The 57671-nt window shown below is 61.3% G+C and carries 31 protein-coding genes, 2 tRNA genes, 4 rRNA genes and 1 pseudogene (2 of these 38 only partly in view); 21 read left to right on the forward strand and 17 right to left on the reverse strand.

The features are described 5' to 3' along the window. On the reverse strand, positions 1–1120 hold the 5' portion of the coding sequence (locus tag C4K40_RS00560; RefSeq protein ID WP_022642730.1) for a CitMHS family transporter. The gene continues 188 nt to the left of window position 1, outside the view; only the first 1120 of its 1308 coding nucleotides appear in the window; the start codon lies at positions 1118–1120; its stop codon lies beyond the left edge, outside the window. A 318-nt stretch (positions 1121–1438) separates the two neighbouring features. Here C4K40_RS00560 and C4K40_RS00565 point away from each other — a divergent pair, with 318 nt between their 5' ends. Beyond that, positions 1439–1840: a GFA family protein gene (locus tag C4K40_RS00565; protein ID WP_053137943.1), complete on the forward strand. Its 402-nt coding sequence runs from the start codon at positions 1439–1441 to the stop codon at positions 1838–1840. A gap of 85 nt (positions 1841–1925) precedes the next feature. Here the strand turns inward: C4K40_RS00565 and C4K40_RS00570 are convergent, their stop codons facing one another. The 11 genes from C4K40_RS00570 to C4K40_RS00620 form a co-directional block, all read right to left on the reverse strand. Continuing rightward, entirely contained in the window at positions 1926–3887 is a 1962-nt protein-coding gene (locus C4K40_RS00570) for a DUF4105 domain-containing protein (protein ID WP_053137946.1), read from the reverse strand. Continuing rightward, positions 3884–4204, reverse strand: coding sequence for a DUF2388 domain-containing protein (locus C4K40_RS00575; RefSeq protein WP_022642733.1), 321 nt, complete (start codon positions 4202–4204; stop codon positions 3884–3886). Before C4K40_RS00575 ends, C4K40_RS00570 begins: the two co-directional genes overlap by 4 nt. A gap of 27 nt (positions 4205–4231) precedes the next feature. Continuing rightward, positions 4232–4534, reverse strand: coding sequence for a DUF2388 domain-containing protein (locus tag C4K40_RS00580; RefSeq protein WP_022642734.1), 303 nt, complete (start codon positions 4532–4534; stop codon positions 4232–4234). A 109-nt stretch (positions 4535–4643) separates the two neighbouring features. Then, on the reverse strand, positions 4644–4964 hold the full coding sequence (locus C4K40_RS00585; RefSeq protein ID WP_022642735.1) for a DUF2388 domain-containing protein: 321 nt from the start codon (positions 4962–4964) through the stop codon (positions 4644–4646). A 158-nt stretch (positions 4965–5122) separates the two neighbouring features. Then, positions 5123–5335: a DUF1127 domain-containing protein gene (locus C4K40_RS00590; protein ID WP_022642736.1), complete on the reverse strand. Its 213-nt coding sequence runs from the start codon at positions 5333–5335 to the stop codon at positions 5123–5125. 269 nt (positions 5336–5604) lie between these two features. Continuing rightward, positions 5605–5820 carry a DUF1127 domain-containing protein gene (locus C4K40_RS00595; RefSeq protein WP_022642737.1) on the reverse strand — a complete coding sequence of 72 codons (216 nt, stop codon included), beginning with the start codon at positions 5818–5820 and terminating at the stop codon, positions 5605–5607. Between the two features lie 320 nt (positions 5821–6140). Then, positions 6141–7634 (reverse strand): acetyl-CoA hydrolase/transferase family protein, encoded by a 1494-nt coding sequence (locus tag C4K40_RS00600; RefSeq protein ID WP_031321048.1) that lies wholly within the window; start codon positions 7632–7634, stop codon positions 6141–6143. Positions 7635–7813: 179 nt separating this feature from the next. Next, positions 7814–9250 (reverse strand): NAD(P)(+) transhydrogenase (Re/Si-specific) subunit beta, encoded by a 1437-nt coding sequence (locus C4K40_RS00605; protein ID WP_053137949.1) that lies wholly within the window; start codon positions 9248–9250, stop codon positions 7814–7816. Next, positions 9250–9570, reverse strand: coding sequence for an NAD(P) transhydrogenase subunit alpha (locus C4K40_RS00610; RefSeq protein ID WP_003233786.1), 321 nt, complete (start codon positions 9568–9570; stop codon positions 9250–9252). The genes C4K40_RS00605 and C4K40_RS00610 overlap by 1 nt, the downstream gene beginning before the upstream one ends. Before the next feature lie 15 nt (positions 9571–9585). Then, on the reverse strand, positions 9586–10707 hold the full coding sequence (locus C4K40_RS00615) for a Re/Si-specific NAD(P)(+) transhydrogenase subunit alpha (protein ID WP_022642740.1): 1122 nt from the start codon (positions 10705–10707) through the stop codon (positions 9586–9588). Positions 10708–11154: 447 nt separating this feature from the next. Continuing rightward, positions 11155–12054, reverse strand: coding sequence for a LysR family transcriptional regulator (locus tag C4K40_RS00620; RefSeq protein WP_022642741.1), 900 nt, complete (start codon positions 12052–12054; stop codon positions 11155–11157). 157 nt (positions 12055–12211) lie between these two features. On the opposite strand from C4K40_RS00620, the gene C4K40_RS00625 reads away from it, so the two are divergent. The 10 genes and pseudogenes from C4K40_RS00625 (at position 12212) to C4K40_RS32130 (ending at position 23115) form a co-directional block, all read left to right on the forward strand. Beyond that, positions 12212–13393: an acyl-CoA dehydrogenase gene (locus C4K40_RS00625; protein ID WP_022642742.1), complete on the forward strand. Its 1182-nt coding sequence runs from the start codon at positions 12212–12214 to the stop codon at positions 13391–13393. Between the two features lie 13 nt (positions 13394–13406). Beyond that, positions 13407–14627: a CaiB/BaiF CoA-transferase family protein gene (locus tag C4K40_RS00630; protein ID WP_053137952.1), complete on the forward strand. Its 1221-nt coding sequence runs from the start codon at positions 13407–13409 to the stop codon at positions 14625–14627. A 644-nt stretch (positions 14628–15271) separates the two neighbouring features. Further along, a 16S ribosomal RNA gene (locus tag C4K40_RS00640) occupies positions 15272–16808 on the forward strand. A gap of 123 nt (positions 16809–16931) precedes the next feature. Then, a tRNA-Ile gene (locus C4K40_RS00645) sits at positions 16932–17008 on the forward strand. Positions 17009–17018: 10 nt separating this feature from the next. Then, positions 17019–17094: transfer RNA gene (locus tag C4K40_RS00650), tRNA-Ala, on the forward strand. Between the two features lie 215 nt (positions 17095–17309). Then, a 23S ribosomal RNA gene (locus C4K40_RS00655) occupies positions 17310–20201 on the forward strand. A gap of 140 nt (positions 20202–20341) precedes the next feature. Then, positions 20342–20457: ribosomal RNA gene (gene rrf, locus C4K40_RS00660) — 5S ribosomal RNA — on the forward strand. A gap of 113 nt (positions 20458–20570) precedes the next feature. Further along, positions 20571–20686 (forward strand): 5S ribosomal RNA (gene rrf / locus C4K40_RS00665). The 16S, 23S and 5S rRNA genes sit together here with 2 tRNA genes alongside, the layout of an rRNA operon. Positions 20687–21234: 548 nt before the next feature. Next, positions 21235–22260, forward strand: a pseudogene (locus C4K40_RS32125) (cache domain-containing protein); the annotation flags it as partial. Positions 22261–22329: 69 nt separating this feature from the next. Then, positions 22330–23115: a methyl-accepting chemotaxis protein gene (locus C4K40_RS32130; protein ID WP_371263538.1), complete on the forward strand. Its 786-nt coding sequence runs from the start codon at positions 22330–22332 to the stop codon at positions 23113–23115. 68 nt (positions 23116–23183) lie between these two features. On the opposite strand, the gene C4K40_RS00675 is transcribed toward C4K40_RS32130, so the two are convergent. After that, the gene (locus C4K40_RS00675) at positions 23184–23948 is read right to left on the reverse strand and encodes a thioesterase II family protein (RefSeq protein ID WP_022643049.1); all 765 of its coding nucleotides are present in this window, start codon (positions 23946–23948) and stop codon (positions 23184–23186) included. 232 nt (positions 23949–24180) lie between these two features. Between C4K40_RS00675 and lapG the strand changes: the two genes are divergently transcribed. Further along, a complete protein-coding gene (gene lapG, locus C4K40_RS00680) occupies positions 24181–24873 on the forward strand; it encodes a cysteine protease LapG (RefSeq protein WP_031321178.1) in 693 nt (230 codons plus the stop codon). 14 nt (positions 24874–24887) lie between these two features. Next, a complete protein-coding gene (lapD, locus tag C4K40_RS00685; protein WP_053138924.1) occupies positions 24888–26834 on the forward strand; it encodes a cyclic di-GMP receptor LapD in 1947 nt (648 codons plus the stop codon). Positions 26835–26875: 41 nt separating this feature from the next. On the opposite strand, the gene C4K40_RS00690 is transcribed toward lapD, so the two are convergent. Both C4K40_RS00690 and C4K40_RS00695 read right to left on the reverse strand, forming a co-directional pair. Next, positions 26876–27214 carry a hypothetical protein gene (locus tag C4K40_RS00690; RefSeq protein WP_022643052.1) on the reverse strand — a complete coding sequence of 113 codons (339 nt, stop codon included), beginning with the start codon at positions 27212–27214 and terminating at the stop codon, positions 26876–26878. A gap of 161 nt (positions 27215–27375) precedes the next feature. Beyond that, the gene (locus C4K40_RS00695) at positions 27376–42747 is read right to left on the reverse strand and encodes a LapA family giant adhesin (protein WP_124421251.1); all 15372 of its coding nucleotides are present in this window, start codon (positions 42745–42747) and stop codon (positions 27376–27378) included. A 362-nt stretch (positions 42748–43109) separates the two neighbouring features. Here C4K40_RS00695 and C4K40_RS00700 point away from each other — a divergent pair, with 362 nt between their 5' ends. The 7 genes from C4K40_RS00700 to C4K40_RS00730 all read left to right on the forward strand — a co-directional run bounded on the left by C4K40_RS00700 (position 43110) and on the right by C4K40_RS00730 (position 53331). Then, positions 43110–44462, forward strand: coding sequence for a TolC family outer membrane protein (locus tag C4K40_RS00700; RefSeq protein ID WP_022643250.1), 1353 nt, complete (start codon positions 43110–43112; stop codon positions 44460–44462). 38 nt (positions 44463–44500) lie between these two features. Then, positions 44501–46657: a type I secretion system permease/ATPase gene (locus tag C4K40_RS00705; protein ID WP_053132927.1), complete on the forward strand. Its 2157-nt coding sequence runs from the start codon at positions 44501–44503 to the stop codon at positions 46655–46657. Then, positions 46647–48014, forward strand: coding sequence for an HlyD family type I secretion periplasmic adaptor subunit (locus C4K40_RS00710; protein WP_022643252.1), 1368 nt, complete (start codon positions 46647–46649; stop codon positions 48012–48014). The genes C4K40_RS00705 and C4K40_RS00710 overlap by 11 nt, the downstream gene beginning before the upstream one ends. A 153-nt stretch (positions 48015–48167) precedes the next feature. After that, on the forward strand, positions 48168–49091 hold the full coding sequence (locus C4K40_RS00715; protein ID WP_031321296.1) for a LysR family transcriptional regulator: 924 nt from the start codon (positions 48168–48170) through the stop codon (positions 49089–49091). A 117-nt stretch (positions 49092–49208) separates the two neighbouring features. Next, positions 49209–50753 (forward strand): MFS transporter, encoded by a 1545-nt coding sequence (locus C4K40_RS00720; RefSeq protein WP_053132924.1) that lies wholly within the window; start codon positions 49209–49211, stop codon positions 50751–50753. Between the two features lie 26 nt (positions 50754–50779). After that, positions 50780–51850 (forward strand): HlyD family secretion protein, encoded by a 1071-nt coding sequence (locus C4K40_RS00725; protein ID WP_053132921.1) that lies wholly within the window; start codon positions 50780–50782, stop codon positions 51848–51850. After that, the gene (locus tag C4K40_RS00730; RefSeq protein ID WP_053132918.1) at positions 51847–53331 is read left to right on the forward strand and encodes an efflux transporter outer membrane subunit; all 1485 of its coding nucleotides are present in this window, start codon (positions 51847–51849) and stop codon (positions 53329–53331) included. The genes C4K40_RS00725 and C4K40_RS00730 overlap by 4 nt, the downstream gene beginning before the upstream one ends. On the opposite strand, the gene C4K40_RS00735 is transcribed toward C4K40_RS00730, so the two are convergent. After that, positions 53294–54043 (reverse strand): DUF3142 domain-containing protein, encoded by a 750-nt coding sequence (locus C4K40_RS00735; protein WP_053132915.1) that lies wholly within the window; start codon positions 54041–54043, stop codon positions 53294–53296. The two genes, C4K40_RS00730 and C4K40_RS00735, sit on opposite strands and share 38 nt — an antisense overlap. Beyond that, entirely contained in the window at positions 54013–56229 is a 2217-nt protein-coding gene (locus C4K40_RS00740) for an outer membrane assembly lipoprotein YfiO (RefSeq protein WP_053132912.1), read from the reverse strand. Before C4K40_RS00740 ends, C4K40_RS00735 begins: the two co-directional genes overlap by 31 nt. 444 nt (positions 56230–56673) lie before the next feature. On the opposite strand from C4K40_RS00740, the gene C4K40_RS00745 reads away from it, so the two are divergent. Beyond that, positions 56674–57671, forward strand: the 5' portion of a protein-coding gene (locus C4K40_RS00745; RefSeq protein WP_053132909.1) for a glycosyltransferase family 39 protein. It continues 589 nt past the right edge of the window; 998 of the gene's 1587 nt are visible here — the first part of the coding sequence; the start codon lies at positions 56674–56676; the stop codon falls past the right edge of the window.

Consider the following 57671-nt stretch of genomic DNA (forward strand, 5'->3'; position numbering starts at 1 on the left):
ACGCGCGAGCCATCTCCACCGCGGTGATGCCGTAGTGGCTGGCGGCCTCGGCCAGTACCGGCAGGACCCCGTAGTAGAAGGCATCGTTGGACATGAAGAAGGTGAACGGCATGCTCACCAGGGCGGTGATGACCGCGAGGTAAGGGCCCAGGGCCTCGGGGATCACCGCCAGCAGGCTCTTGGACATGGCGTCGACCATGCCGGTGCCGGACAGGATGCCGGTGAAGATCCCCGCAGCGAAGATCAGCCCGACCACCGCCAGCACGCTGCCGGCGTGGGCCGCGACCCGGTCCTTCTGCTGCTGCAGGCAGGGATAGTTGACGATCATGGCGATGCTGAACGCCACCATGAACAGCACGGGCAGAGGCAGCAGGCCGGCGATCAGCGCGCACATCAGGGCGAAGGTCAGGGCACCGTTGAACCAGATCAGCTTCGGCCGGCGGGCGTCGGGGAACTGCGAGACGCTGATCTCGCTATGGTCCACCTCGTCGCCGACCAGGTGCAGTTCGCCCAGGCGAGCGCGCTCGCGCTTGCCGTACAGGTAGGCGATGGCCAGGATCGCCACCACGCCGGCCAGCATCGCCGGGATCATCGGCACGAAGATATCCGAAGGGTCCACGTGCAGCGCACTGGCGGCGCGGGCAGTGGGACCGCCCCAGGGCGTCATGTTCATCACGCCGCCGGCGAGGATGATCAGGCCGGCCATGATCCGCGGGCTCATGCCGATGCGGCTGTACAGCGGCAGCATGGCGGCCACGCAGATCATGTAGGTGGTGGCGCCGTCACCGTCCAGCGATACCACCAGTGCCAGCACCGCGGTGCCTACCGAGACCTTCAGCGGGTCGCCCTTGACCAGCTTGAGGATCTTGCGCACTGCAGGGTCGAACAACCCGGAGTCGATCATCAGGGCGAAGTACAGGATGGCGAACATCAGCATCACGCCGGTGGGGGCCAGCTTGGTGATGCCTTCGAGCATCATCGGGCCGATCTTCGGCGCGAAGCCACCGAACAGGGCGAACAGGATCGGCACGATGATCAGGGCGATCAGCGCCGACAGGCGCTTGGTCATGATCAGGAACATGAACGTGATGACCATGGCGAAGCCAAGGAAAGTCAGCATGGGAATACTCCAGGCGTAGCGCGGCTAGGGAATGTCGGACCGGGTGGGTTCAGCGCGGGACGGCAAGCACGAGGCGTACGGGAGCAGGGATAGCGAACAGGCGGGTACGAGCGGACATCAGAATCACCATTGTTGTTGTTAATTGGACCGGGAGCGCTGAGCGCCCGCTGTGGCCAGCCGGTCTGTCGCCGGCAGTGGGGGGCGATGCTAATGGGGCAAGCTTTCAGCCAGCTTTCGCCGAAGAAAGGAAGTCGGGGCTGTGGCAATGCCCGACAGGCGGCATACAGTGAAGGACTTCAAGGCAAAGGAGGCAGGGACATGGACCCATTGCACAGTGGGGGCTGCCATTGCGGCCGGGTGCGTTATCAATTCAGCGGGCCGTTGCAGGATATCGCCCACTGCCATTGTTCGATCTGTCGTCGGGTCAGCGGCGGCTTGGTCACGACCTGGATCACCCTGCCCGCCTCGGCATTCAGGTGGCTGGCGGGCAACCCGGCCCGCTATGACTCGTCCGCCAGTTGCGCCCGGTATTTCTGCGCTGATTGCGGGGCGCACCTGGCGCTCATCACCCAGCTGAGCCCGGACAGCATCGACGTCACCATCGCCACCCTGGATCATCCGGAGCAGGCCCCGGCACAGCGGCATATCTGGACCGACAGCCGCCTGCCCTGGCTGCACCTGGACGAGCACTTGCCGCAGGAACCGCAAGAAGCCCTGTAGCCCCAGGCTGCGCCCGAGCGCGCAGTGGTCGAGAGGCTCTCAAGACCACCAAGCAAGGCCTGCGGTCCTTTTCGCTCGGCTGCGGTTATGGCAGTTCCAGACCGCCGGCGGCCTTGTGCAGCGCCCGCAGGTGTTCGCCCACCTGCTTGAGGTTGGCTTCGTTGGCGGCGATCTCGGCAGCGCGGGCTGGTTCCAGCAAGGCCCGCACTTCCTTGTCCAGGTCGCCGGTCAGGGATTGCAACTGCTTCTGCCGCTGGCTGCTCTCGGCCTCCAGGCGCCGCCATTCTCCAGGTTGCGGCAAGCCATAGCCGCTGCTACCCAGTAGCTCCGCCGGGCGGCTGAGAAAACCGCTGTTGGCGAGAATCTGCTGCAGGGTCTGGTTGGCCTTCTCCATGCCGCCATTCTTCAGCTCGCGGGCGCCCAGGTAACGTTGCTTGACCTCGTCCTGGGCCAGCAATAGCTGGCGGCGAAAGCTCGCCTGCTCCAGGAGCAGCAAGGCGGCGCTGGTGCGCAGGTCGGCCTGGGCGAACCACTGGCGGCGTTGCTCGGCGCTCAGTGACAGCCAGTCCTCGACGTTGGCCTGCTTGATCGGCAGGTTCTTCCTGATGACCTCGAACATCGCCTGGTAGCGATCGCGGAACGAGTCGAAGCGATAACCCAGGCGCAGGGCCTCTCGGGGATCGTCGAGCACGCTGGTATCGGCCAGTCCCCTGCCCTTGAGCACTTCCAGCAGGCCATTGGGCATGATGCTGTCCAGGCCGACCAGTTGCTTGTTGTTGCTGCCGCTGCGCAGCAGCTTGAGGCTCTCCACGGCGCAGTTGTTGGACAGGAAGTAATAGTTGCCGTCGTAGCTCCAGTGCATCTCGGCGGCGTGTTCCACCACTTCCTCGATCTCGCTGCGCGAGAGTTTCAAGGGTACCGAGGCCAGGCTGCGCAGCTCGGTCTTGGTGTATTCGTCGATCACCTGGGCCAGCGGCAGGATGAACAGCCGCGACGGGTACTTGCCCACCAGGCCATCCCAGCTGGAGAGCTGCACGTCGCCGACGAAGGCGCGATAGGACAGCACCAGGTGCTGGTCCAGGTCCAGTCGGCAGTCTGGTCCACGGGGCCGGCCCGGGGCACAGATCACCAGGCGCAGCATGCTGTGGCCCCAGCGACTGACCCAGTTCTGGTTGGCTTCGGCCAGCAGGTAGTCCACCGCGTAGACCCGCTCCGGGTCGACCTTCCCCAGGGGCGTCTTGGCGAAGTCGTTGCCCGCATTGAGGAAGGCGAAGGACTTGGCGCAAGTGTCCTTGGCAGCGGGCGCCCAGCCGAAATGTTCCTGGTAGTAGCGGTAGAGCGCCGGACGCCGGCAGGCGTAGCTCGGGTCCAGGAGGAAGTACTCCATGTTCACCGCGACGAACTCTTTGGGGTTGGTCGTCTCGTAGAGGTCGGGGCTGCGGGCGATCTGGCGGTTGTGCTGCTCGCGCTCCCCGCGGCGGCCGACGTACTGCTGCCAGCCGGCCAGGTCCAGCAGGCGCGGGTCGTCGCTCAGGGTGAAGCGGCGATCGTTCTGGCCACGGCAGGCGTCCGGCAGGCCGATCAGGCCGGTGGTGCCGTTGTTGCGGGTGCAGCGTTGGATCAGGTTGCGTTCGGCGCTGGGCCAGAGGCGCGCACGATCATAGATATGGGTCAGCTCATGGAGCACGGTGGCAAGCATTTCCCGGCGCACGGTGCCATGGGGGCGGCTGGTTTTCTGGGTGGCGGCGGAACCGTCGGCAAGGCTCGGCAACAGTGCGCGGTTGAGGTCCAGCTCCGCTACCAGGGAGGCTTCACCGTAGGCGTTGTCGGGCATGCGATCGGTCCAGCCGACGGCGATGGTGCGATCCAGCTGCTGGATGAAGCGTGGCGGCAATGCCTGCATCGCTTCGTCCAGCAGGGCCTGGCTGGCTTGTTGCTGCTGCGGGGTCAGGCCATCGGTCTTCAGGCGCAGCTTGAGGTCGGCCTGGGCGGTGCCGCAGAGCAAGCCCAGGGTCGTTGCCAGCAGCCAGGCGCGCAGCGGCTTCACAGGGCGAGGATGGCTTCGGCCAGTACCTGGTCGCTGGCATCGCGGGCTTCCGGTACGCGGGCCCGCAGGGTGTCGAAGGCGGCTTCCAGCTGGGCGCCACGGATATCGCCGTTGCTGGCGACGAAGCTGGCGGCGTCGTCATGGGCTTCGCGCACGAGCTTGGAGTCACGGATCGAGGTGGTGGTGTCCGAGGTGAAATCGATGGTGCGACCGAAGGCACGGACGATGATGTTACTGGTGGCCACCAGGGTATGTGCCTGGGCCACGTCGGCCAACAACAACAGGCCGAGGGTGGCGGCAATCAGCGGGCTACGCATGGGATGACTCCGGGGGTACGGGGATAGCTATTGGACGAGAATTGCCTGCGCCAGTTCAAGGTCGCCGGCATGCAATTTCGCCGGGGCTGCGCGCAGGTATTTCAGCGCGGATTCCAGGCGGGCGCCACGCAGTTGGCCGTCGGTTGCAACGAAGGCGGCGGCATCATCCTGGGCGGCGAGTAGCAGTTTATGGTCGAAGGGCGCGGAGGTCACCTGGCTTGTGGCGTAGACGCTGACGACCGAGCCTTGGGTGATCAGGTCGAATGCCTGGGCCGGGTTGGCCCAACAGATCAGGAGCAGTACTGGAGTGGAAAAGGCAATACGAAACAAACCTGTGGATCCCGGTAGCTGAAAACCAGCGCAAAGGCTAGCGCAACGGGGCGCCAAGGACCAGCGCAGAGCGGTTCAGGTGCGCTGGGGCACCTGGACCGGGCACACCTCAGATCGCCAGGATGGCTTGGGCCAACTGGGTATCGGTGGCCTGCTGCAGCTGTGGCGCTTGCTGGCGGATGTGGGCGAAGGCGCTTTCCAGCTTCACCCCGCGAATGGCGCCATCGGTGGCGACGAAGCTGGCGGCGTCGTCCCGGGCGGCGCGAACGATCTTGTTGTCACGCAGTGAGGAGGTGGCGTCGGAGGTGGCATCCGAGGTGGCCTTGAGTGCACCGACAATGGCGTCGGTGGTAACGATCAGGCTGCTGGCGTGGGCGTTGGCGGCCAGGGCCAGCAGGGCTGCGGCGCTAAGCAGGCGGAGACGAGGCATGGGTAACTCCTGTGGATGAACAGACAATGAAAGGCGCTGAGTGATACGCCGGGCAGCCACTGCAAGGTGCTGTGTCCGATTGCTCTGACGCAGCACGGGAGGAACTAGCCACGTCATGCCCGATATTAGGCCTCGTCGTTGCGTTCGCCCAGAGCTGTTCAGGTTCGCCAGAACGGTTTTTGCAGCTCCGCTGTCCTGTCGCAGTGGCTGATGCCGCTGTCCGCCAGTTCACGTTCGTCCAACTGGGCCAGGAGCTTGCGGGTCCTGGCCCGTTCGCCCATGTGCGCGATGGCGCTCAACCAGGCGTACCAGGGATTCGGGCCCTTGGCGGGTTGTGGGTGGCTGGCGGTCGAATGGGTTGGCGAGTCCATGATGGGTTCCTCTATGAGGCGTCTAGCCCGTGGTTTGGAAGCTTCATCATGCGAGGAGCGAATGGTCCCTGGCAGATACACCAGTGTTAAATTGTACTGGTGCAATTTTTGTTTATTTAAAACTGTACCTGTTCCGGTTTGCCTGGCTGTATTCCAGGTTCCAGCGGCCATGAAGCACAAGACCCGCCGCGGTTTCCCGCGGCGGGTCTTGTGTATGCGATTCGGGGTGCTGGCGGTGGACCCGGTGGGTCAGGGCCAGCGACGCTGAGTTAGCGCCAGAACGGCTTGCTCAGCTCTTCGTAGCGTTGCGCTTCGCTGATCCCGGCATCGGCCAGCAGACGCGAATCCAGGCGAGCCAGTTGATGGCGGCTGGAGATGCGGCGCTGCCACAGCATCAGGTTGGCGAGAACGCGCAGAGGCAGGGAAGCCTGGGATTTAACAGCCTTGTCTTCGAAGAACAGTTCGGAACTGAGTGTACGTTCCATGGTTGACATCCTTCCGCTTGTGGCGGGATCAGGTAGTGGTTTAACTGGTGCCCATGATCCTCTTCCGGCGCAAGACTCTGTAGATACAGTTCACCTGTATTGTGAAAGACCAGTTAACTGTTTATAGGGGCTGTACTGTTCCGAAATGGCGCAACTGTACCTGTCAGCACCTTTTTGGTGCATTTCGTGGGTTTTTGATCGATGAAGGGCGATTTCAGGCGGGGAAAAGACCGGTACAGCAGTACAGTTTTTGTAACTGACTGACGATGGAGCCGGCGGACTGACGCAACTGTGCTTGCGTCAGCCGCCGACTGTATTCATCACTCGGCGAGCATCTTCCCGGTTTCTTCCAGGTTGATGTGCCAGCTCAGGGCTTCACGCAGGATGTGCGGGGTGTGGCCACCCAGGGCGCAGGCCTTGGTGAAGTAATCGTTGAGGGCGTCGCGGTAGGACGGATGCACGCAGTTATCGATGATCACCCGTGCCCGCTCCCGTGGCGCCAGGCCGCGCAGGTCGGCCAGGCCGATCTCGGTGACGAGGATGTCGACGTCGTGCTCGGTGTGGTCCACATGGCTGACCATGGGTACCACGCTGGAAATCGCGCCACCCTTGGCGATCGACTTGGTGACGAAGATCGCCAGGTGCGCGTTACGGGCGAAGTCACCCGAGCCGCCGATGCCGTTCATCATCTTGGTGCCGCAGACGTGGGTGGAGTTGACGTTGCCGTAGATGTCGAACTCCAGCGCAGTGTTGATACCGATGATGCCCAGGCGCCGCACCACCTCGGGGTGGTTGGAGATCTCCTGCGGGCGCAGCACCAGCTTGTCCTTGTAGCGCTCCAGGTTGCCGAACACATCGGCGTTGCGCCGGCTCGACAGGGTGATGGAGCTGCCCGAGGCGAAGCTCAGCTTGCCGGCGTCGATCAGGTCGAAGGTCGAGTCCTGCAGCACTTCGGAGTACATCGTCAGGTTTTCGAAGGGCGACTCGATCAGGCCGCACATCACCGCGTTGGCGATGTTGCCGATACCGGCCTGCAGCGGGCCGAGCTTGTTGCTCATGCGCCCGGCTTGTACTTCCCGCTTGAGGAAGTCGATCAGGTGGTTGGCGATGCCCTGGGTCTCGCTGTCCGGGGTCGAGACGGTGGACGGCGAGTCGGACTGGTCGGTGATGACGATGGCGGCGATCTTGTCCGCCGGGATCGGGATGGCGGTGCTGCCGATGCGGTCGTCGACCTTCACCAGCGGGATCGGCGTACGGGTTGGGCGATAGGTCGGGATATAGATGTCGTGCAACCCTTCCAGGTTCGGGTTGTGCGCCATGTTGATCTCGACGATCACTTGCTTGGCGAAGATCGCGAAGCTGGCGGAGTTGCCCACCGAGGTGGTCGGCACGATATGCCCCTGCTCGGTGATGGCTACTGCCTCGATCACGGCGATGTCCGGCAACTTGAGCTGCTGGTTGCGCAGTTGTTCGACGGTTTCCGACAGGTGCTGGTCGATGAACATCACCTTGCCGGCGTTGATCGCCTTGCGCAGGGTGCTATCCACCTGGAACGGCATGCGCCGGGCCAGCACGCCGGCCTCGGTCAGTTCCTTGTCCAGGTCGTTGCCCAGGCTGGCGCCGGTCATCAGGCTGATTTTAAGCGGTGACACCTTGGCCCGTTCGGCCAGGGCATGGGGCACGGCCTTGGCTTCACCGGCGCGGGTGAAGCCGCTCATGCCGACGGTCATGCCGTCCTCAATCAGAGCGGCAGCGTCTGCGGCGCTCATCACCTTATCCAACAACGAAGGCAAGCGGATACGATCACGGTACATGGATTGTTATCTCGGGCAACGAAAGCAAGAAGCGCAGTCTAGTGATTTCCAGAAAAAACGCCCCGCGACAAAGGTCGAATGAAAGGCCCTGTCCTAGAGCCTTCCGTCGGCTTTCTGGAGTAAATAAAAAACCCCAGCCTACTAAAGGCTGAGGTCTTGGGTATTGCGCTACGGCAGGATTATTCGACGGCCTTGACCATGTCCTCGATGACTTTCTTGGCGTCGCCGAAGACCATCATGGTCTTGTCCAGGTAAAACAGTTCGTTGTCCAGGCCGGCATAACCGCTGGCCATGGAGCGCTTGTTGACGATGATGGTCTTGGCCTTGAAGGCCTCGAGGATCGGCATGCCGGCGATGGGCGACTTCGGATCGTTCTTCGCCGCCGGGTTGACCACGTCGTTGGCGCCGAGCACCAGTACCACGTCGGCCTGGCCGAACTCGGAGTTGATGTCCTCCATCTCGAACACCTGGTCGTACGGCACTTCGGCCTCGGCCAGCAGCACGTTCATATGGCCAGGCATGCGCCCTGCCACCGGGTGGATCGCGTACTTCACGGTCACGCCACGATGGACCAGTTTCTCGGTGAGTTCCTTCAATGCGTGCTGGGCGCGTGCCACCGCCAGGCCGTAGCCGGGCACGATGATCACGGTGTCGGCGTTGGTCAGCAGGAAGGTCGCGTCGTCGGCCGAGCCGGACTTCACCGGACGGGCCTCCTGGGCGCCTGCCGGACCACCGGCATCGGCGCTGTTGCCGAAACCGCCGAGCAGCACGTTGAAGAACGAGCGGTTCATCGCCTTGCACATGATGTAGGAGAGGATCGCGCCGCTGGAGCCCACCAGGGAGCCGGCGATGATCAGCATCGAGTTGTTCAGCGAGAAGCCGATACCCGCCGCGGCCCAGCCCGAGTAGCTGTTGAGCATCGACACCACCACCGGCATGTCGGCACCGCCGATGGGGATGATGATCAGCACGCCCATGACGAAGGCCAGGGCCAGCATCAGGGCGAAGGCGCCCAGGTTGCCGGTGATCATGAAGGTGACGCCCAGGCCGATGGTGGCCAGGCCCAGTACCAGGTTCAGCTTGTGCTGGCCGGCGAACTGTACCGGTGCGCCCTGGAACAGGCGGAACTTGTACTTGCCCGACAGCTTGCCGAAGGCGATCACCGAACCGGAGAAGGTGATGGCGCCGATGGCCGCGCCGAGGAACAGCTCCAGGCGGTTACCGGTCGGGATCGAGTCGCCCAGGTGCTTGACGATGCCCAGGGACTGCGGCTCGACCACGGCGGCGATGGCGATGAACACCGCGGCCAGGCCGATCATGCTATGCATGAAGGCCACGAGCTCAGGCATCTTGGTCATTTCGACGCGCTTGGCCATGATCGAACCGGCGGTGCCGCCGATCAGCAGGCCGACGATCACATAGCCGATGCCGGCGGTGGCGAGCTCGGCGCCGAGCTTGTAGATCAAGCCGACGGTGGTCAGTACCGCCAGGGCCATGCCGAGCATGCCGAACAGGTTGCCGCGGCGCGACGTAGTCGGGTGCGAAAGGCCCTTGAGCGCCTGGATGAAGCACACCGAGGCGATCAGGTAGAGGGTGGTTACCAGGTTCATACTCATTACTTCTGCACCTCTTCTTTGGCTTTGGGCGCTTTCTTCTTGAACATTTCCAGCATGCGGCGGGTGACCAGGAAGCCACCGAACACGTTGACCGCGGCCAGGGCCACGGCCAGGGTGCCCATGGTCTTGCCCAGCGGAGTCACGGTCAGGGCGGCGGCCAGCATGGCGCCGACGATGACGATCGCGGAAATGGCGTTGGTCACCGCCATCAGCGGCGTGTGCAGTGCGGGTGTGACGTTCCAGACCACGTGGTAACCGACATAGATCGCCAGCACGAAGATGATCAGGTTGTAGATACCGGGGGAGATGAGCTCTTCCATCGTCTGAATCCCTGCTTAGGCGTTTTTGCGGATGACTTGGCCGTCGCGGCACATCAGGCACGCGGCGACGATGTCGTCTTCGAGGTTGACTTCGAACTGCCCTTCTTTAGTGAAGACAAGCTTCAGGAAGTCCAGCAGGTTACGGGCGTACAGGGCCGAGGCATCGGCGGCCACCGCGCCGGCGAGGTTGGTCGGGCCGACGATGGTCACGCCATGCTCGATCACCACCTGGTCAGCCACGGTCAGCGGGCAGTTGCCGCCTTGGGCGGCGGCCAGGTCGATGACCACCGAGCCGGGCTTCATCTGGGCCACGGTATCGGCGCTCAGCAGTGTCGGCGCCTTGCGGCCCGGGATCAGGGCCGTGGTGATGACGATATCGGCCTGCTTGGCGCGCTCGTGCACGGCCAGGGCCTGGCGCTGCATCCAGCTGGCTGGCATGGGGCGAGCGTAGCCACCGACGCCTTCGGCGCATTCGCGTTCTTCGTCGGTTTCGTAGGGCACGTCGACGAACTTGGCGCCCAGGGACTCGATCTGCTCCTTCACCGCCGGGCGCACGTCGGAAGCCTCGATCACCGCACCCAGGCGCTTGGCCGTGGCGATGGCCTGCAGGCCAGCCACGCCGGCGCCGAGGATCAGCACGCGGGCAGCCTTCACGGTGCCGGCGGCGGTCATCAGCATCGGCATGAAGCGCGGGTAATAGTGGGCTGCCAGCAACACTGCCTTGTAGCCGGCGATGTTGGCCTGGGAGGACAGCACGTCCAGGCTCTGGGCCCGGGAGGTGCGCGGCGCGGCTTCCAGGGCGAAGGCGGTGATCCCGCGCTCGGCCAGCTTGGCAATGGTTTCATTGCTGAACGGGTTGAGCATGCCCACCAGGACGGTCCCGCTCTTGATCAGGGCCAGTTCGCTGTCGTTGGGAGCCACGACCTTGAGGATCAGCTCGGCGCCGAAGGCATCGTTGGCGCTGCCAATGGTTGCCCCTGCCGCTTCGTAGGCACTGTCCAGCACGCTGGCATTGATGCCGGCGCCGCTTTGCACGGTGACCTTATGACCCTGGCCGATCAGCTTCTTGATGGTTTCCGGGGTTGCAGCAACCCGTGTTTCACCCGTCTGGGTTTCGAGAGGAACACCAATGTGCACGTCAAATCTCCTGCTTGATCTTATTGCTTGCGATCTTTCTTAGAAGGCCAGCGCACTACGCAGGGGCGCTGGGGCGGCCGATCAGCACGATCCCGCTGAAATCACAGCGGGGCGCGGCATTTTGCAGGCGAACTTTGAGGCCTTCAAGGAATTCTGACTAGTGACGGAAAATTAACTACAAGTCACCCCGTGACCGAATGTCGCAACCATCAGGGGTAAAGCCTTGCAGGCTGTGGCTTTCAAGGCTTTTACCGCAAATTTAAGTTTTTTCGCATCGGTGACATGAATGCTCACACATTGCCTACCAATAAACCCTACAACCCGCGTGGTTAGCTGCTTGGAGAAGGTTTTTGCTAGGTGTCGGTACAGTCTGCCTAAATGCGACAAATAGTTATATCTGTAGTGTTTTATTTTTTCTGACTACGGGGTCAATTATGGCTGGAGGCCTCAGTTTTCCAAGGTATAGCTGTGTGCCTGGCGTACCAGCCAATCGCGAAATGCCCGCAATGAAGCTGACTCCACCTTCCGTTCGGGAATCATCAGGTAGTACGCCTTGATGCTCGACAGGGCCTTGGGGTTGGCGATCACCAGGCGCTTCTCCGCCAGTTCGCGCTGGATCAGGAACGGCGGGATCAAGGCGATGCCCATGTTGTGCATGGCTGCCTGGGCGAGCATTGAGAATAGCTCGTAGCGTGGGCCTGTCATGTCCCGTGGGACGCTCAACTGCTGGGAGTTGAACCACTGGCGCCAGGCGTAGGGCCGGGTGGTCTGCTGTAGCAAGGGCAGCTCGGCAATGGCTTCGGGGGATAACTGTTGAAGTTCGCCCAGCATGGCCGGGCTGCATACCGGCATGGGGTGTTCATCCATCAGGCGGTGTGACTGGGTGCCGGACCAGTCGGCGTCGCCGAAGTAGATGGCAGCGTCGAAGGGAGTATCGGCGAACAGGAATGGCCGGGTGCGGTTGGTCAGGTTGACCGTGACGTCCGGATGCCGTTGCTGGAAGTCCTTGAGGCGTGGCAGCAGCCATTGGGTGCCGAAGGTCGGGACCACGGCCAGTTCGATGACGTTGGCGCCCTGCTGCCCCATCACCGATAGCGTGTCGCGTTCCACCGCATCCAGCTGGGTGGCGACCCGGCGACTATAGGACAGGCCGGCCTCGGTCAGCTTGACCCCGCGTCGGGAGCGGCGGAACAGCTCGACGCCGAGGAACTCCTCCAGGCTGGCGATCTGGCGGCATACCGCGCCCTGGGTCAGGGAAAGTTCCAGGGCGGCCTTGGTGAAGCTCTCGTGACGGGCGGCGGCTTCGAAGCTGATGAGTGCGGCGGTGCTGGGGATTTTTCTGCGCATGTACGGCAATCTCACTAATGAATGCTGTAAATGGCACTTGACGCCATTTCGAAGTGAGAAATTAGCACAACAGTATGCGAAATCCTCGTTTGCCCGGGGGGACGACCAGGCCTAGGATCAATCCACGATAGTTGGCCTACTTCACGAGGACTCTCCCATGGGCGGCAAAGCAAGCTTCAACTGGATCGATCCCCTTCTGCTGGATCAGCAACTGACCGAAGAAGAGCGCATGGTGCGCGACAGCGCCGAGCAGTTTGCCCAGGGCAAGCTGATGCCGCGGGTCCTGGAGGCTTTCCGCCATGAGCAGACCGATCCGGCGATCTTCCGCGAGATGGGTGAAGTGGGCCTGCTGGGCGCGACCATTCCCGAGCAATACGGCGGCAGTGGCCTGAATTATGTGTGCTACGGCCTGATCGCCCGTGAAGTGGAGCGTGTGGATTCCGGTTACCGCTCGATGATGAGCGTGCAGTCGTCCCTGGTGATGGTGCCGATCAACGAATTCGGCACCGAGGCGCAAAAGCAGAAGTACCTGCCGAAGCTGGCTTCCGGTGAGTGGATTGGCTGCTTCGGCCTGACCGAACCCAACCATGGCTCCGATCCGGGCGCCATGGTGACCCGTGCGCGCAAGGTGGATGGCGGCTACAGCCTGACCGGCAGCAAGATGTGGATCACCAACAGCCCGATCGCCGATGTGTTCGTGGTCTGGGCCAAGGATGACGCTGGCGATATCCGTGGCTTTGTCCTGGAGAAAGGCTGGAAGGGCCTGAGCGCCCCGGCTATCCATGGCAAGGTCGGCCTGCGGGCGTCGATCACCGGCGAGATCGTCATGGACAACGTATTCGTGCCGGAAGAGAACATCTTCCCTGATGTGCGCGGCCTCAAAGGTCCGTTCACCTGCCTGAACTCGGCGCGCTACGGCATTTCCTGGGGCGCCCTGGGTGCCGCCGAGTTCTGCTGGCACACCGCTCGCCAGTACACCCTCGATCGCCAGCAGTTCGGCCGTCCCCTGGCGGCGACCCAGCTGATCCAGAAGAAGCTGGCGGACATGCAGACCGAGATCACCCTCGCCCTGCAAGGCTGCCTGCGCCTGGGCCGGATGAAGGATGAAGGCACCGCGGCGGTGGAAATCACTTCGATCATGAAGCGCAACTCCTGCGGCAAGTCCCTGGAGATTGCCCGCATGGCCCGCGACATGCTGGGCGGCAACGGTATCTCCGACGAGTTCGGCATCGCCCGTCACCTGGTGAACCTGGAGGTGGTCAACACCTATGAAGGCACCCATGACGTGCATGCGCTGATCCTGGGGCGCGCACAGACCGGTATCCAGGCGTTCTATTAATAGGAGAGCGGCCATGGGCGCGTTATCGCATCTGCGGGTACTGGATTTATCGCGGGTCCTGGCCGGGCCATGGTCCGGCCAGATCCTGGCGGACCTGGGGGCGGAGGTCATCAAGGTCGAGCGTCCGGGCAACGGTGACGATACCCGTGCCTGGGGCCCGCCCTTCTTGAAGGACGCCTATGGCGAGAACACCACGGAGGCCGCCTATTACCTGTCGGCCAACCGTAACAAGCAATCGGTGACCATCGACTTCACCCGCCCGGAGGGCCAGCAACTGGTGCGCGAACTGGCGGCCAAGTCGGACATCGTCATCGAGAACTTCAAGGTGGGCGGCCTGGCGGCCTATGGCCTGGACTATGAGTCGCTGAAGGCGGTCAATCCGCGCCTGATCTATTGCTCGATCACCGGGTTCGGCCAGACGGGGCCTTATGCCAAGCGGGCGGGTTATGACTTCATGATCCAGGGGTTGGGTGGGCTGATGAGCCTGACTGGCCGGCCCGAAGGTGAAGAAGGTGCCGGGCCGGTGAAGGTCGGCGTGGCCTTGACCGACATCCTGACCGGGCTCTATTCGACGGTGGCGATCCTGGCGGCCCTGGCCCACCGGGATCAGGGTGGCAGCGGGCAGCATATCGACATGGCGCTGCTGGATGTCCAGGTCGCGTGCCTGGCGAACCAGGCGATGAACTACCTGACGACGGGAGTCGCGCCCAAGCGCCTGGGTAATGCCCATCCTAATATAGTGCCCTATCAGGATTTTCCGACGGCAGATGGCGACTTCATCCTTACCGTGGGTAATGACGGGCAGTTTCGCAAGTTTGCCGAAGTGGCGGGCCAGCCGCAGTGGGCGGATGACCCTCGGTTCGCCACCAACAAGCTGCGGGTGGCCAATCGCGCGGTGCTGATTCCTCTGATCCGCCAGGCGACGGTATTCAAGACTACGGCGCAGTGGGTCAGCCAGCTGGAGCAGGCTGGGGTGCCGTGCGGGCCTATCAACGACCTGTCCCAGGTGTTTGCCGATCCGCAGGTGGTGTCCCGTGGCCTGGCTGTGGAGTTGCCGCATGCCTTGGCGGGGATGGTGCCCCAGGTGGCCAGTCCGATTCGTCTCTCTGAGACGCCGGTGGAATATCGTCAGGCCCCTCCTCTGTTGGGTGAGCATACGCAGCAAGTTCTGCAGCGCGTGCTGGGTATGCAGGCCGAGGCCGTGGATAGCTTGAAGCAGTCGGGAGTGTTGTAGAGCCTTCCTTCTTATATATAGAGAAGCGCTTTGCGTTCCATGTAACGCTGCCCGGGACAGCCTTTTACGGGGTTTTGGGGATTATTCATGGAAATCTGAAAATAAGTGTTGACGGCGAGTTTAATGTCTCTATAATTCGCCCCACTTCCGGCGCAGTCGAAACGGAAAACTCCTTGAAATTCAACGAGTTACGAAGATTTCGGCAGCGGTCACGCTTCAGTTCATCGAAGTCCGAAAGGAGCTGATAAGGCAGCGAAAGTAGCCTTGTTAGCGTTTCGATCCTCTCGATCGAAAGCGGTTAAAAAGAGGTGTTGACAGCAGCGTGTAACGCTGTAGAATTCGCCTCCCGCTAACGAGAGATCGAAAGCGCAAGTGGTTGAAGTTGCAAAGGAAACTTTGAAAACTTCTTAAAAAAATCACTTGACAGCAAATGAGGCTGCTGTAGAATGCGCGCCTCGGTTGAGACGAAAGATCTTAACCAACCGCTCTTTAACAACTGAATCAAGCAATTCGTGTGGGTGCTTGTGTAGTCAGACTGATAGTCAAAAAGATTATCAGCATCACGAGTGACCATGCGAGAAATCACATAGTCATTTGAGATTGCTGAGCCAAGTTTAGGGTTTCTTAAAAACCCAAGCAGTATTGAACTGAAGAGTTTGATCATGGCTCAGATTGAACGCTGGCGGCAGGCCTAACACATGCAAGTCGAGCGGATGAAGTGAGCTTGCTCACGGATTTAGCGGCGGACGGGTGAGTAATGCCTAGGAATCTGCCTGGTAGTGGGGGATAACGTTTCGAAAGGGACGCTAATACCGCATACGTCCTACGGGAGAAAGCAGGGGACCTTCGGGCCTTGCGCTATCAGATGAGCCTAGGTCGGATTAGCTAGTTGGTGAGGTAATGGCTCACCAAGGCGACGATCCGTAACTGGTCTGAGAGGATGATCAGTCACACTGGAACTGAGACACGGTCCAGACTCCTACGGGAGGCAGCAGTGGGGAATATTGGACAATGGGCGAAAGCCTGATCCAGCCATGCCGCGTGTGTGAAGAAGGTCTTCGGATTGTAAAGCACTTTAAGTTGGGAGGAAGGGCAGTAAGCTAATATCTTGCTGTTTTGACGTTACCGACAGAATAAGCACCGGCTAACTCTGTGCCAGCAGCCGCGGTAATACAGAGGGTGCAAGCGTTAATCGGAATTACTGGGCGTAAAGCGCGCGTAGGTGGTTTGTTAAGTTGGATGTGAAAGCCCCGGGCTCAACCTGGGAACTGCATCCAAAACTGGCAAGCTAGAGTATGGTAGAGGGTGGTGGAATTTCCTGTGTAGCGGTGAAATGCGTAGATATAGGAAGGAACACCAGTGGCGAAGGCGACCACCTGGACTGATACTGACACTGAGGTGCGAAAGCGTGGGGAGCAAACAGGATTAGATACCCTGGTAGTCCACGCCGTAAACGATGTCAACTAGCCGTTGGGGTCCTTGAGACTTTAGTGGCGCAGCTAACGCATTAAGTTGACCGCCTGGGGAGTACGGCCGCAAGGTTAAAACTCAAATGAATTGACGGGGGCCCGCACAAGCGGTGGAGCATGTGGTTTAATTCGAAGCAACGCGAAGAACCTTACCAGGCCTTGACATGCAGAGAACTTTCCAGAGATGGATTGGTGCCTTCGGGAACTCTGACACAGGTGCTGCATGGCTGTCGTCAGCTCGTGTCGTGAGATGTTGGGTTAAGTCCCGTAACGAGCGCAACCCTTGTCCTTAGTTACCAGCACGTTATGGTGGGCACTCTAAGGAGACTGCCGGTGACAAACCGGAGGAAGGTGGGGATGACGTCAAGTCATCATGGCCCTTACGGCCTGGGCTACACACGTGCTACAATGGTCGGTACAGAGGGTTGCCAAGCCGCGAGGTGGAGCTAATCCCACAAAACCGATCGTAGTCCGGATCGCAGTCTGCAACTCGACTGCGTGAAGTCGGAATCGCTAGTAATCGCGAATCAGAATGTCGCGGTGAATACGTTCCCGGGCCTTGTACACACCGCCCGTCACACCATGGGAGTGGGTTGCACCAGAAGTAGCTAGTCTAACCTTCGGGAGGACGGTTACCACGGTGTGATTCATGACTGGGGTGAAGTCGTAACAAGGTAGCCGTAGGGGAACCTGCGGCTGGATCACCTCCTTAATCGACGACATCAGCTGCTTCATAAGCTCCCACACGAATTGCTTGATTCATTGAAGAAGACGATAGAAGCAGCTTTAAGCTCCAAGCTGATAGCTCCAAGCTAACAGTTACAAGCTCGAAATTGGGTCTGTAGCTCAGTTGGTTAGAGCGCACCCCTGATAAGGGTGAGGTCGGCAGTTCGAATCTGCCCAGACCCACCAATTTTGTTATGGGGCCATAGCTCAGCTGGGAGAGCGCCTGCCTTGCACGCAGGAGGTCAGCGGTTCGATCCCGCTTGGCTCCACCATAAACTGCTTCTGAAAGCTTAGAAATGAGCATTCAAATCGAATGTTGATTTCTAGTCTTTTGATTAGATCGTTCTTTAAAAATTTGGGTATGTGATAGAAAGATAGACTGAACACTACTTTCACTGGTAGTGGATCAGGCTAAGGTAAAGTTTGTGAATTCAAACTTTCGGCGAATGTCGTCTTCACAGTATAACCAGATTGCTTGGGGTTATATGGTCAAGTGAAGAAGCGCATACGGTGGATGCCTTGGCAGTCAGAGGCGATGAAAGACGTGGTAGCCTGCGATAAGCTTCGGGGAGTCGGCAAACAGACTTTGATCCGGAGATCTCTGAATGGGGGAACCCAACCATCATAAGATGGTTATCTTGCACTGAATACATAGGTGCAAGAGGCGAACCAGGGGAACTGAAACATCTAAGTACCCTGAGGAAAAGAAATCAACCGAGATTCCCTTAGTAGTGGCGAGCGAACGGGGACTAGCCCTTAAGCTTCTTTGATTTTAGCGGAACGCTCTGGAAAGTGCGGCCATAGTGGGTGATAGCCCTGTACGCGAAAGGATCTTAGAAGTGAAATCGAGTAGGACGGGGCACGAGAAACCTTGTCTGAATATGGGGGGACCATCCTCCAAGGCTAAATACTACTGACTGACCGATAGTGAACTAGTACCGTGAGGGAAAGGCGAAAAGAACCCCGGAGAGGGGAGTGAAATAGATCCTGAAACCGTATGCGTACAAGCAGTGGGAGCAGACTTTGTTCTGTGACTGCGTACCTTTTGTATAATGGGTCAGCGACTTATATTCAGTGGCAAGCTTAACCGAATAGGGGAGGCGTAGCGAAAGCGAGTCTTAATAGGGCGTTTAGTCGCTGGGTATAGACCCGAAACCGGGCGATCTATCCATGGGCAGGTTGAAGGTTAGGTAACACTGACTGGAGGACCGAACCGACTACCGTTGAAAAGTTAGCGGATGACCTGTGGATCGGAGTGAAAGGCTAATCAAGCTCGGAGATAGCTGGTTCTCCTCGAAAGCTATTTAGGTAGCGCCTCATGTATCACTCTAGGGGGTAGAGCACTGTTTCGGCTAGGGGGTCATCCCGACTTACCAAACCGATGCAAACTCCGAATACCTAGAAGTGCCGAGCATGGGAGACACACGGCGGGTGCTAACGTCCGTCGTGAAAAGGGAAACAACCCAGACCGTCAGCTAAGGTCCCAAAGTTATGGTTAAGTGGGAAACGATGTGGGAAGGCTTAGACAGCTAGGAGGTTGGCTTAGAAGCAGCCATCCTTTAAAGAAAGCGTAATAGCTCACTAGTCGAGTCGGCCTGCGCGGAAGATGTAACGGGGCTCAAACCATACACCGAAGCTACGGGTATCACGTAAGTGATGCGGTAGAGGAGCGTTCTGTAAGCCTGTGAAGGTGAGTTGAGAAGCTTGCTGGAGGTATCAGAAGTGCGAATGCTGACATGAGTAACGACAATGCGAGTGAAAAACTCGCACGCCGAAAGACCAAGGTTTCCTGCGCAACGTTAATCGACGCAGGGTTAGTCGGTCCCTAAGGCGAGGCTGAAAAGCGTAGTCGATGGAAAACAGGTTAATATTCCTGTACTTCTGGTTATTGCGATGGAGGGACGGAGAAGGCTAGGCCAGCTTGGCGTTGGTTGTCCAAGTTTAAGGTGGTAGGCTGAAATCTTAGGAAAATCCGGGATTTCAAGGCCGAGAGCTGATGACGAGTTACCTTTTAGGTGACGAAGTGGTTGATGCCATGCTTCCAAGAAAAGCTTCTAAGCTTCAGATAACCAGGAACCGTACCCCAAACCGACACAGGTGGTTAGGTAGAGAATACCAAGGCGCTTGAGAGAACTCGGGTGAAGGAACTAGGCAAAATGGCACCGTAACTTCGGGAGAAGGTGCGCCGGTGAGGGTGAAGGACTTGCTCCGTAAGCCCATGCCGGTCGAAGATACCAGGCCGCTGCGACTGTTTATTAAAAACACAGCACTCTGCAAACACGAAAGTGGACGTATAGGGTGTGACGCCTGCCCGGTGCCGGAAGGTTAATTGATGGGGTTAGCGCAAGCGAAGCTCTTGATCGAAGCCCCGGTAAACGGCGGCCGTAACTATAACGGTCCTAAGGTAGCGAAATTCCTTGTCGGGTAAGTTCCGACCTGCACGAATGGCGTAACGATGGCGGCGCTGTCTCCACCCGAGACTCAGTGAAATTGAAATCGCTGTGAAGATGCAGTGTATCCGCGGCTAGACGGAAAGACCCCGTGAACCTTTACTATAGCTTTGCACTGGACTTTGAGCTTGCTTGTGTAGGATAGGTGGGAGGCTTTGAAGTGGGGACGCCAGTTCTCATGGAGCCATCCTTGAAATACCACCCTGGCAACCTTGAGGTTCTAACTCAGGTCCGTTATCCGGATCGAGGACAGTGTATGGTGGGTAGTTTGACTGGGGCGGTCTCCTCCTAAAGAGTAACGGAGGAGTACGAAGGTGCGCTCAGACCGGTCGGAAATCGGTCGCAGAGTATAAAGGCAAAAGCGCGCTTGACTGCGAGACAAACACGTCGAGCAGGTACGAAAGTAGGTCTTAGTGATCCGGTGGTTCTGTATGGAAGGGCCATCGCTCAACGGATAAAAGGTACTCCGGGGATAACAGGCTGATACCGCCCAAGAGTTCATATCGACGGCGGTGTTTGGCACCTCGATGTCGGCTCATCACATCCTGGGGCTGAAGCCGGTCCCAAGGGTATGGCTGTTCGCCATTTAAAGTGGTACGCGAGCTGGGTTTAGAACGTCGTGAGACAGTTCGGTCCCTATCTGCCGTGGACGTTTGAGATTTGAGAGGGGCTGCTCCTAGTACGAGAGGACCGGAGTGGACGAACCTCTGGTGTTCCGGTTGTCACGCCAGTGGCATTGCCGGGTAGCTATGTTCGGAAAAGATAACCGCTGAAAGCATCTAAGCGGGAAACTTGCCTCAAGATGAGATCTCACTGGGATCTTGAATCCCCTAAAGGGCCGTCGAAGACTACGACGTTGATAGGTTGGGTGTGTAAGCGCTGTGAGGCGTTGAGCTAACCAATACTAATTGCCCGTGAGGCTTGACCATATAACACCCAAGCAATTTGCGAACTCGACAGAGACCAGATTGCGGTGTGTGAAGATGACCAACCGAAAGTTTGACACACAAACCTATTACATACCCATTCGCTGGAACGTTGCCCAAACAACGGCTCAGCTACAGAATTTCTTGACGACCATAGAGCATTGGAACCACCTGATCCCATCCCGAACTCAGCAGTGAAACGATGCATCGCCGATGGTAGTGTGGGGTTTCCCCATGTGAGAGTAGGTCATCGTCAAGATTAAATTCCGAAACCCCAACTGCGAAAGCAGTTGGGGTTTTGTCTTTATGTAGAAGCTACTGATTTTGCTGATACGTTTGACTTCTAGGTCAGACGGATCAGACACAGAATTTCTTGACGACCATAGAGCATTGGAACCACCTGATCCCATCCCGAACTCAGCAGTGAAACGATGCATCGCCGATGGTAGTGTGGGGTTTCCCCATGTGAGAGTAGGTCATCGTCAAGATTAAATTCCGAAACCCCAACTGCGAAAGCAGTTGGGGTTTTGTTTTTCCAGGTCAGAAAACCAGGGCGAGCCAAAGCCCTCGGGCATTCCTTTTCCCGGCGTGCTCCTCGCAGCCTTAGTGCCGACCCCAGCCATGCGCAAGCCGATCATCCAGGCCCATGCTTCAGCTCCTCGGCCCAGCCCAGCCATGGCTATCCCCCGGTTTCGCCTACTGCACTTCGAGGCTGTCCTGCAGGGGTAACCTCACGGCGACTTATCCACAGCCCTTGGCCGCGGTGCTATTCCTCCAGGCGATGCCATGCCTGCTCCTTCCTGTGGACAAGTCTCCCAACCCAAGAGCCACGACTGCTCTAGCGTGCCATTCGGCGGGATTCTGATAATTCAGGCGAGTAATTCAGATAATTCCCTAAGGGTTCGAGGATTCTTGCCGACAGAGTGTTGAGACATGCGTGCACCAAGTAGAGCGGTCAGAGAATGTCGCCTGCGCTGTTACCTGGAATGTTGCATTCCGTACGCATCCCCACTTTCGGCATAAGAAGTCCCATGAAATGAATCTCAAGTTCAGCCATAAAATCCTTTTGGCCGCCTCTGGCGTAGTGGTTCTGGCTTTTGCGTTGTTCACTCTGTACAACGACTACCTGCAACGCACTACCATTCGACAGAACCTCGAATCCTCCATCCAGCAAGCCGGCGAGCTCACTTCCAGCAGTGTGCAGAACTGGATGAGCGGACGGATCCTGGTGCTCGAGAACCTGGCGCAGAACGTCGCTCACCAGGGGCATAACGCTGACTTCCCGGGCCTGGTCGACCAGCCAGCCTTCACCACGAACTTCCAGTTCACCTATGTTGGCCAGGCCAATGGAACCTTCACCCAGCGTCCCGACGCGAAGATGCCCGACGGCTACGATCCACGCCAGCGTCCCTGGTACAAGCAAGCTGTCGCTGCCGACAAGACCATGTTGACTCCGCCTTATATGGCGGCCGTCGGTGGCCTGGTAGTGACCATCGCCATGCCGGTGAAGAAACAGGGCGAGTTGCTGGGCGTGGTCGGTGGTGACCTGAGCCTGGAGACCCTGGTCAAGATCATCAACTCGGTGGACTTCGGCGGCCTCGGCCATGCCTTCCTGGTCAGCGCCGACGGTCAGGTGATCGTCAGCCCGGACAAGGACCAGGTGATGAAGAACCTCAAGGACATCTACCCTGGCGCCAACGTACGGATCGAGAACGGCAACCAGGAAGTGGTCCTGAACAAACAGGAGCGCATTCTCTCCTTCACTCCGGTGACCGGCTTGCCGAACGCCGAGTGGTACATCGGCCTGTCCATCGACAAGGACAAGGCCTACGCGCCGCTGAGCCAGTTCCGCACCTCGGCGCTGATTGCAATGTTCATCGCCGTGGGCACGATCGCCGTGCTGCTGACCCTGCTGATCCAGGTTCTGATGCGTCCACTGGTGACCATGGGTCGTGCGATGCAGGATATTGCCCAGGGCGAGGGCGACCTGACCCGCCGCCTGGTGGTGGCGAGCAAGGACGAGTTCGGTGAACTGGGTAGCTCCTTCAACCAGTTCGTGGAACGCATTCACGCCTCGATCTCCGAAGTGTCCTCGGCCACTCGCCAGGTCCACGATCTGTCCCAGCGCGTAATGACCTCGTCCAACGCCTCGATCATCGGCTCCGACGAGCAGAGCGCCCGTACCAACAGCGTAGCGGCAGCGATCAACGAACTGGGTGCCGCCACCCAGGAAATCGCCCGTAACGCTGCCGATGCCTCCGAGCACGCCAGTGGCGCCAGCGATCAGGCCGACGACGGGCGCCAGGTGGTCGAGCAGACCATCCAGGCGATGACCGAGCTGTCGCAGAAGATCAGCCTGTCCTGCACCCAGATCGAGACCCTGAACGCCAGCACCGACAACATCGGGCACATCCTCGACGTGATCAAGGGCATCTCCCAGCAGACCAACCTGCTGGCACTCAACGCCGCCATTGAAGCGGCCCGCGCCGGTGAAGCCGGCCGTGGTTTCGCCGTGGTGGCCGACGAGGTGCGCAACCTGGCGCATCGCACCCAGGAATCGGCGGAAGAGATCCACAAAATGATCACTTCCCTGCAGATCGGTTCCCGCGAGGCGGTGTCGACCATGAACGCCAGCCAGGCCTCCAGCGAAGAGAGCGTCGAAGTGGCCAACCAGGCCGGTGCCCGCCTGATCAGCGTGACCCAGCGCATCGGCGAAATCGACGGCATGAACCAGTCGGTGGCTGCTGCGACCGAGGAGCAGACCGCGGTGGTGGAAGCCCTCAACATCGACATCAGCCAGATCAACCTGCTGAACCAGCAAGGTGTCGCCAACCTCAACGAAACGCTGAAGGATTGCGATGCCCTGTCGCAACAGGCCAGCCGCCTGAAGCAACTGGTCGACAGCTTCAAGATCTGAAGCCCGCCCCGGGGTTTCCAAAGCCCGTTCCTGCCTCATGGCAGGGCGGGCTTTTTCATGGCCGGGATTCAGCCCAGGGGTTCGCCTAGCAGCCCCAGGTGGGTATTGATCACCTGCAGCAGGCGCTGGCGTTGGGACTTGATGAAGAAGTGGTTGCCCAACACCTCGATCAGCTCGAACTCACGAGTGGTGAACTCTCGCCAATTGAGCATGTGGCTGGCGGTCGCCAGTGGGTCCTCGCTTCCGTAGAAGGCCGTCAGCGGTACGTTGAGGCAGCCGCTGGAGGTGTCGTACCAGGTTTCGAAGAGCTTCAGGCCGGTACGCAGCAATTGCTCATAGGCTTGCAGGTCGTCCTGTCCACGGGGGATCTCCAGGGGACTGCCGCCCAGGGTCAGGATCGCCTCGCGAAAGGCCGCATCGGGCAGGGTATGCAGCAGGGGGCGACGAGGCAGGCTGTCAGGGCTGCGACAGCCGGAGACGAACAGGTGACGGGTCTGCCGGGGGAACCGCTCCTGGGCGTATTTGCTGGCCTCATAGGCCAGCAGCGCCCCCAGGCCGTGGCCGAACAATGCATGGGGCTTCTGCAGCCAAGGGGACAGCGCCGCGAAGGTATTTTCCAGCAGGCTCGGCCAGTCGTCACAGGGGGCTTCGTAGCGCCGTGGGCCATGCCCCGGCAAGTTCACCACCACCAGTTCGATATGGTCGGCCAACCCGCTGGACCAGACTCGCAGCTGCTCGGCGGCCGCCCCGGCCTGGGGAAAACAGATCAGGCGGATCTGCGTGGCTTGTCCAGAGTTGACCACCAGGGTCCATTGTCGGGTATCGGTATCCACAGCTTTTCCTTAAGCATGGGGGCCGGCAGTTCCTCTCCCGGCGCGACAGGGCACTAAAATAGTGGCTGATGCTGCTCAATGCACGCGCTCGTCAGGCTCTCGTGCACAGCAGGCGACGGCTGCCCGCTGCGGAGCACATTCTGCCGGTGACTGATTTCAAGGTGCCATTGTTTTTTGCCGGGCCAGCCTTCACCATCAGCCGATTCACGATAGCTCCCATGGATGCGACGCATTGGCGGCACGTTTAGCTCTTTCCCGGACCCTGCGCTGGTTCGGCTCGGCATTGCTGCTGGCCGGCATGCTGTTGGGCGGCCTGCACGCCGACTGGGACTTCTCCCTGATCAGCCGGCGGGCTACGGCGCTCTATGGGCCCCTGGGCGAAGGCCAGCAACGCATCGACGCCTGGCAGCACCTGCTGGCGACCCAAAAGCAGGTGGCCGAGCGCGAGCAACTGAAGGTGGTCAACTTGTTCTTCAACAAGAACATGCGATATGTCGAGGACATCGACCTCTGGCACCAGGTGGACTACTGGGAAACACCGATCGAGGCCTTGTGGAAGGGCGCCGGCGACTGCGAGGACTATGCCATCGCCAAGTACTTCAGCCTGCGCCGCCTTGGGGTCTCCAGTGACAAATTGCGCATCACCTACGTCAAGGCCCTGCGCCAGAACCGCGCGCACATGGTCCTGACCTACTATTCCACCCCGGACGCCATGCCGCTGGTACTCGACAGCCTGGAAGACTCGATCCGCCCGGCCAGCGAACGGACCGACCTGTTGCCGGTGTACTCCTTCAATGCCGAAGGGCTGTGGCTGCCGGGAGCCAAGGGCAACAAGCGCGTCGGTGATACCAAGCGCCTGTCGCGCTGGCAGGATGTACTGAAGAAAATGCAGGCCGAAGGATTCCCGGTCGAGACGACTAACTAGGAGCACGAGCCCAGATGTCTTTGTTCAAACAACTGCTGATCGCAATCTGCGTGTTCCTGGTGGTGGCCTTCAGCGGCAGCTTCATGGTCAGCCTGGAAAGCTCGCGCACCCAGTACGTCAACCAACTGCGCTCCCATGCCCAGGATGCGGCCACCGCCCTGGCCCTTTCGCTGACGCCGAACATCGACGATCCGGCGATGGTCGAGCTGATGGTCAGCTCCATCTTCGACAGCGGCTACTACGCCAGCATCCGGGTGGTGGACCTGGCCACCGACAAGACCATCGTCGAGCGCAGCGGTATTCCCGAGGTGGGCAACGTGCCCCAGTGGTTCGTCAGCCTCATCGGCCTGGAGCCGGCCGGTGGCGATGCCATCGTCAGCCGCGGCTGGGAGCAGGCGGCCCGGGTCGAGGTGCTCAGCCACCCGATGTTCGCCGTGGCCAAGCTGTGGCAGAGCGCCCTGGGCAGCCTGGGCTGGCTGCTGATCTGCGGAGCGGTGAGCGCGGTGCTCGGGGCGCTGTTGTTGCGTCGTCAACTGCGGCCGTTGGACTACATGGTCAAGCAATCCCATGCCATTGCCCGGCGCGAGTTCCTCAGCCTGCCGGAGCTGCCGCGGACTCCCGAGCTGCGCCGGGTGGTACAGGCCATGAACCAGATGGTCGAGAAGCTCAAGGCGCTGTTCCAGGAGCAGGCCGAGCGCAGCGAAAAACTGCGCGCCGAGTCCTACCAGGACAGCCTTACCGGGTTGGCCAACCGGCGATATTTCGAAATGCAGCTGCATGCCCGGGTCAGCAACCCGGAGCAGGCCAGCTCCGGCTACCTGTTGCTGTTGCGGGTCAAGGATCTGGCCGGACTGAACCAGCGCCTGGGCGGTCAGCGCACCGACCAGTTGCTGGTGGCGGTGGGTGAACAGCTGCTGCGCGAATGCGACAAGTACCCCGAGACCCACAACCTGGTCACCCGGGTCCGTGGTGGCGAGTTCGCGGTGCTGGCCCCGGGCCTGGTGCGTGAGGAAGCCATCCAGTTGGCGCAGAACCTGGACAGCGCCCTGGGCAACCTGCACGCCACGGGTGCCACCGATGTGGCGTCGGTCGCGTCCATTGGCCTGGCGGCCTTTGCCCATGGCGACTCGCCGCAAGCGGTGCTCAGCCTTGGCGACCAGGCCCTGGCCCAGGCCGAGGCCCAGGGCGAGGCCAGCTGGGCCTGTCTTGACCAGAGTGCCAGCGCCCAGGTCGGGGACGATCACCATGCCTGGCACAAGCTGCTGGACCAGGCCCTGTCGCAGCGGCGCTTCCAGCTGTATTTCCAACCGGTGGTGGCGGCCCGGGATACCTCGCTGGTACTGCACAACAAGGTGTTGTCGCGGTTGCTCGACGAACAGGACCAGACCATCCCCGCCGGGCGCTTCCTGCCCTGGCTGGAGCGTTTCGGCTGGACCTCGCGCCTGGACCTGCTGATGCTCGAACAAGTGCTCGGGCACCTGGCAGGCCATTCCGAGGCCCTGGCGTTGAACCTGTCGGCCGCCACCCTGGCCGATCCGCATGCACTTAACCGGGTCTTCGATCTTCTGCGCCAGCACGCCGACCTGGGTCCTCGCCTGACCCTGGAGATCGGCGAGGAGCAATTGCCGGACCAGGCCCGCCTGGAGCAATTGACCCGGCAACTGCGGGAGCTGGGCTTCTCCCTCAGCCTGCAGCGTTTTGGCGGTCGCTTCAGCATGATCGGCAACCTGGCGCGGCTGGGCCTGGCCTACTTGAAGATCGACGGCAGCTACATCCGCGATATCGACCAGGAAAGCGACAAGCGCCTGTTCATCGAAGCCATCCAGCGTGCCGCCCACAGCATCGACCTGCCGCTGATCGCCGAGCGGGTCGAGACCCAGGGCGAGCTGCAGGTGATCCGTGAAATGGGCTTGTTCGGAGTACAGGGACAGTTGTTCGGCGAACCTGCACCCTGGAACTGAGGAACCGGATCACGCCCCGCCGGCAGGCCGGTAGGGCGGATTCAGATCAATCCGGTTTCATCATCGTTGATCAAGCGGCTCAAGCCACCTAGCGCCTCACGGGCGTTGCTGCGGTCCAGCAGCTTGACCTGGGCCGCTTCCGGCAAGTCGGTGATGCGGATCACGCCCTTGCTGGTCAGGATCTGGATCAGGTCGTCCAGCACCCGGATCATATCCAGATCACTGTGCTTGAGTTGCTTCAGGCTGACTTCCACCGCCTCGTTGGCGTACCAGGTCTGGATCTCGTGGTGGTCGGCGGGCAGCGTCTCGGTGGCTTCGGCGTAAGCGGCGGCTTCCACGCGAATCAGCTGACCTTGTGCATCGCGTTGCACGTAGAACATGGCATATCCCTCAGGCATTTTTCTCAGCGTCTAGCCGCCGGCAGCATGGGCCAACGCGGTACTCAGGAGGCGAGTATGCGTTGTGCCGGGCCAATCGTCACGGCGCTTGCTGTCTGCCGGGGCCTGGCCACCGCTGGCGAGCGGCGGTGGCCAGGAGCCGATCAGCTGTTGTTGTGGTCGATCTTGATGGTCGGATCGCTGCCGGCGATCAACGAGTTGATGCTGGCATTGGACCAGTTGTTGCCTTCCAGCTTGATCGTCACGTCGGCGTTGGCCAGGCCGCCGGCGGCGTTGAGCTTGCCTTCGGAGCTGACCTGCAGGGTCGAGACCCCGTCCACGGTGGTGATCTTGAGGAAGTTGTCGATGGTGCTGGCGCTTTCGCCCTGCAGCAGGTCCCGCAGGTCGATCCGGTCACCCTCGCTGGCCTTGAAGTCCTTGATCACGTCGTTGCCAGTGTCACCGGCCTTCCAGACGAAGGTATCGGCTCCCGAACCGCCGATCAGGATGTCGTTGCCCTGGCCGCCGATCAGAGTGTCGTTACCGGTGCCGCCCAGCAGGATGTCATTGCCCTTGCCGCCGTCCAGCAGGTCGTTGCCGCCCTGGCCGAAGAGAATGTCATTGCCGGCGCCGCCCAGCAGCGTGTCGTTGCCGTCGTGGCTGCCAGATACATCGAACTCGGTGTAGTGCTCGGTGATGTACTGGTGCACGTTGCTGGCGCTGACCTTGCTCACATCGACCCCGGTCTGCTTGGCCACATAGGCCTGCATGGCCTGGTAGCCCTCGCCGGCCACACCGTTGAAGCTCACCAGGTCGCCGAACAGGATGTCGTTGCCATTGCCGCCGCTGATGGTATCCGCACCCGGCATGGTGGCCTCGGTATGGCCGATGATCGAGTTGGCCAGGTCCTTAGGATCGATATTGGTCTGCGGCTTGCCATCGGTGTCGTACGGCTTGAGGTCGTTGAGGCTGACCCCGTTGTTCAGGCCGATGGCCTCCACTTCCGACAGCTTGCTCAACAACGCGAAGCCGGAATTGGAGTTGTTGGTGGTGTACCAGTCGGTGCTGTTGCCGGAACCGTCCCGGTACGACAGCTCGTAGGTGCCGTCGCCCTGGGCGTGCACGGTGCCCAGCTCCCTGGCGCTCCAGTAACCCCCGCCCCAGCCGGTATTGATATAGGTCTGCAGGGTCAGCGTACCGTTGCTGCTCACGCTGTAGGCGTGGGTGTTGTCCAGGTACGTGGTATTGATGGTGTCGCCCAGCTTGTAGTTGTTGACGTTGATCAAGTCATCGAGCTTCGGACCGCCGCTGTAGAGCGTCGGGTTGGTTTGCTCGCCGGCCTGGTAGTAGGTCGGCTTGCCGTCGGTGATGAAGTACGTCAGGTTCTTGGCATTGGTGTTGCTGGTGGCCTGGTTGCTCTGGAAGAAGTTGGCCGTGGCCTTGAACACGTCCTCGTAGTTGGTACCGCCGCCGGAGCTCATAGAGTCCAGCACGGCCTTGAGCTGGTTCAGGGCGTTCGGGTCATTGAGGTTCACCGACACCGTCTTGTTGACCTGGGTGTCGAAGTCCGCGAGGAAGATGTTCACCGTGCCCGAACCGGCGCCGCCAATGCTGTTCTTCAGGGTGTTGAACACCGCGGTCAGGGATTCCTTGGCTGCGGCGATGGACGAGCTGCTCATGCTGCCCGAGCTGTCCACCATGAAGGCGATGTTGTAGTTGGTGCCCGGGACCACGGTCAGGCCACCGATGTCGGCGACCACGATGTCGTTGCCTTCGGTGCCGGTGAAGGTGTCGTCGCCGGAAGTGCCGACCACCGGGTTGTATACGGCCGGGTAGACCTTGACCGGGATCTGCGCCGAGGTGCTGGCTGAACCGCCCAGGGACTCGGTGGAGGTCGACGTCACATTGAGGTTGAACGTGCCGTTGTAGTAAGGCGGCGGAGTGACCGTCAGGCTGCCCAGGTTCCAGCCGGTGACGTTGGCTTCGCCGGAACTCGCGGTCACGGTGAAGCTGTGGCCGGCGCCGTCGCTCAGGACCGAGCCTTCAGGCATCCCGCTGATCTTCACGCTCAGGGTTTCCGAACCATCGGTATCGGTCAGGGCGGTGGTGATCTTCGACACCTTGACGCTGCCACCTTCGGCACCTTCATTGAGCTTGTAGCCGTCGTAGTAGCCTTCACCGTTGCTGCCATGCAGCTCGGAAAGGGTGACGCCGGCATTGTTCAGCGCGGTCTCGTTGGGGTACATCGGGATGTTGGCGCTGTTCAGGTCGACTGCCGCACCGCCATTGACCGACAGGTTGACGTCGTAGCTCCCCGGGCCGCTCTGGTTGGCATGGTAGATGTCCAGGGTGTAGTAGCCGCTGGTGGTCGGGGTGAACGAGCCGCTGATACCGCCACCCGAGCCCCACAGTGCGGTGGCCACGTTCTTGCCGCCAATGGTGATCAGCAGGCTGTCGTCGCCGGTACCACTGAAGCTGTAGGTCTTGCCGGCCTCGAGGTAGATCAGTCCGGAAGTTTTCGAACCGCTGCCACCTGCGACGCTGCCATCGGACTGGGCATTGGTCACCGTCGTGCTGCTGGTCGGTTTGCCGGAGTTGTCGAACACCGCCTTGAGCGCGTCGCCGGTAATGCCGTTGCCGTTGGTTCCCAGGCCGTTGAGGCTGGTCCAGGTCTCTTTGAGCAGGCCGACGGAGTTCACATTGTTGTTTGCCACGCCCAGGCTCGGTGCATCGGCCACCGGAGTGATGTCGATGTTCACCGTGCCGGTGTTGCCCAGGGCCTGGCCGTCGGTGGGCTGGAACTTGATCTGCGCGTAATCCGCCTGCTGGTTGCCCACGCCGTTGCCGCCGTAACCATTGGTGCCGGATTCATTGGCATCAGGCGTGAAGCGCAGCTTGCCGGCATCGATATCGGCCTTGCTGAAGGTCTGGTTGTTGGCCACGTCCTTCCAGGTCGAACCGTCGAGGTACTGCAGCTTGCCGTCGCTCGGCAGCTGGGTGATCTTCACGCCGAGGCTGGACGCCGGGCTGTCGACATCGCTGACGCCGAAGTTGTTCCAGGTCAGGGTCAGCGCGGTGTCTTCGGTACCGGTCACTGCGCCGCCGGTGGCTACCGGAGCATCGTTGACCGCCACCACGTTGACCGTGGTGGTGGCGACGTTGGAGTAGTTGCTGCCATCGGTCACGGTCACGGTGATGGTCCGTGGCGTGGTGCTCGGATCTTCACTGTTGTTGGTGAAAGTGATGTTCTTGATCTGCTGCATGTAGTCGGCCAGGGTCGCGTTGCCCGACAGGGTCAGCGTGATCGAACCGTCTTTGCTGTTGGCGTTGATCGTGATGCCGTTGACGCTGTTGCCCAGGTTCAGCGAGTCCCCGGGCTGACGGTTGGTCAGCACGATGGTGGCGCCGGTGAGCATGGTGCTGTCCGGATCGGTGATGCTCAGGTCGGTATCGGCGATCGACACGCCAGGGCCGCTGGTGCCCTCGGTGAAGGTGACCTTGTAGTCGGCGCCGGTGGCACCGCTGGAGTTGTTGGCATCCAGGTCGATGACCGGCGGCGCGTCGTTGTCGATGATCGAGGTGGTGACGCTACCGTTGGTGCCGCTGACCACCAGTTTTTCGAAGTTGCCGCCAGTGGCCGAGTCGATCTTGACCACGAAGTTTTCCGTGCTCTCGGTGATCTTGTCGTCGATGGTCGCCACGTTGAAGGTGGCGCTGCTGGCGCCGGCCGGGATCTTCACGGTGTAGACGCCGGTGAAGTCCGAGCCGTCGGTGGCCGTGCCGCTGTAGCTGATCTTCAGGGTGACTTCGGTTTGCGCCGGGTGGGTCAGGCTCACGGTGTAGCTGGCGGTCTGGCCCTCGACCACCGAAGCGCTGCCGGTGATGCTGACCGACGTGGTGTCGATGGTATCGGTGACGTTGGTCACGGCCGGGGTGGTGTCGGTGACCAGCTTCTCGAAGTTGCCACCGGTAGCGCCGCTGATGCTGGCGTTGACCTTGCCGGCGTCGATGTACACGTCATCGGCTGGCGCGGCGACGGTCACGGTGCCGGTGGTCTTGCCCGCGGCGATGGTGATGACGGCGCCGTTGTTCAGGGTCACGGTCACCGGCGTGCCGGCGGCGTTGCTCAAGGTGGCGGTGTAGACGATCGAGCCGCCCTCGGCCACGGTGCCGGTAGCGCTGAGGCTGAGGGTCGTGGTGTCGACGGTATCGGTCACGGTGGTATTGACCGGAGTCTTGTCCCCTACGAGTTTCTCGTAGTTACCGCCGCTGACGTCGGTGATCGAGTTGGTCACGGAGCTATGGCCGATCAGGGCATCGTTCGGGGCCGTGATACTCACCGAGCCAGTGCTTTCGCCAACCGGGATGGTGATCTTCTCACCATTGGCCAGGGTGACGGTCACCGGCGAACCGGTGACCGGCGCGGTCACGGTGGCGGTGTAGGTGATGGTTCCGCCTTCGGCCGCCGAAGACGTGGCCTTGAGGGTCACGGTGGAGGTATCGATGGTATCGGTGACATCGGTCACGGCTGGCGTGGTGCTTGGGACCAGCTTCTCGAAGTTGCCGCCTTCGGCTTTGGTGATGGTCGCTTCGACCTTGCCAGCATCCTTGTACACATCGTCGGCCGGAGCCGGAACAGTGACGGTACCGGTGGTCTTGCCGGCACCGATCGTGATCACTGCGCCGTTGCTCAGGGTCACGGTGACGGGAGTGCCGGCAGCGTTGGTCAGTGTCGCGGTGTAAGTGATCTGGCCACCTTCAGCCACGGACGGTGTAGCTGTCAGCGACAGGTTGGTGGTGTCGATGGTGTCGGTCACGGTAGTGCTGACCGGTGTTTTATCAGCGACCAGGTTCTCGTAGTTACCGCCGCTGACATTGGTAATCGAGTTAGTGACGGAAGAGTGACCAACCAGGGCATCGTTTGGTGCAGTGATGTTGATCGAGGCGGTGGTCTCACCGACTGGGATGGTGATCTTTTCACCATTGGCCAAAGTGACAGTCACAGGCGAGCCGGTAACTGGCGCAGTCACGGTGACGGTGTAGGTGATCTGTCCACCTTCAGCGGCCGATGGGGTCGCCTTCAACGATACGGTGGAGTCATCGATGGTGTCAGTGACGTTGGTGACGGCTGGAGCTGGGTTGGTTACCAAGTTCTCGAAGTTGCCGCCTTCAGCCTTGGTAATGGTCGCTTCGACCTTGCCCGCGTCTTTGTACACATCATCTGCCGGGGCAGGGACGGTCACGGTGCCAGTGGTTTTACCGGCTTGGATGGTGATTACGGCACCGTTGCTCAGGGTCACGGTGACCGGAGTACCGGCAGCGTTGGTCAGGGTGGCGGTGTAAATAATGGAGCCGCCTTCAGCCACGGTTCCGGTGGCCGAAAGGCTGAGGCCAGTGTCATCAACGGTATCGGTGACGTTGGTGTTAACCGGCGTTTTATCGGCGACCAGGTTCTCGTAGTTACCGCCATTTACGTCAGTGATCGAGTTAGTGACGGAACTATGGCCAACCAAGGCGTCGTTCGGAGCGGTGACGTTGATCGAGGCAGTGGTTTCACCGACTGGGATGGTGATCTTCTCGCCATTGGCCAGGGTCACTACGACCGGCGAGCCAGTCACTGGGGCAGTGACAGTCACTGTGTAGGTGATTTGGCCACCTTCAGCCGCCGAAGGAGTCGCCTTGAGCGACACCGTCGAATCATCGATGGTGTCGGTCACGTTGGTGACGGCTGGCGCAGGGTTGGTAACCAGGTTCTCGAAATTACCGCCTTCGGCCTTGGTAATGGTCGCTTCGACCTTGCCGGCGTCCTTGTACACATCATCTGCCGGGGCAGGGACGGTTACGGTACCAGTGGTTTTACCCGCTTCGATGGTGATGACAGCACCGTTGGACAGAGTCACGGTAACCGGAGTGCCGGCAGCGTTGGTCAGTGTCGCGGTGTAGGTGATCTGGCCACCCTCAGCCACAGTTCCAGTAGCGGAGAGACTGAGGCCGGTGTCATCAACAGTGTCAGTGACGTTGGTATTCACCGGGGTCTTATCGGCGACCAGGTTCTCGTAGTTACCACCACTCACATCGGTAATGGAGTTGGTCACGGAAGAGTGACCAACCAGCGCATCGTTTGGTGCAGTGATGTTGATCGAGGCGGTGGTTTCACCAACCGGAATAGTGATCTTTTCACCATTGGCCAAAGTGACGGTCACAGGCGAGCCAGTCACTGGGGCAGTGACGGTCACGGTGTAAGTGATCTGGCCACCTTCAGCTGCCGAAGGAGTCGCCTTCAACGATACGGTGGAGTCGTCGATGGTGTCAGTGACGTTGGTGACGGCCGGCGCTGGGTTGGTAACCAGGTTCTCGAAGTTGCCGCCTTCAGCCTTGGTGATGGTGGCTTCAACCTTGCCGGCGTCTTTATAGACGTCATCGGCAGGAGCCGGAACGGTGACGGTACCGGTGGTTTTACCCGCCTCGATGGTGATCACCGCGCCGTTGCTCAAAGTCACGGTCACCGGAGTACCGGCAGCGTTGGTCAGGGTGGCGGTGTAAATAATGGAACCGCCTTCGGCGACAGTCCCGGTAGCGCTCAAGCTCAGACCGGTGTCATCAACAGTGTCAGTGACGTTGGTATTCACCGGGGTCTTATCGGCGACCAGGTTCTCGTAGTTACCACCACTCACATCGGTAATGGAGTTGGTCACGGAAGAGTGACCAACCAGCGCATCGTTTGGTGCAGTGATGTTGATCGAGGCGGTGGTTTCACCAACCGGAATAGTGATCTTTTCACCATTGGCCAAAGTGACGGTCACAGGCGAGCCAGTCACTGGGGCAGTGACGGTCACGGTGTAAGTGATCTGGCCACCTTCAGCTGCCGAAGGAGTCGCCTTCAACGATACGGTGGAGTCGTCGATGGTGTCAGTGACGTTGGTGACGGCCGGCGCTGGGTTGGTAACCAGGTTCTCGAAGTTGCCGCCTTCAGCCTTGGTGATGGTGGCTTCAACCTTGCCGGCGTCTTTATAGACGTCATCGGCAGGAGCCGGAACGGTGACGGTACCGGTGGTTTTACCCGCCTCGATGGTGATCACCGCGCCGTTGCTCAAAGTCACGGTCACCGGAGTACCGGCAGCGTTGGTCAGGGTGGCGGTGTAAATAATGGAACCGCCTTCGGCGACAGTCCCGGTAGCGCTCAAGCTCAGACCGGTGTCATCAACAGTGTCAGTGACGTTGGTATTCACCGGGGTCTTATCAGCGACCAGGTTCTCGTAGTTACCACCACTCACATCGGTGATGGAGTTGGTCACCGAAGTGTGGCCAACCAGCGCGTCGTTTGGCGCGGTAATGTTGATCGAAGCGGTGGTTTCACCAACCGGGATGGTGATCTTTTCACCATTGGCCAAAGTGACAGTCACAGGCGAGCCGGTAACTGGCGCGGTCACGGTGACGGTGTAGGTGATCTGTCCACCTTCAGCGGCCGATGGGGTCGCCTTCAACGATACGGTGGAGTCATCGATGGTGTCAGTGACGTTAGTGACAGCTGGCGCAGGGTTGGTCACCAGGTTTTCGAAGTTACCGCCTTCGGCCTTGGTAATGGTCGCTTCGACCTTGCCAGCATCTTTATAGACGTCATCGGCAGGAGCCGGAACGGTGACTGTACCGGTGGTCTTGCCCGCTTCGATAGTAATCACCGCGCCGTTAGACAGCGTTACGGTGACTGGAGTACCAGCAGCGTTGGTCAGTGTTGCGGTGTAGGTGATCTGGCCACCCTCAGCCACAGTTCCAGTAGCGGAGAGGCTGAGGCCAGTGTCATCAACGGTATCGGTGACGTTGGTATTCACCGGGGTTTTATCGGCGACCAGGTTCTCGTAGTTACCGCCACTTACGTCAGTGATCGAGTTAGTGACGGAGCTATGGCCAACCAAGGCGTCGTTCGGAGCGGTGACGTTGATCGAGGCAGTGGTTTCACCGACTGGGATGGTGATTTTTTCACCATTGGCCAAAGTGACAGTCACAGGCGAACCAGTCACAGGTGCAGTGACGGTCACGGTGTAGGTGATCTGTCCACCTTCAGCGGCCGATGGGGTCGCCTTCAACGATACGGTGGAGTCATCGATGGTGTCAGTGACGTTGGTGACGGCCGGCGCTGGGTTAGTCACCAGGTTCTCGAAATTACCGCCTTCAGCCTTGGTGATGGTCGCTTCGACCTTACCGGCATCCTTGTACACATCATCGGCAGGCGCAGGAACAGTGACTGTACCGGTAGTCTTACCCGCTTCGATGGTGATCACAGCACCGTTGGACAGAGTCACGGTAACCGGAGTACCGGCAGCGTTGGTCAAGGTGGCGGTGTAGGTGATCTGGCCACCTTCGGCGACCGTACCAGTAGCACTCAAGCTCAGACCAGTGTCATCAACAGTGTCAGTGACGTTGGTATTCACCGGCGTTTTATCGGCGACCAGGTTCTCGTAGTTGCCACCGCTCACATCGGTGATGGCGTTGGTGACAGAGCTATGGCCAACCAGCGCATCGTTTGGTGCAGTGACGTTGATCGAAGCAGTGGTTTCACCGACTGGGATGGTGATTTTTTCACCATTGGTCAACGTGACGGTCACAGGCGAACCGGTGACTGGCGCGGTCACGGTGACGGTGTAGGTGATTTGGCCACCTTCGGCCGCCGAAGGTGTTGCCTTCAGCGTCACCGTCGAATCATCGATGGTGTCGGTCACGTTAGTGACAGCTGGCGCCGGGTTAGTCACCAGGTTCTCGAAGTTACCGCCTTCAGCTTTGGTGATGGTCGCTTCGACTTTTCCAGCATCTTTATAGACGTCGTCAGCCGGAGCCGGAATGGTCACGGTGCCAGTGGTCTTGCCCGCTTCGATAGTAATCACCGCGCCGTTAGACAGCGTTACGGTGACTGGAGTACCGGCAGCGTTGGTCAGGGTGGCGGTGTAAATAATGGAGCCGCCTTCGGCGACAGTCCCGGTAGCGCTCAAGCTCAGACCGGTGTCATCAACAGTGTCAGTGACGTTGGTATTTACCGGGGTCTTATCGGCGACCAGGTTCTCGTAGTTACCGCCAGTCACGTCAGTGATCGAGTTAGTGACGGAAGAGTGACCAACCAAGGCGTCGTTTGGCGCGGTGACGTTGATCGAAGCAGTGGTTTCACCGACTGGGATGGTGATCTTTTCACCATTGGCCAAAGTGACAGTCACAGGCGAGCCGGTGACTGGCGCGGTCACGGTGACGGTGTAAGTGATTTGACCGCCCTCAGCCGCCGAAGGTGTTGCCTTCAACGACACGGTCGAATCATCGATAGTGTCGGTAACTTCAGTAACAGCCGGAGTTGTACTCGGCACCAAGTTCTCGAAGTTGCCGCCCTCGGCTTTGGTGATAGTGGCTTCGACTTTGCCGGCATCTTTGTAGACGTCATCTGCCGGTGCTGGAACGGTTACGGTACCGGTGGTCTTGCCCGCCTCGATAGTAATCACCGCGCCGTTGGACAGAGTCACGGTAACCGGAGTACCGGCAGCGTTGGTCAAGGTTGCGGTGTAAACAATGGAACCGCCTTCGGCGACCGTACCAGTAGCACTCAAGCTCAGGCCAGTGTCATCAACGGTATCGGTGACGTTGGTGTTAACCGGCGTTTTATCGGCGACCAGGTTTTCGTAGTTACCGCCAGTCACATCGGTGATCGAGTTGGTGACGGAGCTATGGCCAACCAGCGCGTCGTTCGGTGCAGTAACGTTGATCGAGGCAGTGGTTTCACCGACTGGGATAGTGATCTTTTCACCATTGGCCAGGGTTACGGTCACAGGCGAGCCGGTAACTGGCGCGGTCACGGTGACGGTGTAAGTGATTTGACCGCCCTCAGCCGCCGAAGGTGTTGCCTTCAACGATACGGTGGAGTCGTCGATGGTATCAGTGACGTTGGTAACGGCTGGGGCTGGATTGGTAACCAGATTCTCGAAGTTGCCGCCTTCAGCCTTGGTGATGGTGGCTTCAACCTTGCCGGCGTCTTTATAGACGTCATCGGCAGGCGCCGGAACAGTGACGGTACCGGTGGTTTTACCCGCTTCAATGGTGATGACAGCACCGTTGGACAGAGTCACGGTCACCGGAGTACCGGCAGCGTTGGTCAAGGTGGCGGTGTAGGTGATCTGGCCACCTTCGGCGACCGTACCAGTAGCGCTCAAGCTCAGACCGGTGTCATCAACAGTGTCAGTGACGTTGGTATTCACCGGGGTCTTATCAGCGACCAGGTTCTCGTAGTTACCACCACTCACATCGGTGATTGAGTTGGTCACCGAAGTGTGACCAACCAGTGCGTCGTTTGGAGCAATGACGTTGATCGAGGCGGTGGTTTCGCCCACTGGGATGGTGATTTTTTCACCGTTAGCCAGGGTTACGGTCACAGGCGAGCCGGTAACTGGCGCAGTCACGGTTATGGTGTAGGTGATCTGTCCACCTTCAGCGGCCGATGGGGTCGCTTTCAACGATACGGTGGAGTCGTCGATGGTGTCGGTTACGTTAGTGACCGCTGGCGCCGGGTTGGTAACCAGGTTCTCGAAATTACCGCCTTCGGCCTTGGTAATGGTCGCTTCGACCTTGCCGGCGTCCTTGTACACATCATCTGCCGGGGCAGGGACGGTTACGGTACCAGTGGTTTTACCCGCTTCGATGGTGATGACAGCACCGTTGGACAGAGTCACGGTAACCGGAGTACCGGCAGCGTTGGTCAGTGTCGCGGTGTAGGTGATCTGGCCACCCTCAGCCACAGTTCCAGTAGCGGAGAGACTGAGGCCGGTGTCATCAACAGTGTCAGTGACATTGGTGTTAACCGGGGTCTTATCGGCGACCAGGTTCTCGTAGTTACCACCACTCACGTCAGTGATGGAGTTGGTCACCGAAGTGTGGCCAACCAGCGCGTCGTTTGGTGCAGTGATGTTGATCGAGGCGGTGGTTTCGCCCACTGGGATGGTGATCTTTTCACCATTGGCCAGGGTCACTACGACCGGCGAGCCAGTCACTGGCGCGGTCACGGTGACGGTATAGGTGATTTGGCCACCTTCGGCTGCCGAAGGCGTTGCCTTCAACGATACGGTGGAGTCATCGATGGTGTCGGTGACGTTGGTGACGGCTGGCGCAGGGTTGGTAACCAGGTTCTCGAAATTACCGCCTTCGGCTTTGGTGATGGTCGCTTCGACTTTACCGGCGTCTTTGTACACATCATCGGCAGGCGCCGGAACGGTGACTGTACCGGTGGTTTTGCCTGCTTCGATGGTGATGACTGCACCATTACTCAAGGTCACAGTCACTGGCGTACCAGCAGCGTTGGTCAAGGTAGCGGTGTAAACAATGGAACCGCCTTCGGCGACCGTACCAGTAGCGCTCAAGCTCAGGCCAGTGTCATCAACGGTATCGGTGACGTTGGTATTCACCGGGGTCTTATCGGCGACCAGGTTCTCGTAGTTACCACCACTCACATCGGTGATGGAGTTGGTGACGGAGCTATGGCCAACCAGCGCATCGTTTGGAGCGGTAATGTTGATCGAAGCAGTGGTTTCACCGACTGGGATGGTGATTTTTTCACCGTTAGCCAGGGTTACGGTCACAGGCGAGCCGGTGACTGGGGCAGTGACAGTCACGGTGTAAGTGATCTGTCCACCTTCAGCCGCCGAAGGTGTTGCCTTCAGCGTCACCGTCGAGTCATCGATGGTGTCGGTCACGTTAGTGACGGCCGGCGCAGGGTTGGTCACCAGGTTTTCGAAGTTACCGCCTTCGGCTTTGGTGATGGTGGCTTCGACTTTACCGGCATCTTTGTAGACGTCGTCTGCCGGAGCCGGAACGGTCACGGTGCCAGTGGTTTTACCGGCTTCGATGGTGATTACGGCGCCGTTAGACAGCGTTACGGTGACTGGGCTGCCCGCGGCGTTGGTCAGGGTTGCGGTGTAAACAATGGAACCGCCTTCTGCCACGGTTCCGGTAGCGGACAGGGTCAAACCAGTGTCATCAACAGTGTCGGTAACGTTGGTGTTAACCGGGGTCTTATCGGCGACCAGGTTCTCGTAGTTACCGCCACTTACGTCAGTGATCGAGTTAGTGACGGAAGAGTGACCAACCAGGGCGTCATTAGGTGCAGTGACATTGATCGAGGCAGTGGTTTCACCGACTGGGATGGTGATTTTTTCACCATTGGCCAGGGTGACGGTCACAGGCGAACCCGTCACTGGAGCGGTCACGGTGACGGTGTAGGTGATCTGTCCACCTTCAGCTGCCGATGGGGTCGCTTTCAACGATACGGTGGAGTCGTCGATGGTGTCAGTGACGTTGGTGACCGCTGGCGCCGGGTTGGTTACCAGATTTTCGAAGTTGCCACCTTCGGCTTTGGTGATGGTCGCTTCGACTTTACCGGCGTCTTTGTAGACGTCATCTGCCGGTGCTGGAACGGTTACGGTACCGGTGGTCTTGCCCGCCTCGATAGTAATCACCGCGCCGTTGGACAGAGTCACGGTAACCGGAGTACCGGCAGCGTTGGTCAGGGTTGCGGTGTAAACAATGGAACCGCCTTCGGCGACCGTACCAGTAGCGCTCAAGCTCAGGCCAGTGTCATCAACGGTATCGGTGACGTTGGTATTCACCGGGGTCTTATCGGCGACCAGGTTCTCGTAGTTACCACCACTCACATCGGTGATGGAGTTGGTGACGGAGCTATGGCCAACCAGCGCATCGTTTGGAGCGGTAATGTTGATCGAGGCGGTGGTTTCACCGACTGGGATGGTGATTTTTTCACCGTTAGCCAGGGTTACGGTCACAGGCGAGCCGGTGACTGGGGCAGTGACAGTCACGGTGTAAGTGATCTGTCCACCTTCAGCCGCTGAAGGTGTTGCCTTCAACGATACAGTCGAGTCATCGATGGTGTCGGTCACGTTAGTGACCGCTGGCGCAGGGTTGGTCACCAGGTTTTCGAAGTTACCGCCTTCGGCCTTGGTGATGATCGCTTCGACTTTGCCAGCATCCTTGTACACATCATCTGCCGGGGCAGGGACGGTTACGGTACCAGTGGTCTTGCCCGCCTCGATAGTAATCACCGCGCCGTTGCTCAGGGTCACGGTGACCGGAGTACCAGCAGCGTTGGTCAGTGTCGCGGTGTAAGTGATCTGGCCACCCTCAGCCACAGTTCCAGTAGCGGAGAGACTGAGGCCGGTGTCATCAACAGTGTCAGTGACGTTGGTATTCACCGGGGTCTTATCGGCGACCAGGTTCTCGTAATTGCCGCCGCTCACATCGGTGATGGCGTTGGTGACAGAGGTGTGGCCAACCAGGGCGTCGTTTGGAGCAGTGACGTTGATCGAGGCGGTGGTTTCGCCGACTGGAATGGTGATTTTCTCGCCATTGGCCAGGGTCACTACGACCGGCGAACCTGTAACGGGTGCAGTGACAGTGACGGTGTAGGTGATCTGTCCACCTTCAGCCGCCGAAGGTGTTGCCTTCAACGATACAGTCGAGTCATCGATGGTGTCGGTCACGTTAGTGACCGCTGGCGCAGGGTTGGTCACCAGGTTTTCGAAGTTACCGCCTTCAGCTTTGGTGATGGTGGCTTCGACTTTGCCAGCATCCTTGTACACATCATCGGCCGGAGCCGGAACGGTCACGGTGCCAGTGGTCTTGCCCGCTTCGATAGTAATCACCGCGCCGTTAGACAGCGTTACGGTGACTGGAGTACCAGCAGCGTTGGTCAGTGTTGCGGTGTAGGTGATCTGGCCACCCTCAGCCACAGTTCCAGTAGCGGAGAGACTGAGGCCGGTGTCATCAACAGTGTCAGTGACGTTGGTATTCACCGGCGTTTTATCGGCGACCAGGTTCTCGTAATTGCCACCACTCACGTCAGTGATGGCGTTGGTCACCGAAGTGTGGCCAACCAGCGCGTCGTTTGGTGCAGTGATGTTGATCGAGGCGGTGGTTTCACCGACTGGAATGGTGATTTTTTCACCATTAGCCAAAGTGACAGTCACAGGCGAGCCGGTAACTGGCGCGGTCACGGTGACGGTGTAGGTGATTTGGCCACCTTCGGCTGCCGAAGGAGTCGCCTTGAGCGACACGGTCGAATCATCGATGGTGTCAGTGACGTTGGTGACGGCTGGCGCAGGGTTGGTAACCAGGTTCTCGAAATTACCGCCTTCGGCTTTGGTGATGGTGGCTTCGACTTTACCGGCGTCTTTGTACACATCATCTGCCGGGGCAGGGACGGTCACGGTACCGGTGGTTTTACCCGCTTCAATGGTGATTACGGCGCCGTTGCTCAGGGTCACGGTCACCGGAGTACCGGCAGGATTGGTCAGTGTCGCGGTGTAGGTGATCGAGCCACCTTCAGCCACGGTGCCGGTGGCACTCAAGTTCAGCCCAGTATCGTCGATGGTGTCGGTAACCGTGGTCACCGCCTTGTCGGGGTTGGCAACCAGGTTCTCGAAGTTGCCGCCATCGGCCTTGGTGATGCCGACTTCAACCTTGTCGCCATTCTTGTAGACGTCATCGGCTGGTGCCGGGACGTTGATCGAGCCGCTGGACTTGCCCGCCTCGATGGTGATGACCGAGCCGTTGGACAAGGTGATGGTCACCGGGGTCTGCGCCGGGTTGGTCAGGGTTGCGGTGTAGGTGATCTGCCCGCCTTCGGTGACACTGGCATCGGCGGTCAGGGTTACCGTGGTGGTGTCGATGGTATCGGTGATCTGGGTCACCGCCGGGTTCGGATCGACAGTGACCTGCAGGCCACCGCCGCCGGTGGTGCCGGTGACGCTTACGCTGATCTGGCCCGGGTCGATATAGACGTTGTCCTGGGGCGCCATGGGCACCTGCACGGTCCCGGTCAGCTGGCCGGCGCTGATCACGATGACCGCGCCATTGGACAGGGTGACGCTCAGGTCAGTCAGCGGAGCCTGGGTCACGGTGGCAGTGTAGACCAGGGTGCCACCGGCTTCGGTGATGGTCGGGGTGGCGTTGAGGGTCAGGGTGGCCGGACGCAGGCTATCGCTGCCGCTGCCATTGGTGGTGCCATTGCTGTTGGCCAGGCCGCCAAAGTTGTTGTCCAGGGCCGAAGTGGCCCGGCCCAGGCCTGCGGTCGGGAAGCCGATGGTAGGGTCTACCCGGCCGGCGGTTTCCTGCAATTGGACGAAGCTATGGCCGCCCCCGGCATTACCCCCGGTACCGGCAGCGGTCGGGCCGGCGGCAGTGGCTTCAAGGTCGGTGGTCGGGTCGACGCCGGCGGCGATGGCCTGCTGCAGTTCTTCGACCGAAGGCGCGGCTTGCGCGGCGGCCTGGGCCAGGTCGGCGCCAGAGTCCGGAGCGGCACCGCTCCATTGAGTGTCGCGCCCCAGGTCGAGCGTACGGCCATCGGTCAGCTCCAGGCTGACAGCGCCTGCTGGGCCGGTATCCACCTGGTCGCCCACGAACAGGCGGTCACCCTCGATGAGTACACGCCGGATCCCTTCCGGGGATACCACGAAAACTTGACCGACAATGCTTTTGACGATGGCAACAACACTGCTCATTAAGGACTCTCCGGTGTACCGCTCATTCGACTTCCATGTACCGGCTCGGGCGCTGGCCGCAGCTCAGTCTGGGGGTACATTGCTGTGTATTTGGGAACGGGTAATTGACAGGTGGATTGTCAATATTTTGGCTATATTCTTTCGAGATTAAGTTTATGCCAAACTATTGACCTTATGGGTGCCATCCTAAACAATCGCTCTATTAATGTCACATTGATATTCACGCGGTAACCTGACTTGAAGTATGTGAACCAGTTCTTAGTTTGAACTTTCCGACAGACGGTCGTTGTGGTTGTAGTCATTCGATGTGGTTCCACGTTCTGACGTGAATCTGGACATACCGTCCGAGGAAATTTCTTACCATGCGTTTTCACCTGTTCAAGGCCCTGCCCTTCGCTCTTGCCGCCAGTTTCGTACAGGCGCAGACACTCCCTGAAGCCATGCAGAAAGCACTGGATGTGCACCCGGAAATCCAGGCCGGTGTGAACAGCCGTCTGGCTGCCGATTACCAATTGAAAGCCGCCAAGGGGGGTTACCTGCCCCGTGTCGACATGCTCGCCGGCTATGGCCGTGAAGGCACAGATAACCCCACTACTCGCGCGGGTAGTGGCAGCAATCACTGGGAAAGCATGACCCGTGGTGAGTCAAGTTTACGTCTTCAGCAGATGGTTTTTGACGGTTTTGCCACCTCCAGCGAGGTTGGGCGTCAACAAGCCACCGTCAACTCCCGGGCCTATTCTCTGCTGGGCACCTCCGAGCGCACCGGCCTGACCGTGGCTCAGGTGTACCTGGACGTGTTGACCCGTCGCCAGTTCGTCCAACTGGCCGAAGACAACCTGCGCAACCACGAACGTATCTACGATCAGATCAAGCTGCGCACCCAGCGTGGCGTAGGCAGCGGCGCCGACCTCGACCAGGCCGAAGCGCGCCTGGCCCAGGCCCGCAACAACCTGATCACCGAGCAGACCAACCTGGCCGACGCCCAGACCAACTACCTGAGTGCGGTAGGGGAACTGCCCGACCAGCTGGAGCGTCCTGCCAGCTTCATGGCGATGATGCCGGCCAACCTCGACGAGGCTCGCCGCCAGATGCTGGAGAACAGCCCGATCTTGCGTTCGGCCGAGTCCGATATCGTGGCGGCCGAGAAGCAGTACGAAGCGGCCAAGTCGGCGTTCTACCCACGTTTCGATGCGGAACTGGGACGCACCGCGGACAACGACCTGGACGGCCAGAACGGCCACAACAACGAATGGCAGGCCATGCTGCGCATGCGCTTCAACCTGTTCGCCGGCGGCAGCAACAAGGCTGACCTGGAATCCAAGGCCTACCAGTCGAACCAGGCCCTGGATATCCGCAACAATGCCCTGCGGGTGCTGAACGAAGAGCTGGGCCTGGCCTGGAACGCCATGAACAACGCCAACTCCCAGGTGCCGATCGCCCAGGAATACGTCGATCGCAGTACCGCGGTGCGTACCGCCTACCAGAAGCAGTTCAGCCTGGGCGAGCGTACCTTGCTGGACTTGCTCGACAGTGAAAACGAACTGTTCACCGCTTCCCGTCGCCTGGCCGAGATCAAGAACATTCAGTTATTTACTCAGTATCGAATCAAGGCGACCATTGGCGAGTTGCTCAAGAGCCAGGGAGTGGTCGCACCCATGGCTTCCGTCGTGCAGAACGACGTGAAGCCCAAGGTCCAGCTGCCTGGGATGAATTGAGCTAACTTCATCCTTATAGCCAGCCAAGAGTGTCGAGAGTGGAATCAGAAGTCCGTCGAGTGCAGCTCCATCATGATCCACGCGGTATGCATGACGACCCTTTGCTGGACGGTTTGCTGACCCTCTGCTTCTTGCACCAGAAGCCCGCCAGCGCGGCAATGCTGACCACCGGCCTGCCATTGCCGTCCCAGCGCCTGAGCGCCGCGCTGCTGCCTCGCGCAGCGGCCCGGGCCGGGCTCCAGGGCCGCGTCCTGCGGCGCAAGCTGGAACAGATCCCGAGCATCGCCATGCCCGCCCTGCTGTTGCTCAAGGACGGCCGCAGCGCCGTGCTGCTGGGCTGGCAGGGCGATGACCAGGCGCGGCTGTTGCTCAGCGAGAGCGATGGCGGCGAGGTCTGCGTCAACCGCGAGCTGCTGGCCGACGACTATATCGGGCAGGTGTTCTTCGCCCAGCCCCAGCACAAGTTCGACGTCAACCACGGTTCGCTGATCCCTCGGGCTCGCTCCTGGTTCCGCGATACCCTCAAGCGCTCGCGCTGGCTGTACATCGATGCCGTCGCCGCCAGCCTGCTGATCAACATCATCGCCATGGCCGCGCCGCTGTTCGTGATGAACGTCTACGACCGGGTGGTGCCCAACCAGGCGACCGCGACCCTGTGGATGTTGTCCATCGGCATCATCGGTGCCTATGTCTTCGACCTGATCCTCAAGGGCTTGCGCAGCCTGTGCCTGGACCTTGCCGGGAAGAAGACCGACCTGATCATCTCCGCCACGCTGTTCGAGCGCATCGTCGGCATGGCCATGAAGTACCGGCCCCCGCGGGTCGGCAGCTTCGCCCAGAACATCCATGAGTTCCAGAGCCTGCGGGACTTCCTTGCCTCGCTGACCCTTACCAGTCTCATCGACCTGCCCTTCACCCTGCTGATCTTCCTGGTGATCGCCATCCTCGGCGGGCACCTGGTGTGGATCCCGGTGCTGGCCTTCCCCATCGCCCTGGGTATCGGCTATGCATTGCAGAAGCCCCTGGTGGCGACCATGGAGAAGACCATGGCCCTGGGCGCCGAGCGCCAGTCGAGCCTGATCGAGACCCTGGCCGGGCTGGATGCGGTCAAGGTCAACAACGCCGAGAGCGAGCGCCAGTACCAGTGGGAGCAGACCATCGGCACCCTCAGCCGCCTCGAGCTGCGGGTCAAGATGCTCTCCAGCCTGGCGATGAACATCACCCTGCTGATCCAGCAGCTGGCCGGGGTGGTGATGATCATCTTCGGCGTGTACCAGATCATCGACGGCAACCTCAGCATGGGCGGCCTGATCGCCTGCTACATGCTCAGCGGCCGGGCCCTGAGCCCGCTGGCTTCGCTGTCCGGCCTGCTGACCCGCTACCAGCAGGCCCGCGTCACCATGACCTCGGTGGACCAGATGATGGAGCTGCCCCAGGAGCGCAACTTCGGCGAGCGTCCGCTGAGCCGTAGCGTGCTGCAGGGCGCCATCGAATGCCGGCAGCTGAACTTCACCTACCCGGGCCAGCAGAATCCGGCGCTGAAGAACATCAACCTGGTGATCAAGCCGGGCGAGAAGGTCGGCATCATCGGCCGCAGCGGCTCGGGCAAGAGCTCCCTGGCCAAGTTGCTGGTGGGCCTCTACCAGGCCGACTCCGGAGCCTTGCTGGTGGACGGCGTGGACATCCGCCAGATCGACGTCAGCGAGCTGCGCCACAACATCGGCTACGTGCCCCAGGACATCCAGCTGCTGGCCGGCAGCCTGCGCGACAACCTGACTTCCGGCGCCCGCTACGTCGAGGACGAGCTGGTGCTGCAGGCCGCCGAGCTGGCTGGGGTCCACGAATTCGCCCGCCTGCATCCCCAGGGGTACGAGCTGCAAGTTGGCGAGCGCGGGCAGAACCTGTCCGGCGGCCAGCGGCAGAACGTCGCCCTGGCTCGCGCCCTGTTGCTCAACCCGCAGATCCTGCTGCTCGACGAGCCCACCAGCGCCATGGACAACACCGGTGAGGAGCGCTTGAAACAGCGCCTGGAAGCGGTGGTGCAGACCAAGACCGTGGTCCTGGTGACCCATCGGGCCTCGCTGTTGTCGTTGGTCGACCGGCTGCTGGTGGTCGACCGTGGGCAGATCCTGGCCGATGGTCCGAAAGCAGTGGTCATGGAAGCGTTGAAGAAGGGGCAGATCAGTGTTGCTTAAGCCGGAAATCAGGGACTCGATCCGCCGTTATTTCAAGGGCAGCGATTCCCTCCAGGGGCAGCCGCTGCCCGAGGTCAACAAGGCCCTGATCGAAGATACGCCACGGGTCATCCGCCTGACCATCTGGGGCATCATCGCCTTCTTCCTGTTCATGCTGCTATGGGCCAACTTCGCGGTGATCGACGAAGTGACCAAGGGCGAGGGCAAGGCGATTCCTTCCTCCAAGGTGCAGAAGATCCAGAACCTTGAAGGCGGGATCGTTGCCGAGCTGTACGTCAAGGAAGGCCAGGTGGTGGAGGCCGGTGCGCCGCTGATCCGCCTGGACGACACGCGCTTCCAGTCCAACGTCGGCGAGACCGAGACCGTGCGCCTGTCCATGCTGCTGCGGGTCGAGCGCCTGAGCGCCGAGGTGGAGGAGCGTCCGCTGAATTTCCCCGAGGAAGCGCTGCGGGATGCCCCGGGCCAGGCGGCCAGCGAGAAATCCCTGTACGAGAGCCGGCGCCAGCAGCTGCATGACGAGATTGGCGGCATGCAGGAGCAACTGATCCAGAAGCAGCAGGAGCTGCGCGAATTCAACTCCAAGCAGGCGCAGTACCGCCAGCAACTGGGCCTGCAACGCCAGGAAATCAACATGTCCGAGCCGCTGGTGGCCCAGGGCGCGGTGTCGCCGGTGGAAGTGCTGCGGCTCAAGCGGGCCGAGGTCGAGACCCGTGGCCAGCTGGACGCCACTACCCTGGCGATTCCCCGCGCCGAGTCGGCGATCAAGGAAGTGCAGCGCAAGATCGACGAAACCCGCGGCAAGTTTCGCAGCGAGGCCCTGACCCAGCTCAACGAGGCCCGCACCGAACTGAACAAGGCCAGCGCCACCGGCAAGGCCCTGGAGGACCGGGTCAGCCGGACCATGGTCACAACGCCGGTGCGCGGCATCGTCAAGCAGTTGATGGTCAACACCATCGGCGGGGTGATCCAGCCGGGCAGCGACATGGTGGAAATCGTGCCGCTGGACGACACCTTGCTGGTGGAAGCCAAGATCCGTCCCCAGGACATCGCCTTCCTGCACCCGGGGCAAGAGGCGATCGTCAAGTTCAGCGCCTATGACTACACCATCTACGGCGGTCTCAAGGCCCGCCTGGAGCAGATCGGCGCCGACACCATCACCGACGAAGACAAGAAGACCACCTACTACATGATCAAGCTGCGTACCGAGCGCAGCCACCTGGGCAGTGACGACAAGCCGCTGCTGATCATCCCCGGGATGGTGGCCTCGGTGGACATCATCACCGGCAAGAAGAGCATCCTCAGCTACCTGCTCAAGCCGATCATCCGCGCCCGCGCCGAAGCCCTGCACGAACGCTGATCCCTTCCCTGCACCATGCTCGTTCGCCGGACGGCCCTTCGGGGCCGCCTGTCCCGGCAAGCCGTGGCGTGGGTTGATCCCGCTCAGGATCGCGACCCGCAAGCCTGCTAGGATTGCGTTCCAGTCATCATCGATCAGTCATGAGTGCTCAACATGCAACTTCCGGACATGAATCTCCTCGTGGCCCTCGACATCCTGCTGGACGAGGGCAGCGTGGTGGGCGCCGCGCGCCGCATGAACCTCAGCCCGGCGGCCATGAGCCGGACCCTGACGCGAATCCGCGAAGCCCTGGGCGATCCGGTGCTGGTGCGCGCCGGGCGCGGCCTGGTGCCGACGCCCAAGGCCCTGGAACTGCGGGCCCAGGTGCATGATCTGGTGGAGCAGGCAGCACTGGTGTTCCGTTCGGCGGACACCATCGATCTCGCCTCGCTGCAGCGACGCTTCAGCGTGCGTGCCAACGACTTCTTCGTCGGTGTCTACGGTGGCCGCCTGATCGATATCCTGGAGCGCCACGCGCCGCTGTGCGAGCTGCGCTTCGTCCCCGAAGGCGATGGCGATGACGAGGCCCTGCGCGAAGGACGGATCGACCTGCGCATCAGCAATACCCGGCCCCTGAGCCCGGAAGTGAAGGTGCAGAACCTGTTCACCACCAATTTCGTCGGACTGGTGCGCGAAGACCACCCGGTGCTGGCCGAAGAGATCACCGCCGAGCGGTTTGCCGCCTATCCCCACATCAGCATGTCCCGCCGTGGCATCGCCCGTGGGCCGATCGACGTGGCGCTGGCCGAGCAGGGGCTCAAGCGTCGGGTGCCGATGATCGCTCCGGGCTTCCACGCCGCAATGTTCATGCTGCCGGACTCGGACCTGATCCTGCCGGTGCCCAAGGAGACCCAGTTCAGCGTTCGGCGCCTGGGGCTACGGCTGCGCTCCTTCGTTTTGCCGATCTCCCTGCCGACCCTGATCCTCACCCAGTCCTGGCACCCGCGCTACGACAAGGACCAGGCCCACAAGTGGTTTCGCGAAGTGGTCCGCACCTGCTGCCACGAGACCTGGAAGCAAGCCCAGCAGGGTGGCTGAAGCAGGGGCGCCGATCATTGCGTTTGGTGCATTTATTAAGTTCCGATAAGTCAGTTTTCGTCAGCACTGGCTGTTCATAAACTGCTCTGGTATTTCCTTACCTGGAGCAGTACGTCCATGAGTTCCCTCGCTGTCGCTGCGCCTGCTTCGGTCGAAGCCGCCAGCAAGCCGGCAGCCCCTCCTGCGCAAACCTTCGGGCTGCGGATCGTCATCGGCCTGGTGGGTGTCCTGCTGGCGGTGCTGGTCTCCGGCCTCAACGAGATGGTGACCAAGATCGCCCTGGCGGATATCCGCGGCGCGCTGTTCATCGGCTATGACGAAGGCACCTGGCTGGTGGCCTGCTACACCGCCACCTCGGTGGCTGCCATGGCGTTCGCGCCCTGGTGTTCGGTGACCTTTTCCCTGCGGCGCTTCACCCTCTGTGCCATCGCGCTGTTCACCCTGCTGGGGATCTTGTGTCCCTTCGCCCCCAACTACGAGAGCCTGTTGCTCCTGCGGACCCTGCAAGGCCTGGCCGGCGGCGCCTTGCCGCCGATGCTGATGACCGTGGCCCTGCGTTTCCTGCCGGCCAACATCAAGCTCTATGGCCTGGCCGGCTATGCCCTGACCGCCACCTTCGGCCCGAGCCTGGGCACGCCGCTGGCGGCGCTGTGGACCGAGTACGTGGGCTGGCGCTGGGCCTTCTGGCAAGTGGTGGTGCCGTGCCTGCTGGCCATGGCGGCGGTCGCCTACGGCCTGCCCCAGGACCCGCTGCGCCTCGAGCGTTTCAAGCAGTTCAACTGGCGAGGCCTGCTGCTGGGCTTCCCGGCGATCTGCATGCTGGTGATCGGCATCCTGCAGGGCAATCGCCTGGACTGGTTCGAGTCGCCATTGATCACCCTGTTGCTCGGAGGCGGCCTGATCCTGCTGGTGCTGTTCATGATCAATGAATGGTCGCAGCCGATTCCCTTCTTCAAGCTGCAGATGCTGGGCATCCGCAACCTGTCGTTTTCCCTGCTGACCCTGGCCGGGGTGCTGGTGGTGCTCACCGCGGTGATCATCATTCCGTCTGCCTACCTGGCCCAGGTCCAGGGCTACCGGCCGTTGCAGACGGCGCCGGTGATGCTGGTGATGGCCTTGCCGCAACTGATCGCCCTGCCGCTGGTGGCGGCCCTGTGCAACCTGCGCTGGGTCGACTGCCGCTGGGTGCTGGGGATCGGCCTGGGCATGCTGACCCTGTCGTGCCTGGGCGGTACGCACCTGACTTCGGTATGGATCCGCGACGATTTCTATGTGCTGCAACTGCTGCAGATCTTCGGCCAGCCGATGGCGGTGCTGCCCTTGCTGATGCTCGCCACCGGCAGCATCGCACCGGTGGAGGGGCCTTTCGCCTCGTCCTGGTTCAACACGGTCAAGGGCCTGGCGGCGGTGATCGCCACCGGGGTCCTGGACGTGCTGACCACCCACCGCCTGCACCTGCACTCCACCATGCTGGTGGACAGCCTGGGCAACTCGCCCCTGGTGGACGACCGGGTGCCCGGCCTGGCCGCGCGCCTGCACCAGCAGGCGGTGGTCCTGACCTCCGCCGACCTCTATTTCTGCATGGCAGGGGTGGCCGCTGCGCTGATCCTGCTGATTTTCTGGCTGCCGACGCGGATCTATCCACCGCGGGCGCCTGTTTGAACGCTGATTGATACGGAAGAATTCCCATGACTATTGCAAGCAAAGACAAGATCGCCGTCGCGGTGGCGGCGGTAGCGGCCCTCGGCGTGCTCGCCTACCTGGTGGCGCCGGGGCTGTTCGGCCGCTCCAGCGAACAGAGCACCAACGATGCCTTCATCGCCGCCGACTACACCCTGGTGGCGCCCCGCGTGGCGGGGTTCATCAAGGAGGTGCTGGTGGAAGACAACCAGCAGGTCAAGGCCGGGCAACTGTTGGCGCTGATCGATGATCGCGACCTGCGGGCCGCGGCCCAGGCGGCGGACGCCGAGACCCTGGTGGCCAAGGCGCAATTGCAGAACGCCCGGGCGACCCTGGACCGCCAGAGCTCGGTGATCGCCCAGGCCCAGGCCGCGGTGGTGGCTGCCCGGGCCGAGATGGATTTCGCCCAGCATGAACTCAATCGCTACAACCACCTGGCCGGGGTCGGCGCCGGCACCGTGCAGAACGCCCAGCAAGCACGCACCCGCATCGACCAGGCCAGCGCCCGGTTGGCGACGACCACGGCGGCCCTGGCGGCGGAACGCAAGCAGGTGGAAATCCTCACCGCCCAGCGCGATGCCGCCGAAGGTGGCCTGAAACGGGCCCAGGCGGCCCTGGAAATGGCCAGCTACGAGCTGTCCTACACCCGCATCGTCGCCCCGGTCGACGGCATGGTCGGCGAGCGCGCGGTGCGGGTCGGCGCCTACGTCACCCCCGGCAGCAAGATCCTCGCCGTGGTGCCGTTGCAGCAGGCCTATGTCGTGGCCAACTTCCAGGAAACCCAGCTCACTGCCATGCACGCCGGGCAAGTGGTCGAGGTGCGTGTCGACAGCCTCGGCGGCGAGACCCTGCATGGCCGTGTCGAAAGCCTGGCCCCGGCCACTGGCGTGACCTTCGCCGCGGTGAAGCCGGACAACGCCACGGGCAACTTCACCAAGGTGGTGCAGCGCATCCCGGTGAAGATCCTCCTGGACCCCGACCAGCCCATGGCCGAGCGCCTGCGTGTGGGCATGTCGGTGGAAGCCAGTGTCGATACCCGCAGCTCCGCCACCAGCGCCCGCGAGGTGACCCAGCGATGAGCCGCGAATACAGCAGCCACGGAGCCCGTACTCTGCTGGCGGTGAGCTTGTTGGCGCTGGCCGCGTGCACTGTCGGCCCGGATTTCCAGCGGCCCCAAGCCACCCAGCTCCAGGTCTGGCCGACGCCGGCACAGGCCGCCGACAGCCAGGCGGTGGACAGCGCCCTGCAAGAGCGCTGGTGGGAAGTGTTCGCCGATGCGCAACTGTCGGCCCTGAGCCGTCGGGCCCTGACCGACAACCTCGACCTGCAACTGGCCACCAGTCGCTTGCAGCAGAGCCGGGCAGCGCGCCAGGTGATCACCGCCCAGCGCTATCCCGGCACTGCCGCCAATGGCGGCTATGGACGCAAGCGCAACAGCAGCGAAGGCCTGAACGACCCCTCCGGGCACCAGGGCAAGTCCGACTTCAACCTCTGGGAAAGCGGCTTCTCGGCCTCCTGGGAGCTGGATCTCTGGGGTCGCGTGCGGCGCGAGACCGAGGCCGCCGATGCCAGCCTGGAGGTGGCGGAAAACGACCGGCGCGCAGTGTTGCTGTCGGTGCTGGCGGAAACCGCCCAGGACTACATCCAATTGCGCAGCGTGCAAAGCACCCGGGCCGTCACCGAGCAGAACCTGGAGGTTGCGCGCCACAGCCTGAAGCTTTCGCAATTGCGCCTGGCCGACGGGGTGGCCACCGACCTGGACGTGGCCGAGGCCGCGGCCCAGGTCGCCACCATCGAGGCGCGCCTGCCGGAGTTGCAGCAGCGCCAGGCGCAGTTGATCAATGCCCTGAGCCTGCTGTTGGGCGAGCCGCCCCAGGCCTTGCAGAAGGAGTTGGCCAGCGATGCACCAGTGCCGCAGCCACCGGTGCGGTTGGCGATCGGCCTGCCTTCGCAATTGGCCGAGCGCCGTCCAGACATCCGCCAGGCCGAGGCGCGGTTGCATGCGGCCACGGCCAGCATCGGCGTGGCCAAGGGGGATTTCTATCCGCGCATCACCCTGTCCGGCAACTTCGGCTCTCAGGCCATGCAGTTGGCGGACTTCGGCTCCTGGAACTCCCGGCAGTACAGCTTCGGCCCGCAGTTCAGCCTGCCGCTGTTCGACGGCGGTCGCCTGCGCGGCGTGCTCAAGCTGCGTGAAGCCCAGCAGCAGGAAGCGGCGGTGGCCTACCAGCAGACCGTGCTGCGGGCCTGGCATGAAATCGACGATCAGCTGACTCGCTACAACGCCAGCCAACTGCGGCGCGACAGCCTCGCCGAGGCGGTGCGGCAGAACCAGATCGCCCTGCGTACCGCGCAGCAGCAGTACATCGAGGGGGTGGTGGACTTCGTCAACGTCCTGACCGTGCAGGGCGCCTTGCTGGCCACCCAGGAACAGCTGGTGGAAAGCTCCGCCGGGGTATCCCTGGCCATGGTCGGTTTGTACAAGGCCCTGGGCGGTGGCTGGGAGTCGGTGTACCCGCTGGCTAGCCAGGGTTCTGCAGGAACACCACGTAGCCTTTGAACAAGGGGCTGTCGCGCAGCGCCTGGGGTTCCTGCCAGGCGCCACCCTGGATCAGCCCGACCTTGTAGGGCAGGCCCATGCGGTCCAGGCGCGGCAGGTAGGCGCCATAGTTGGCGATGCTGTGGCGGCCCTGGTAGGTCTGCACCACCACTTCGTCCACCACGCCCTGGAGCTGGCCGATGGTTTGCGGATCGGCGTTGCTGCCCCAGTCCATCAGGCCGGTGATGCTCAGGCGGTACTGCGCCGGCAGGCGCTGGCGCAGGTCCCGCAGGAACTGCCCGTAGCGCTCCAGGTCACGGGTGCCGCTGTCGAAGTCGATCTGGATACCCACCACCCGGGTGCCGCTGCTCTGCCAGCGCTGCACCTGGCCCAGCAACTGCTGGTAGACCTTCTCCGGCCAGGCCAGGGTGTGGGCGCGATACACCACCCACACCTGTTCCTGGCGCAGTCGCGACACCGGCAGGCCCTGGGCGATGAGCTCGACACCCCGTGCAGGCTGGCGCCGTGAACGGCTGACCTGGCCCTGGAGGATGTACAGGGTCCTGGCCTGGGCCAGCACCGGTTGGGTCTTGACGCCGCTCCACAGCCAGAAGGCATCGTGGTCGGCGGCATCCACCGCTGCGGTCGCCGGATTCGTCCAGCACAGCCACAGCGGCAGCAGGCAGCAGCCCAGGTATTTCCTCACCAGTAGTAACGCAGCGACTGGGCCCACTGGGTGTCCCCCAGCTTGGTCTTCAACTGGCGGAACCAGGCCTTGCGTACCTCTGGCTCCACGCCCTGGCCGCCACAGCGGTTGTTGCCGGAGGAGGCGTAGCAGTAGATCCCCCGGTATAGGGCGAAGGCCCGCTCATCGCGGCTGGCCTTGGGGTTGTCGATCACCTTGCGGTAGCTGTCGAGCCGCGAGTAGGTGCTGCCCGGGAACTGGTCCGGGGTGCCGCCCAGACGCTCGGCCTCGGGCTTGGTATCCAGGGGCATCTGGTCGAAGTTGTTCAGCCGTATGAACTCCGCCAGGCACAACAGGCCAGCGGGGGACTTGGGGTCTTTCTGCAAGGTCGCCGCGGTTTCGGCAATGCCCGGGCATGTGTAGTTGGCGCTCTCGCCCGCCTCGCCCTGGCCATTCCAGTTGAACACCTGCAGCGAAGGGCCGTCGGCGTAGATGTAGCCCAGGTAGTTGCCGATGTTGTCGTTGGACAGGACGCCCTTGCCCTGGCTCGTATCCAGGCCCTGGTTGACGCTGTGCAAGTCTTCGGTGAAGGCGGCGTACCGGCCACGGGTCAGGCTCTTGTACAGCAGGACGAAGTACGCGGTGTTGCGTTCCTCGAGCGAATCGGCCTGGCGAGCTTGCTGGCGCAGTAGCTCGGGCGATGCCACGTGGCGCAGGAGGATGGCGCGCACCTGGGCGGACTCGATCGGCGAGTCGGCGGCGAACACCTTGGCCAGTTCGCCGCTGCGTTCGTAGGTGTAGGCCAGGGCCAGTTCCAGTTGTTCGCGTTGCAACGGTTGCTTGGCCAGGGGCAGCAGTTGCAGCCACAGCTGCGTTGCGCCCTTCCAGTCTTGCTGGGCCTGCATGGCCAGGCCGCGCAGGGTCTGTTGGCTGAAGGCCAGGTAGTCCAGTTGGGCTGGAATCTGCGTCGGCAATTGCTTGAGCGCTGTTGCTGGCTGCTGCTCGACAAACAGGGTGAAGGCCGCTTGCAGATAGTCGTACAAGGCCGGTTGCTCGCTGAACAGGGCCTTGTGTTGCGTTAAGGTTTCGCGGGTCAGCCTGGACGATGGATCTATGCGCATATCCATCAGGTCCCGGACCGCCAGCAGCAGCGGGACCCGGATATCGGCGTCGGGATTGTCCAGTAGCTTGTAGTCGATCTCCGCCACCAGGTCGTCCTGGCGCTTGTCGTCGGAGTTGTCCGATCTCCGGGTCAGTTGCTGGCCGTAGTCATCGGCCAGGGCCCGGGTATCGCCTTGCAGCCAGTGCACACGGCGGACCAGCCCCTTGGCGGACACGGCATAGAGCCCCTGTGGATAAGTTTTCAGGTAGGCATCGAAGCCTGCCCCGGCCTGTTGCAGCGCCGACTTATCCACATGCTCCAGGTTGACCGTGCCCCATTCGTCCAGGGCGCTCTGCTGGGCCTGGTTGAGAGCGGTGCGCGCCAGCATGTAGGTGGCCGTCTCGGCCAGCCAGGGCAGGGCGTTGTCCTTGAGGCTGGTGAACCCCCTGGTCGCGTCATCGAAGTGACCGTCATAGAACTGGACGCTCGCCTGCAGATAGCTGGCCAGGTCGCGAGCCGGGGCAGAAGCCAGGTTTGCCGGCAGAAGGTCGGCCAGCGGGCTGGCTTCCCAGGAACAGGCTCCCAGCAGTCTGATCCGGGCCTGGGCCAGGGCCTGGCGGTCAGCGGGACTCAGTTGCGGGTTGTCCAGTTGAGCGACGAAGGCCAGGGCGCTGGCGTCCGAGTTGCTGCGGCAGCGGCTGCCTTCGCCCTCGATGAAGTTGTCCCCGGCGGACTTCTGGTTGTCGCGGGAGATGCCCAGGGCCTGCAGCCGGCTGTTGAGCTCGGTGGCAGCGGGAGACTGGCTTGCCTTGGCGCTGTCGCCGTCGTACTCGTCCGCCGGGTCCAGTGGCCGCAAGCGGTATGTCGGGAAGGGCACGGGGCCGAAACCCAGGCTCAGGTCATCTTTGGTCAGCGCGCGGGGCACCAGCGCCAGGCTGCCCTGGTCGGCCATCAACAGGCGCAGGTTGACCCGGCTGTCGTTGCCTGGGCTGAGGAAGGGCAGGTTGCTGCAGCCGTCCAGTCGGTGGGAGTAGAGCTTCCAGGTCGGTGCACAGAAGTCGTCGGAGCTGGCCTGGGCCTGGCCGGCACAGAGAGTGGCCAGGAGCAATGACGAGAAGAGAGCGATGCGCATGAATTGTCCCTAATTCAGGAGGCCATCAGGACAAGCCTTCAGCTGTTGATGAGTGAGGTGGACGGCCCGTTGCGCGGATTATATGGCCATCCGCCCGGTTCTGCTGTGCGCCGATCGACAGCACGGCTGCGCGCGTAGCGAAGGCGGGTGATGTATCGAGGTGCGCGCAATTGTAGGTCTCGGACAAGCCACGTCACGCTGTTCACTTAAGCAAGGTGATCCCCTGTAGGAGCAGCCGGTCGATGCTCGCTTGTTCGCGAGGATCGCTACCGGTAGCGCGTGTCTACTGGATAGGCGCAAGGCCCTGAAGTCCATCGCCGGCAAGCCTCGCTCCTACAAGCTCCTTGACTGATCGGCATTACGCACAAGCCCCGGGGGTTCTGGCCTACAATCAGCGCGTCATGGCTCCGGGCGGGAGCGCAGATCTATCGGCAGAGGGTGGTGATGGGCGTACCGAGTACCGAGCAAACGGCCAAGCAGCTGTATCGCCAGGCTGTCACGCATTCGCAGCCCCTGGCGCAATTGCTTCGTGAACCCTGGCTGGTGCCGCTGCTGTTGCTGGCCCTGGCCTTGCGTTTCTACGAGCTGACGGCGGCGGCGATCTGGGGCGACGAGGGATCCAGTGTTTTGTTGGCCCAGTTCCCGCTGGCGGGCATCTGGAGCCACGCCGCCTACGATGTCCATCCGCCGCTGTATTTCCTCCTGCTGCATGGCTGGATCGGCCTGTTCGGCGATTCGATCCTGTCGATCCGCCTGATGAGTGCGTTGCCTGGGGCGCTCGCGGTATTCCTCGGGACCTGGTTGATGCATCTGGTGGCCGGCCGGCGGGCCACGCTGCTGGCCTGCCTGCTGCTGGCGCTGCTGCCTACCGCCGTGCGCTACAGCCAGGAAGTGCGCATGTATTCGCTGCTGGGGGTGTGGCTGCTGGGAGCGACTCTGGCCCTGGTCTACTGGGTGCGGGCGCCACATCGCCGCCGCTACCTGGTGATCTACGCGTTGCTGATGGCGGCCGGTTTCTATACCCACTACTTCACGGCGTTCTGCGTGGTCTCGCACTGGCTCTACCTGGCCCTGGCCCGGCCCCAGGAAGAAACGGCCCGGCACTTCCTGCGGCGCCGGAGCTGGTGGTGGGCCAACGTCGTCATCGTGCTGCTGTTCCTGCCCTGGCTGCCGGGGCTGGTGGACCTGCTGCTGCACATGGATGAATTGAAGGCCGGCGGCGATGTCGGCTGGGAGCCACCGGTCACCCTGCGTTCATTGCCTTCGATGATCTGGCAACTGCTGGCCCAGGACGATGGTGAAGGCATGCCCTGGTGGTTGTTCGTCAGCCTGCCAGCATTGCTGGCGGCGGTGCTGGCCTACCTGCTTTGCAGCGATCGCAGCCGATCCCGCCTGGCTACCTTGTTGGTGATCTACAGCGTCTTGCCTCTTTTGCTGGTGTT

The sequence above is a fragment of the Pseudomonas sp. CMR5c genome, from assembly GCF_003850545.1.
Classification (GTDB): domain Bacteria; phylum Pseudomonadota; class Gammaproteobacteria; order Pseudomonadales; family Pseudomonadaceae; genus Aquipseudomonas; species Aquipseudomonas piscis.

Coding starts and splice junctions, on each gene's coding strand:
- C4K40_RS00565 (WP_053137943.1), top strand. CDS start 1,439: ATGGACCCATTGCACAGTGGGGGCTGCCATTGCGGCCGGGTGCGTTAT.
- C4K40_RS00575 (WP_022642733.1), bottom strand. CDS start 4,204: ATGCGTAGCCCGCTGATTGCCGCCACCCTCGGCCTGTTGTTGTTGGCC.
- C4K40_RS00585 (WP_022642735.1), bottom strand. CDS start 4,964: ATGCCTCGTCTCCGCCTGCTTAGCGCCGCAGCCCTGCTGGCCCTGGCC.
- C4K40_RS00590 (WP_022642736.1), bottom strand. CDS start 5,335: ATGGACTCGCCAACCCATTCGACCGCCAGCCACCCACAACCCGCCAAG.
- C4K40_RS00595 (WP_022642737.1), bottom strand. CDS start 5,820: ATGGAACGTACACTCAGTTCCGAACTGTTCTTCGAAGACAAGGCTGTT.
- C4K40_RS00600 (WP_031321048.1), bottom strand. CDS start 7,634: ATGTACCGTGATCGTATCCGCTTGCCTTCGTTGTTGGATAAGGTGATG.
- C4K40_RS00605 (WP_053137949.1), bottom strand. CDS start 9,250: ATGAGTATGAACCTGGTAACCACCCTCTACCTGATCGCCTCGGTGTGC.
- C4K40_RS00610 (WP_003233786.1), bottom strand. CDS start 9,570: ATGGAAGAGCTCATCTCCCCCGGTATCTACAACCTGATCATCTTCGTG.
- C4K40_RS00620 (WP_022642741.1), bottom strand. CDS start 12,054: ATGCGCAGAAAAATCCCCAGCACCGCCGCACTCATCAGCTTCGAAGCC.
- C4K40_RS00625 (WP_022642742.1), top strand. CDS start 12,212: ATGGGCGGCAAAGCAAGCTTCAACTGGATCGATCCCCTTCTGCTGGAT.
- C4K40_RS00630 (WP_053137952.1), top strand. CDS start 13,407: ATGGGCGCGTTATCGCATCTGCGGGTACTGGATTTATCGCGGGTCCTG.
- C4K40_RS32130 (WP_371263538.1), top strand. CDS start 22,330: ATGACCTCGTCCAACGCCTCGATCATCGGCTCCGACGAGCAGAGCGCC.
- lapD (WP_053138924.1), top strand. CDS start 24,888: ATGTCTTTGTTCAAACAACTGCTGATCGCAATCTGCGTGTTCCTGGTG.
- C4K40_RS00690 (WP_022643052.1), bottom strand. CDS start 27,214: ATGTTCTACGTGCAACGCGATGCACAAGGTCAGCTGATTCGCGTGGAA.
- C4K40_RS00695 (WP_124421251.1), bottom strand. CDS start 42,747: ATGAGCAGTGTTGTTGCCATCGTCAAAAGCATTGTCGGTCAAGTTTTC.
- C4K40_RS00700 (WP_022643250.1), top strand. CDS start 43,110: ATGCGTTTTCACCTGTTCAAGGCCCTGCCCTTCGCTCTTGCCGCCAGT.
- C4K40_RS00715 (WP_031321296.1), top strand. CDS start 48,168: ATGCAACTTCCGGACATGAATCTCCTCGTGGCCCTCGACATCCTGCTG.
- C4K40_RS00720 (WP_053132924.1), top strand. CDS start 49,209: ATGAGTTCCCTCGCTGTCGCTGCGCCTGCTTCGGTCGAAGCCGCCAGC.
- C4K40_RS00725 (WP_053132921.1), top strand. CDS start 50,780: ATGACTATTGCAAGCAAAGACAAGATCGCCGTCGCGGTGGCGGCGGTA.
- C4K40_RS00730 (WP_053132918.1), top strand. CDS start 51,847: ATGAGCCGCGAATACAGCAGCCACGGAGCCCGTACTCTGCTGGCGGTG.
- C4K40_RS00740 (WP_053132912.1), bottom strand. CDS start 56,229: ATGCGCATCGCTCTCTTCTCGTCATTGCTCCTGGCCACTCTCTGTGCC.